This window comes from Kitasatospora sp. NPDC101157 (genome assembly GCF_044768255.1).
Lineage (GTDB): Bacteria > Actinomycetota > Actinomycetes > Streptomycetales > Streptomycetaceae > Kitasatospora.
The window spans coordinates 499176-555597 of sequence record NZ_JBIWPL010000004.1 but is presented as its reverse complement, the minus strand read 5'-3'; the positions used below and the strand labels follow the sequence as shown (position 1 = coordinate 555597).

The 56422-nt window shown below is 70.7% G+C and carries 52 protein-coding genes and 2 tRNA genes (2 of these 54 only partly in view); 38 read left to right on the top strand and 16 right to left on the bottom strand.

Annotated elements, in window-relative coordinates:
- Positions 1–1516, top strand: partial view of a polynucleotide kinase-phosphatase gene (locus ACIRVF_RS12410; protein ID WP_402816244.1) — the 3' portion only. 1241 nt of this gene lie to the left of the window's left edge; 1516 of the gene's 2757 nt are visible here — the last part of the coding sequence; the start codon falls outside the window, past its left edge; the stop codon is at positions 1514–1516.
- 146 nt (positions 1517–1662) lie between these two features.
- Entirely contained in the window at positions 1663–2664 is a 1002-nt protein-coding gene (argF, locus tag ACIRVF_RS12405) for an ornithine carbamoyltransferase (protein WP_402816243.1), read from the top strand.
- Positions 2665–2682: 18 nt separating this feature from the next.
- Here argF and ACIRVF_RS12400 read toward each other — a convergent pair whose 3' ends face one another.
- Complete coding sequence (locus ACIRVF_RS12400; protein ID WP_402816242.1) at positions 2683–3216, bottom strand: superoxide dismutase family protein; 534 nt, start codon at positions 3214–3216, stop codon at positions 2683–2685.
- A 69-nt stretch (positions 3217–3285) separates the two neighbouring features.
- Positions 3286–3693, bottom strand: coding sequence for a type II toxin-antitoxin system VapC family toxin (locus tag ACIRVF_RS12395; protein WP_402816241.1), 408 nt, complete (start codon positions 3691–3693; stop codon positions 3286–3288).
- A gap of 313 nt (positions 3694–4006) precedes the next feature.
- On the opposite strand from ACIRVF_RS12395, the gene acnA reads away from it, so the two are divergent.
- A complete protein-coding gene (acnA, locus tag ACIRVF_RS12390) occupies positions 4007–6652 on the top strand; it encodes an aconitate hydratase AcnA (protein WP_402816240.1) in 2646 nt (881 codons plus the stop codon).
- A 185-nt stretch (positions 6653–6837) separates the two neighbouring features.
- Here acnA and pepN read toward each other — a convergent pair whose 3' ends face one another.
- On the bottom strand, positions 6838–9402 hold the full coding sequence (pepN, locus tag ACIRVF_RS12385) for an aminopeptidase N (protein ID WP_402816239.1): 2565 nt from the start codon (positions 9400–9402) through the stop codon (positions 6838–6840).
- A gap of 226 nt (positions 9403–9628) precedes the next feature.
- On the opposite strand from pepN, the gene ACIRVF_RS12380 reads away from it, so the two are divergent.
- Positions 9629–10261, top strand: a complete 633-nt coding sequence (locus ACIRVF_RS12380; RefSeq protein WP_402816238.1) for a DsbA family protein — start codon at positions 9629–9631, stop codon at positions 10259–10261.
- An 84-nt stretch (positions 10262–10345) separates the two neighbouring features.
- On the opposite strand, the gene ACIRVF_RS12375 is transcribed toward ACIRVF_RS12380, so the two are convergent.
- Positions 10346–11758 (bottom strand): amino acid permease, encoded by a 1413-nt coding sequence (locus ACIRVF_RS12375; protein WP_402816237.1) that lies wholly within the window; start codon positions 11756–11758, stop codon positions 10346–10348.
- Positions 11759–12025: 267 nt separating this feature from the next.
- On the opposite strand from ACIRVF_RS12375, the gene ACIRVF_RS12370 reads away from it, so the two are divergent.
- From ACIRVF_RS12370 to ACIRVF_RS12355, 4 genes are all read left to right on the top strand, one after another.
- Positions 12026–12625: a biotin transporter BioY gene (locus ACIRVF_RS12370; protein WP_402816236.1), complete on the top strand. Its 600-nt coding sequence runs from the start codon at positions 12026–12028 to the stop codon at positions 12623–12625.
- Between the two features lie 53 nt (positions 12626–12678).
- Positions 12679–13164 (top strand): ribose-5-phosphate isomerase, encoded by a 486-nt coding sequence (locus ACIRVF_RS12365; RefSeq protein WP_030283744.1) that lies wholly within the window; start codon positions 12679–12681, stop codon positions 13162–13164.
- Between the two features lie 297 nt (positions 13165–13461).
- Positions 13462–14691: a PP2C family protein-serine/threonine phosphatase gene (locus ACIRVF_RS12360; RefSeq protein WP_402816235.1), complete on the top strand. Its 1230-nt coding sequence runs from the start codon at positions 13462–13464 to the stop codon at positions 14689–14691.
- A 476-nt stretch (positions 14692–15167) separates the two neighbouring features.
- Positions 15168–15365 carry a hypothetical protein gene (locus ACIRVF_RS12355; protein ID WP_030283748.1) on the top strand — a complete coding sequence of 66 codons (198 nt, stop codon included), beginning with the start codon at positions 15168–15170 and terminating at the stop codon, positions 15363–15365.
- Positions 15366–15431: 66 nt separating this feature from the next.
- On the opposite strand, the gene ACIRVF_RS12350 is transcribed toward ACIRVF_RS12355, so the two are convergent.
- Positions 15432–16229: a DUF6348 family protein gene (locus tag ACIRVF_RS12350; protein WP_402816234.1), complete on the bottom strand. Its 798-nt coding sequence runs from the start codon at positions 16227–16229 to the stop codon at positions 15432–15434.
- Between the two features lie 190 nt (positions 16230–16419).
- Here ACIRVF_RS12350 and ACIRVF_RS12345 point away from each other — a divergent pair, with 190 nt between their 5' ends.
- A complete protein-coding gene (locus ACIRVF_RS12345; RefSeq protein ID WP_402816233.1) occupies positions 16420–16995 on the top strand; it encodes a hypothetical protein in 576 nt (191 codons plus the stop codon).
- A 50-nt stretch (positions 16996–17045) separates the two neighbouring features.
- Here ACIRVF_RS12345 and ACIRVF_RS12340 read toward each other — a convergent pair.
- Positions 17046–17116, bottom strand: a tRNA-Gly gene (locus tag ACIRVF_RS12340).
- 158 nt (positions 17117–17274) lie between these two features.
- On the opposite strand from ACIRVF_RS12340, the gene ACIRVF_RS12335 reads away from it, so the two are divergent.
- The 5 genes from ACIRVF_RS12335 to clpX all read left to right on the top strand — a co-directional run bounded on the left by ACIRVF_RS12335 (position 17275) and on the right by clpX (position 22176).
- Positions 17275–17348: transfer RNA gene (locus ACIRVF_RS12335), tRNA-Pro, on the top strand.
- A 294-nt stretch (positions 17349–17642) separates the two neighbouring features.
- Entirely contained in the window at positions 17643–19034 is a 1392-nt protein-coding gene (tig, locus tag ACIRVF_RS12330) for a trigger factor (protein WP_402816232.1), read from the top strand.
- Between the two features lie 268 nt (positions 19035–19302).
- A complete protein-coding gene (locus ACIRVF_RS12325; protein ID WP_046386806.1) occupies positions 19303–19920 on the top strand; it encodes an ATP-dependent Clp protease proteolytic subunit in 618 nt (205 codons plus the stop codon).
- Positions 19921–19976: 56 nt separating this feature from the next.
- Positions 19977–20639, top strand: coding sequence for an ATP-dependent Clp protease proteolytic subunit (locus ACIRVF_RS12320; RefSeq protein ID WP_030283759.1), 663 nt, complete (start codon positions 19977–19979; stop codon positions 20637–20639).
- 247 nt (positions 20640–20886) lie between these two features.
- Complete coding sequence (clpX, locus tag ACIRVF_RS12315; RefSeq protein WP_030283761.1) at positions 20887–22176, top strand: ATP-dependent Clp protease ATP-binding subunit ClpX; 1290 nt, start codon at positions 20887–20889, stop codon at positions 22174–22176.
- Positions 22177–22245: 69 nt separating this feature from the next.
- Here clpX and ACIRVF_RS12310 read toward each other — a convergent pair whose 3' ends face one another.
- Positions 22246–23046 (bottom strand): hypothetical protein, encoded by an 801-nt coding sequence (locus tag ACIRVF_RS12310; RefSeq protein WP_402816231.1) that lies wholly within the window; start codon positions 23044–23046, stop codon positions 22246–22248.
- Between the two features lie 91 nt (positions 23047–23137).
- Positions 23138–24013: a hypothetical protein gene (locus ACIRVF_RS12305; protein WP_402816230.1), complete on the bottom strand. Its 876-nt coding sequence runs from the start codon at positions 24011–24013 to the stop codon at positions 23138–23140.
- Between the two features lie 130 nt (positions 24014–24143).
- Between ACIRVF_RS12305 and ACIRVF_RS12300 the strand changes: the two genes are divergently transcribed.
- Complete coding sequence (locus tag ACIRVF_RS12300; RefSeq protein ID WP_402816229.1) at positions 24144–26780, top strand: valine--tRNA ligase; 2637 nt, start codon at positions 24144–24146, stop codon at positions 26778–26780.
- Positions 26781–27096: 316 nt separating this feature from the next.
- Positions 27097–27621, top strand: a complete 525-nt coding sequence (locus ACIRVF_RS12295; protein ID WP_402816228.1) for a hypothetical protein — start codon at positions 27097–27099, stop codon at positions 27619–27621.
- A gap of 25 nt (positions 27622–27646) precedes the next feature.
- On the opposite strand, the gene wecB is transcribed toward ACIRVF_RS12295, so the two are convergent.
- Entirely contained in the window at positions 27647–28792 is a 1146-nt protein-coding gene (gene wecB / locus ACIRVF_RS12290) for a non-hydrolyzing UDP-N-acetylglucosamine 2-epimerase (protein ID WP_402816227.1), read from the bottom strand.
- Positions 28793–28837: 45 nt separating this feature from the next.
- A complete protein-coding gene (locus tag ACIRVF_RS12285; protein ID WP_402816226.1) occupies positions 28838–30271 on the bottom strand; it encodes a glycosyltransferase in 1434 nt (477 codons plus the stop codon).
- Positions 30272–30508: 237 nt separating this feature from the next.
- Between ACIRVF_RS12285 and ACIRVF_RS12280 the strand changes: the two genes are divergently transcribed.
- From ACIRVF_RS12280 to rodA, 8 genes are all read left to right on the top strand, one after another.
- Positions 30509–31900: a bifunctional folylpolyglutamate synthase/dihydrofolate synthase gene (locus tag ACIRVF_RS12280; RefSeq protein WP_402816225.1), complete on the top strand. Its 1392-nt coding sequence runs from the start codon at positions 30509–30511 to the stop codon at positions 31898–31900.
- Between the two features lies 1 nt (position 31901).
- The gene (locus ACIRVF_RS12275; protein ID WP_402816224.1) at positions 31902–32252 is read left to right on the top strand and encodes a DUF4233 domain-containing protein; all 351 of its coding nucleotides are present in this window, start codon (positions 31902–31904) and stop codon (positions 32250–32252) included.
- 105 nt (positions 32253–32357) lie between these two features.
- Positions 32358–32771: a nucleoside-diphosphate kinase gene (gene ndk / locus ACIRVF_RS12270; protein ID WP_402816223.1), complete on the top strand. Its 414-nt coding sequence runs from the start codon at positions 32358–32360 to the stop codon at positions 32769–32771.
- A gap of 320 nt (positions 32772–33091) precedes the next feature.
- Positions 33092–34117, top strand: a complete 1026-nt coding sequence (locus ACIRVF_RS12265; protein WP_030283777.1) for a rod shape-determining protein — start codon at positions 33092–33094, stop codon at positions 34115–34117.
- A 97-nt stretch (positions 34118–34214) separates the two neighbouring features.
- Complete coding sequence (gene mreC, locus ACIRVF_RS12260; protein WP_402816222.1) at positions 34215–35168, top strand: rod shape-determining protein MreC; 954 nt, start codon at positions 34215–34217, stop codon at positions 35166–35168.
- Positions 35169–35171: 3 nt separating this feature from the next.
- The gene (mreD, locus tag ACIRVF_RS12255) at positions 35172–35813 is read left to right on the top strand and encodes a rod shape-determining protein MreD (RefSeq protein ID WP_402816221.1); all 642 of its coding nucleotides are present in this window, start codon (positions 35172–35174) and stop codon (positions 35811–35813) included.
- 57 nt (positions 35814–35870) lie between these two features.
- Entirely contained in the window at positions 35871–38246 is a 2376-nt protein-coding gene (gene mrdA, locus ACIRVF_RS12250; RefSeq protein WP_402816220.1) for a penicillin-binding protein 2, read from the top strand.
- Positions 38243–39442 carry a rod shape-determining protein RodA gene (rodA, locus tag ACIRVF_RS12245; protein ID WP_402816219.1) on the top strand — a complete coding sequence of 400 codons (1200 nt, stop codon included), beginning with the start codon at positions 38243–38245 and terminating at the stop codon, positions 39440–39442. Before mrdA ends, rodA begins: the two co-directional genes overlap by 4 nt.
- Positions 39443–39520: 78 nt before the next feature.
- On the opposite strand, the gene ACIRVF_RS12240 is transcribed toward rodA, so the two are convergent.
- On the bottom strand, positions 39521–40828 hold the full coding sequence (locus ACIRVF_RS12240) for a M14 family zinc carboxypeptidase (protein WP_402816218.1): 1308 nt from the start codon (positions 40826–40828) through the stop codon (positions 39521–39523).
- A gap of 451 nt (positions 40829–41279) precedes the next feature.
- Here ACIRVF_RS12240 and ACIRVF_RS12235 point away from each other — a divergent pair, with 451 nt between their 5' ends.
- The gene (locus ACIRVF_RS12235) at positions 41280–43223 is read left to right on the top strand and encodes a TIGR03960 family B12-binding radical SAM protein (protein WP_402816217.1); all 1944 of its coding nucleotides are present in this window, start codon (positions 41280–41282) and stop codon (positions 43221–43223) included.
- 318 nt (positions 43224–43541) lie between these two features.
- Here the strand turns inward: ACIRVF_RS12235 and ACIRVF_RS12230 are convergent, their stop codons facing one another.
- Positions 43542–43775 carry a creatininase family protein gene (locus ACIRVF_RS12230; RefSeq protein ID WP_402816216.1) on the bottom strand — a complete coding sequence of 78 codons (234 nt, stop codon included), beginning with the start codon at positions 43773–43775 and terminating at the stop codon, positions 43542–43544.
- A gap of 63 nt (positions 43776–43838) precedes the next feature.
- Here ACIRVF_RS12230 and ACIRVF_RS12225 point away from each other — a divergent pair, with 63 nt between their 5' ends.
- The 3 genes from ACIRVF_RS12225 to ACIRVF_RS12215 are packed head-to-tail and all read left to right on the top strand — an operon-like array spanning position 43839 to position 46498.
- Positions 43839–44156 (top strand): type VII secretion target, encoded by a 318-nt coding sequence (locus ACIRVF_RS12225; protein WP_402816215.1) that lies wholly within the window; start codon positions 43839–43841, stop codon positions 44154–44156.
- Positions 44157–45917, top strand: coding sequence for an alpha/beta hydrolase (locus ACIRVF_RS12220; protein WP_402816214.1), 1761 nt, complete (start codon positions 44157–44159; stop codon positions 45915–45917).
- Complete coding sequence (locus ACIRVF_RS12215) at positions 45914–46498, top strand: hypothetical protein (protein WP_402816213.1); 585 nt, start codon at positions 45914–45916, stop codon at positions 46496–46498. Before ACIRVF_RS12220 ends, ACIRVF_RS12215 begins: the two co-directional genes overlap by 4 nt.
- 396 nt (positions 46499–46894) lie before the next feature.
- Here ACIRVF_RS12215 and ACIRVF_RS12210 read toward each other — a convergent pair whose 3' ends face one another.
- Both ACIRVF_RS12210 and ACIRVF_RS12205 read right to left on the bottom strand, forming a co-directional pair.
- Positions 46895–47608 carry a creatininase family protein gene (locus ACIRVF_RS12210; RefSeq protein ID WP_402816212.1) on the bottom strand — a complete coding sequence of 238 codons (714 nt, stop codon included), beginning with the start codon at positions 47606–47608 and terminating at the stop codon, positions 46895–46897.
- 25 nt (positions 47609–47633) lie between these two features.
- Positions 47634–48905, bottom strand: coding sequence for a tetratricopeptide repeat protein (locus ACIRVF_RS12205; protein ID WP_402816211.1), 1272 nt, complete (start codon positions 48903–48905; stop codon positions 47634–47636).
- Positions 48906–49076: 171 nt separating this feature from the next.
- Here ACIRVF_RS12205 and ACIRVF_RS12200 point away from each other — a divergent pair, with 171 nt between their 5' ends.
- From ACIRVF_RS12200 to ACIRVF_RS12180, 5 genes are all read left to right on the top strand, one after another.
- Positions 49077–49541, top strand: coding sequence for an ATP-binding protein (locus tag ACIRVF_RS12200; RefSeq protein ID WP_402816210.1), 465 nt, complete (start codon positions 49077–49079; stop codon positions 49539–49541).
- Positions 49542–49686: 145 nt separating this feature from the next.
- The gene (locus ACIRVF_RS12195; protein ID WP_402816209.1) at positions 49687–50157 is read left to right on the top strand and encodes a hypothetical protein; all 471 of its coding nucleotides are present in this window, start codon (positions 49687–49689) and stop codon (positions 50155–50157) included.
- The gene (locus ACIRVF_RS12190) at positions 50154–50468 is read left to right on the top strand and encodes a hypothetical protein (protein ID WP_402816208.1); all 315 of its coding nucleotides are present in this window, start codon (positions 50154–50156) and stop codon (positions 50466–50468) included. The genes ACIRVF_RS12195 and ACIRVF_RS12190 overlap by 4 nt, the downstream gene beginning before the upstream one ends.
- 116 nt (positions 50469–50584) lie before the next feature.
- Positions 50585–50752 (top strand): hypothetical protein, encoded by a 168-nt coding sequence (locus ACIRVF_RS12185; RefSeq protein ID WP_402816207.1) that lies wholly within the window; start codon positions 50585–50587, stop codon positions 50750–50752.
- 161 nt (positions 50753–50913) lie between these two features.
- A complete protein-coding gene (locus tag ACIRVF_RS12180; protein WP_402816206.1) occupies positions 50914–51207 on the top strand; it encodes a hypothetical protein in 294 nt (97 codons plus the stop codon).
- A gap of 150 nt (positions 51208–51357) precedes the next feature.
- Here ACIRVF_RS12180 and ACIRVF_RS12175 read toward each other — a convergent pair whose 3' ends face one another.
- On the bottom strand, positions 51358–52509 hold the full coding sequence (locus ACIRVF_RS12175) for a hypothetical protein (protein ID WP_402816205.1): 1152 nt from the start codon (positions 52507–52509) through the stop codon (positions 51358–51360).
- Between the two features lie 569 nt (positions 52510–53078).
- On the opposite strand from ACIRVF_RS12175, the gene ACIRVF_RS12170 reads away from it, so the two are divergent.
- Together ACIRVF_RS12170 and ACIRVF_RS12165 are read left to right on the top strand one after the other, a co-directional pair.
- Complete coding sequence (locus tag ACIRVF_RS12170; protein ID WP_402816204.1) at positions 53079–53492, top strand: hypothetical protein; 414 nt, start codon at positions 53079–53081, stop codon at positions 53490–53492.
- A complete protein-coding gene (locus ACIRVF_RS12165) occupies positions 53479–54123 on the top strand; it encodes a hypothetical protein (protein WP_402816203.1) in 645 nt (214 codons plus the stop codon). The genes ACIRVF_RS12170 and ACIRVF_RS12165 overlap by 14 nt, the downstream gene beginning before the upstream one ends.
- Before the next feature lie 59 nt (positions 54124–54182).
- Here ACIRVF_RS12165 and ACIRVF_RS12160 read toward each other — a convergent pair whose 3' ends face one another.
- The gene (locus ACIRVF_RS12160) at positions 54183–54956 is read right to left on the bottom strand and encodes a GntR family transcriptional regulator (protein ID WP_402816202.1); all 774 of its coding nucleotides are present in this window, start codon (positions 54954–54956) and stop codon (positions 54183–54185) included.
- A 254-nt stretch (positions 54957–55210) separates the two neighbouring features.
- On the opposite strand from ACIRVF_RS12160, the gene ACIRVF_RS12155 reads away from it, so the two are divergent.
- The 3 genes in view from ACIRVF_RS12155 to ACIRVF_RS12145 are tightly spaced (each overlapping or abutting the next) and all read left to right on the top strand, a layout consistent with a single transcriptional unit that may run on beyond the window.
- The gene (locus tag ACIRVF_RS12155) at positions 55211–55564 is read left to right on the top strand and encodes a hypothetical protein (protein ID WP_402816201.1); all 354 of its coding nucleotides are present in this window, start codon (positions 55211–55213) and stop codon (positions 55562–55564) included.
- Positions 55564–55770, top strand: coding sequence for a hypothetical protein (locus ACIRVF_RS12150; RefSeq protein ID WP_402816200.1), 207 nt, complete (start codon positions 55564–55566; stop codon positions 55768–55770). Before ACIRVF_RS12155 ends, ACIRVF_RS12150 begins: the two co-directional genes overlap by 1 nt.
- Positions 55770–56422, top strand: the 5' portion of a protein-coding gene (locus tag ACIRVF_RS12145) for an FtsK/SpoIIIE domain-containing protein (protein ID WP_402816263.1). Its footprint extends 652 nt past the window's final position; only the first 653 of its 1305 coding nucleotides appear in the window; its start codon is at positions 55770–55772; its stop codon lies beyond the right edge, outside the window. The genes ACIRVF_RS12150 and ACIRVF_RS12145 overlap by 1 nt, the downstream gene beginning before the upstream one ends.

Here is a 56422-nt window from a genome sequence, read left to right as displayed (position 1 = left end):
CTACCCGTGGGCGGAGGAGTACCGGGGCCGGGCGCTGGTGGTGTACGGCCACACCCCGGTGCCGAGCGCGAGCTTCCTCAACAACACCATCTGCCTGGACACCGGCTGCGTCTTCGGCGGCAGCCTGACCGCGCTGCGCTACCCGGAGCGCGAGCTGGTGGCCGTCGAGGCCGAGCGGGAGTGGTACGCCCCGGTGCGCCCGCTGCTCACCGACGCGCCGGGCGCCCGCGAGGGCCGTCCGCTGGACCTCGCCGACGTGGCCGGGCGCCGGATCGTGGAGACGACCCTGCACGGACGGGTGGCCGTCCGGGAGGAGAACGCGACGGCCGCGCTGGAGGTGATGAGCCGCTTCGCGCTGGACCCGCGGCTGCTCGCCTACCTGCCGCCGACGATGGCGCCGAGCCCGACCTCCCGCAGGGAGGGCTACCTGGAGCACCCGGAGGAGGCCTTCTCCGCCTACCGCGAGGACGGTGTCCGGCAGCTGGTCTGCGAGGAGAAGCACATGGGCTCGCGCGCGGTGCTGTTGGTTACCCGGGACGGCGCCGCGCTGGAGCGGCGCTTCGGGGTGGCCGGGCCGGGCGCGATCTGGACCCGGACCGGCCGGGCGTTCCTCGACGACGAGGAGCTGACCGCCGCCGTGCTGGGCCGGGTCCGGTCGGCCGCCGAGCGCGCCGGGCTGTTCGAGGAGTTGGGCAGCGACTGGCTGCTGCTGGACGCCGAGCTGATGCCCTGGTCGCTGAAGGCGGTGGAGCTGCTGCGCCGCCAGTACGCCGCGGTCGGGGCGGCGGCCGGCGCCGCGCTGCCCGAGGTGCTGTCGGCCCTGGAGCAGGCGGCGGCGCGCGGGCTGGAGCTGGGAGAGCTGACCTCTCGCCAGCGCCGCCGCGCCGCCGACGCCCGGGCCTTCACCGAGGCGTACCGGCGCTACTGCTGGCCGACCGAGGGCCTGTCGGGCATCCGGCTCGCGCCGTTCCAGCTGCTGGCGGCCGAGGGGGTGAACCTGGCGGCGCGGCCGCACGACGAGCACCTGGCCCGGATCGACCGCCTGGTGGACGCCGACGAGGCGGTCGCGGCGGAGGGCGGTGACGCGGCGGACCCCGTGCTGCACCGCACCGGCCGGGTGCTGGTGGACACCGCCGACGAGGCCTCGGTGGCCGCCGCCACCGCCTGGTGGGAGGAGCTGACGGCGGCGGGCGGCGAGGGCATGGTGGTCAAGCCGCTGGCCTCGGTGGTGCGGACGGCGCGCGGCGAGGGCCGCCCGGGCGGTCTGGTGCAGCCGGGGGTGAAGGTGCGCGGCCGGGAGTACCTGCGGATCATCTACGGCCCGGACTACACCGAGCACCTGGACCGGCTGAGGATGCGCTCGCTGGGCCACAAGCGCTCGCTGGCGCTGCGCGAGTACGCGCTGGGCCTGGAGGCGCTGGACCGGCTGGCGGCCGGGGAGCCGCTGTGGCGGGTGCACGAGCCGGTGTTCGCGGTGCTCGCGCTGGAGTCCGAGCCGGTGGACCCGCGCCTCTGACGGGGCCGGAGGCCCGCCGTCGAGCGCGGGTGAAGCGGGGGAGTCCCGCCCGGGATTCCCCCGCCTCACCCCCTTTCTGTATAGAAATTCCAATAGTCGTATACACTTGCCGCCTTCCCGTAGTCCCGTCACCCCAGGAGCCCGGCATGGCCTTCAACCTCCGGAACAGGCACTTCGTCAAGGAGCTCGACTTCACGCCCCAGGAGTTCCGCTTCCTGGTGGACCTCGCCGCCGGGCTCAAGGCGGCCAAGTATGCGGGCACCGAGCAGCCCCGGCTGCGCGGGAAGAACATCGCGCTGATCTTCGAGAAGACCTCCACCCGCACCCGCTGCGCCTTCGAGGTCGCCGCGCACGACCAGGGCGCCACCACCACCTACCTGGACCCGGCCAGCTCGCAGATCGGCCACAAGGAGTCGGTCAAGGACACCGCCCGGGTGCTCGGCCGGATGTTCGACGGCATCGAGTACCGCGGCCACGGCCAGGAGATCGTCGAGGAGCTGGCCCGGCACGCCGGTGTCCCGGTCTGGAACGGCCTGACCGACGAGTGGCACCCCACCCAGATGCTGGCCGACGTGCTCACCGTCACCGAGCACACCACCAAGCTGCTCGCCGAGGTCACCCTCGCCTACCTCGGCGACGCCCGCTACAACATGGGCAACTCGCTGCTCGTCACCGGCGCCCTGCTCGGCATGGACGTCCGGATCGTCGCCCCGCGGGCCCTGTGGCCGGCCGAGGAGGTGCGGAAGTCGGCGCAGGCGCTGGCCGAGCGGACCGGCGCGATGATCACCCTGACCGAGGACGTGGCCGAGGGCGTGGCCGGCGCGGACTTCCTCTACACCGACGTCTGGGTCTCGATGGGCGAGCCCAAGGAGGTCTGGGCCGAGCGGATCGAGCTGCTCAAGCCGTACCAGGTGTCCATGGACACCGTCCGGGCCACCGGCAACCCGAACGTGAAGTTCCTGCACTGCCTGCCCGCCTTCCACGACCTCGGCACCGTGGTCGGGCGGCAGATGTACGAGGAGACCGGCATGACCGAGCTGGAGTGCACCGACGAGCTGTTCGAGTCGGCGCACTCCATCGTCTTCGACCAGGCCGAGAACCGCCTGCACACCATCAAGGCGGTCCTGGTCGCCACCCTGGGCTCCTGAGGGGCCCGTTCGGGCGGGTCAGCGCGCCAGCCTGACGCAGGCCACCCGGTCGCCCGCCGCGTGCGGCCCGGCCGGGGTGCCCGCGTGCAGCACCAGCGAGCGCCCCTCGCCGGGCCGCGGCTGCCAGCCCACCGCCGCCCGCGCGGTGCCCGCGCCCCGCCCGTCGGTGCGCAGCACCAGCCGCAGTTCGTTGCGGTCGTTGGCGTAGGCCGGGTCGGTGGACGGCTGCACCGGGTCGACGACGTCCTGGTAGTGCGGTCCGGAGGCGGCCGGGTCGGCCCCGCAGTCGCCGGTGTGCAGGTGCACCGGGAACTCGTGGCCGGGGGCGAGCCCGGCGACCGTCAGGGTGAGCACCGTCCGCCCGGGCACCGAGCGGTCGGTGACGATCCGGGCGTGCGAGCCGTAGGGCACCAGGTCCTCGGCGTAGCTGATGGCGGTCGGCCGGACGAAGGCGGTCGCCGGGTCGAAGGCCGTGTCCGTCACGGAGACCGGCGAGGCGGCGGGGGCGAGCAGGGCCAGCGGCAGCAGGGCGGCGGCGAACGGAGCGGGCATCGGGTCGGGCCTTCCACGGGCGGGGCGACGGTCACCCTGCTAACGGCGCCGGGCCCCCGGGGGACACTCTCAGCTCACCTCGCGCGCGATGCCCCGGATCTCGCAGCGCGGTCCGCTGGCCCGCATCAGCCGCAGGTCGGCGGTGACCAGCGGTGCGCCGTACCGCTCGGCGACCGCGACGTACGCGGCGTCGTCCGGGGTGAGGTTGTCCTTGAGTTCCCAGATCCGGCCGAGCAGCGGTGCCACCTCTACCTTGCGGACGGCCACCGCGGCCAGTTCACCGGTGAGTTCGGCGACCCGCTCGGCGGTCAGCTCCCTGGCGAGGTAGAGCCCGCGCAGCGACTGCATCACCTCGACGAGGATGTGCTCGGGCGCCAGCCACTCGCCGTCGGCGGCCAGTTCGGCCCGGGCGCGGTCCCCGCGCGGGCCCCGGTCGGCGAGCGCCAGCACCAGCGCGGACGCGTCCACCACGATCATCCTCGGCCCCCTCCGCCGGTCGGCACAGCGGCCACCGTACCGGGCGCGGGCCGGGGGTCCGCGCCCGGCGGCCCCGATCGCCCCGGTGACCTGCGTCGAAACGCACCGGGGTATGCCTACGGTGGTGATGGTGGCGGCATGCACTATGGTTTATCTCGACATCGAGATAACTGCCCCTTACGATATATCTCGACATCAAGATACTTGCCGAGAGGCGCTCACCGGCGATGCGGGCAAGGCAAGCCTAAGTAAGGCTGACCTTACCACCGCGTGGCGGCCGGATATCGCACGAAGCACCCAGAAGGAGTCAGTCGTGTCCGCGAACAGCTTCGACGCCCGCAGCTCGCTGCAGGTGGGCGACGAGTCGTACGAGATCTTCAAGCTCTCCGCCGTCGAGGGTTCCGAGCGGCTGCCCTACAGCCTCAAGGTGCTGCTGGAGAACCTGCTCCGCACGGAGGACGGCGCCAACATCACCGCCGACCACATCCGCGCCCTCGGCAACTGGGACGAGAACGCCCAGCCGAGCCAGGAGATCCAGTTCACGCCCGCCCGCGTGATCATGCAGGACTTCACCGGCGTGCCCTGCGTCGTCGACCTCGCCACCATGCGCGAGGCCGTCAAGGAGCTGGGCGGCGACCCGGCCAAGATCAACCCGCTGGCCCCGGCCGAGCTGGTCATCGACCACTCCGTCATCGCCGACAAGTTCGGCACCAAGGACGCGTTCACCCAGAACGTCGAGATCGAGTACGGCCGCAACAAGGAGCGCTACCAGTTCCTGCGCTGGGGCCAGACCGCCTTCGACGAGTTCAAGGTCGTCCCGCCGGGCACCGGCATCGTCCACCAGGTGAACATCGAGCACCTGGCCCGCACCGTCATGGTCCGCGGCGGTCAGGCCTACCCCGACACCTGCGTCGGCACCGACTCGCACACCACCATGGTCAACGGCCTGGGCGTGCTGGGCTGGGGCGTCGGTGGCATCGAGGCCGAGGCCGCCATGCTCGGCCAGCCGGTCTCCATGCTGATCCCGCGCGTCGTCGGCTTCAAGCTGACCGGCGAGCTGCCGGCCGGCACCACCGCCACCGACCTGGTGCTCACCATCACCGAGATGCTGCGCAAGCACGGTGTGGTCGGCAAGTTCGTCGAGTTCTACGGCGACGGCATCGGCGCCATCCCGCTGGCCAACCGCGCCACCATCGGCAACATGTCGCCGGAGTTCGGCTCGACCTGCGCGATCTTCCCGATCGACGCCGAGACCATCAACTACCTGCGCCTGACCGGCCGTGACGAGCAGCAGCTCGCCCTGGTCGAGGCGTACGCCAAGGAGCAGGGCCTCTGGCACGACCCGTCGGTCGAGCCGGTCTACTCCGAGTACCTGGAGCTGGACGTCTCCACCGTCGTCCCGTCGATCTCCGGCCCGAAGCGCCCGCAGGACCGCGTGATCCTGGCCGAGGCCGCGAGCAAGTTCGCCGAGGCGCTGCCGGCCTACTCCGCCGAGGCCTCGAAGCCGACCACCGTCACCGCCCCCGACGGCTCGACCTACGAGATCGACAACGGCGCGGTCGTGATCGCCTCGATCACCTCCTGCACCAACACCTCCAACCCCTCCGTCATGCTGGGCGCCGCCCTGCTGGCGAAGAAGGCCGTGGAGAAGGGCCTGCACGTCAAGCCCTGGGTCAAGACCACCCTGGCGCCCGGCTCCAAGGTCGTCATGGACTACTACGAGAAGGCCGGCCTGCTCCCGTACATGGAGAAGCTGGGCTTCAACCTGGTCGGCTACGGCTGCGTCACCTGCATCGGCAACTCGGGCCCGCTGCCCGAGGAGGTCTCGGCCGCCGTCAACGAGTCCGACCTCGCGGTCGTCTCGGTGCTCTCCGGCAACCGCAACTTCGAGGGCCGGATCAACCCGGACGTCAAGATGAACTACCTGGCCTCCCCGCCGCTGGTGGTCGCCTACGCCCTCGCCGGCAACATGAACATCGACATCACCAAGGACGCCCTGGGCCAGGACGCCGACGGCAACGACGTCTTCCTCGCCGACATCTGGCCGTCCGAGCAGGAGGTCGCCGACACCGTCGCCGGCTCCATCGACGAGGCGATGTTCGACAAGGGCTACCAGGACGTCTTCGCCGGTGACCACCGCTGGCAGTCGCTCCCGGTCCCGACCGGCAACACCTTCGAGTGGGACGCCGAGTCCACCTACGTCCGCAAGCCCCCGTACTTCGAGGGCATGGCCAAGACCCCGAGCCCGGTGACCGACATCGCCGGCGCCCGTGTCCTGGCCAAGCTGGGCGACTCGGTCACCACCGACCACATCTCCCCGGCCGGCAACATCAAGCCGGGCACCCCGGCGGCGCAGTACCTGACCGCCAACGGCGTCGAGAAGCGTGACTTCAACTCCTACGGCTCGCGCCGTGGCAACCACGAGGTCATGATCCGCGGCACCTTCGCCAACATCCGCCTGCGCAACCAGATCGCGCCGGGCACCGAGGGCGGCTACACCCGCGACTTCACCCAGGCCGACGCCCCGGTGTCGTTCATCTACGACGCCTCGCAGAACTACCAGGCCGCCGGCATCCCGCTGGTCGTCCTGGCGGGCAAGGAGTACGGCTCCGGTTCGTCCCGCGACTGGGCCGCCAAGGGCACCGCGCTGCTGGGCGTCAAGGCCGTCATCGCCGAGTCCTACGAGCGCATCCACCGCTCGAACCTGATCGGCATGGGCGTCCTGCCGCTGCAGTTCCCCGAGGGCGAGAACGCCGAGTCCCTCGGCCTGACCGGCGAGGAGACCTTCTCCATCACCGGCGTGACCGAGCTCAACGAGGGCCGCACCCCGAAGACCGTCAAGGTCAAGGCCGGTGACAAGGAGTTCGACGCGGTCGTCCGCATCGACACCCCCGGTGAGGCGGACTACTACCGCAACGGCGGCATCCTGCAGTACGTGCTGCGCTCGCTGATCGGCTGAGCCTCGCGCCGGCGCCGGAAGGGCCGGACCGCACTTCGCGGTCCGGCCCTTCCGCGTGCGGCGCCGGATGCCGACCCCCCTTCCGGCCCGCGCCGCGACGGGGGCCGGGGACAGAGACAGGGGGCCCGCCGACACGCGGTCGGCGGGCCCCCTGATCAGCCCGGGCGGGCCCGGGCGTCAGCCCGTCAGGCCCGGTCGCAGGCCTGCGCCCGCAGGGCGCGGGCCAGGTCGTCCCGGCGCTCCAGCACCAGCCGGCGCAGCGCCGGCGCGGCCTGCGGGTGGCCGTCCAGCCAGACGTCCGCCTCGGCCAGGGTCTGCTCGTCGGTCTGGGCGATGGGGAAGAAGCCGCCGACGATCCGCATCGCGATCTCGATCGTCCGCTCGGCCCAGACCCGCTCCAGCAGCTTGAAGTAGGGCGCCGCGTAGAGGGCGGTCAGGTCGCGCTGGGCCGGGATCGCGAAGCCCGCGCTGTTGGCCTCGACCAGGGCGCTCGGCAGCTCGTCGGAGTCGATCACGGCGGACCAGGCAGCGGCCTTGGCCTCCGGGGTGGGCCGGGCGGCCAGGCACTGGGTGTACTCGCGCTTGCCGCCCGCGGTGTTGTCGGAGGCGAGCTCGCCGGCCAGCTCCTCGTCGGTGGCCTGCCCGGCGGCGGCCAGCGCCAGCCACAGCGACCAGCGCAGCTCCTGGTCGACCTCCAGGCCGTCGATCCGGGCGCTGCCGGCCAGCAGGCCGCGGACCAGGCCGAGGTGTTCGGCGCCGCCCGCGGTCCGGGCCAGGAAGCGGGCCCAGGCGAGCTGGTGGTCGCTGCCGGGGACGGCGGCGCGCAGCTCGTGCAGGGCGCCGTCGGCGAGCTTCCGGGCGCCCTCGGCGCGCCACTCGGGGGCGGCGTACAGGTCGACGGCGGTCTTGGACTGGGCGTGCAGCGACTGCAGCACGCCGATGTTGCCCTCCTGGCCGGCGAAGCGCAGCACCAGGGCGACGTAGTCGCGGGCGGGCATCAGACCGTCCCGGGTGAGGTTCCAGACGGCGGACCAGGCGAGCGCCCGGGCCAGCTCGTCGCGGATGTCGCCGAGGCCGGTGCGCAGGGTCTCCAGCGATTCGGCGTCGAAGCGGATCTTGCAGTAGGTCAGGTCCTCGTCGTTGAGCAGGACCAGGTCGGGGCGTCGGCGGCCGACGGCCTCGGCGACGACGGTGCGGGCGCCGGTGACGTCCAGTTCGATCCGCTCGGTGCACAGCAGGGCGCCGTCGGCGTCCCGGTCGTAGAGGCCGACCGCGATCCGGTGCGGGCGCAGCACGTCGCCGTCCTGGAGGACGGCCAGCTCGGTGATCCGGCCCTCGGCGTCGGTGGTGACCTGCGGGGTGAGCGCGTTGACCCCGGCGGTCTGCAGCCACGAGGCGGCCCAGCTCTTCAGGTCGCGCCCGCTGGTCTCCTCCAGCACGCCCAGCAGGTCGGCCAGTTCGGTGTTGCCGAAGGCGTGCCGCTTGAAGTAGCGGCGGGCGCCCTCGAAGAAGGCCTCCGCGCCGACGTACGCGACCAGCTGCTTGAGGACGGAGGCGCCCTTGGCGTAGGTGATGCCGTCGAAGTTGAGCTTGGCGTCCTCCAGGTCGCGGATGTCGGCGGTGATCGGGTGGGTGGTGGGGAACTGGTCCTGCCGGTAGGCCCAGGCCTTGCGCTGGTTGGCGAAGGTGACCCAGGCGGAGGAGTACCGGGTGCGGGCGCCGATCAGGGCGTAGGAGCCCATGAAGTCGGCGAAGGACTCCTTCAGCCACAGGTCGTCCCACCAGCGCGGGGTGACCAGGTCGCCGAACCACATGTGGGCCATCTCGTGCAGCACGACGTTGGCGCGGGACTCGTAGGCGGCGTCGGTGACCTTCGAGCGGAAGACGAACTCCTCCTTGAAGGTCACGCAGCCGGGGTTCTCCATCGCGCCGATGTTGTACTCGGGGACGAAGGCCTGGTCGTACTTCCCGAAGGGGTACGGGTAGTCGAAGGTCTCGTGGAAGAAGTCGAGTCCGAGCTTGGTGACGCCGAGGATCTCCTCCGCGTCGAAGTGCGGGGCCAGCGACTGGCGGCAGAGTGCGGCGAGCGGGATCTCCAGGGCGGTGCCGTCGGGGAGTTCGCGGCTGTAGTGGTCGTTCACCACGTGGTACGGGCCGGCCACCACGGCGGTGAGGTAGGTGGAGATCGGCGTGGTCGGCGCGAACTCCCAGGTGCGGGCGTCGCCTTCGGTGCGGACGCTCTCGTGCACGGCGTTGGAGCGCACGTCCCAGGCGGCCGGGGCGGTCACCGTGAAGGTGAACGGCGCCTTCAGGTCGGGCTGTTCGAAGTTCGCGAACACCCGGCGGGCGTCGGCCGGCTCGTAGTGGGTGTACAGGTAGGTCTCGCCGTCCGCCGGGTCGACGAAGCGGTGCAGGCCCTCGCCGGTGCGGCTGTAGGCGCAGTCGGCCTCGACGGTGAGGACGTTCTCGGCGGCCAGGCCGTCGATGTGCACCCGGGCGCCGTCGTAGGCGGTGGCCGGGTCGAGTTCGCGGCCGTTGAGGGTGACCGAGCGGACGGCGGGGGCGAGCAGGTCGAGGAAGGTGCCGGTGCCGGGCTGGGAGCAGCGGAAGGTGACCGTGGTGGTGGAGCGGAAGGTGGCGGCGGCCGGGTCGGGGGCGGAGGTCACGTCCAGCCGGACCAGGTAGCCGTCGACGGCCAGGACGCCGGCTCGCTGTTGTGCTTCCTCGCGGCTCAGGTTCTTGCCCGGCACGGCGGTACTCCTTTGTCCGGCTCGCACGGTGGTGCGCGTGTGGGTGGTGCGGGTCCGCGCGCGGTGTGCATCGCGCACGCAGGGGCATCCTTTCACGGGCTCCCCGGCCGGTACCATTGCACAGATCGCCGCGCCCGGGCCGGAATCAGCGGCGGCGCGCGGGTGTTGGGGTTCGGATGGGGCCGTGCCCCGCCGCCTCGGAACACCTCACGAAGGACGAGACCCAGTGACGACTGCCGCTGAGCGCAAGACCGCCGACTTCTGGTTCGACCCGGCCTGCCCCTGGGCCTGGATGACGTCCCGCTGGCTGATCGAGGTCCAGCAGCTGCGCCCGGTCGACGTGAACTGGCACGTGATGAGCCTGTCGGTGCTGAACGAGCACCGTGACCTGCCGCAGAACTACCGCGAGCTGCTGGACAACGCCTGGGGCGCGGTGCGGGTGTGCATCGCGGCCGCCCAGCAGCACGGCGAGGAGGTGCTGGGCCGGCTGTACACGGAGCTGGGCGTGCGCTTCCACAACCAGGGCCTGCCGCAGAACCGGGAGACGGTCGAGGCCGCCCTGGCGGCCGCGGGCCTGCCCGTCGAGCTGGCGGCCGCGGCGGACACCGACGCGTACGACGAGGCCCTGCGCGCCTCCCACAAGGAGGGCATCACCCTGGTCGGCGAGGACGTCGGCACCCCGGTGATCGCGGTCGAGGGCGCGGACGGCGAGCGGGTCGCCTTCTTCGGCCCTGTGGTCACCCCGGCGCCCAAGGGCGAGGCGGCGGCCCGGCTGTGGGACGGCACCCTGCTGGTGGCCTCCACCCCGGGCTTCTACGAGATCAAGCGGACCCGTACGGCGGGCCCGTCCTTCGAGTAGGCCCGCGGGCAGGCCCGGAGGGACGCGGAAGGGGCCCGGCACCGAGTGAGTGGTGCCGGGCCCCTTCCGCGTTTCCCGCCGGGTTCAGCCCGCGGCCGCGTCCCGGCGCTGCTTGACCAGGCCGGCCGTGATGAGCAGGGCGACCAGCACGCCGGCCGCGTACAGCTGCTGGCGGTTGCCCTCGGTGGTGGTCATCAGGGCGAGGATGCCGGCAACCGCGGCCATGGCTGCCCAGGTCAGGTACGGGTAGCCCCACATCTTCACGGTGATCAGCTCGGGCGCCTCGCGCTCCAGCCGGCGCCGCATCCGCAGCTGGACGATGCAGATGAACAGCCAGACCACCAGGATCGCGACGCCGGTGGTGTTCATCAGCCAGGTGAACACGGTGGCGGGCCAGAACTTGGCGGCCAGCACGGCGCCGAAGCCGAACAGGCAGGAGGCCAGCACGGCCCGGCGCGGCACCCCGCCGCTGACCTTGGCCAGCGCCTTGGGGCCCTGGCCGCGGCCGACCAGCGAGTACGCCATCCGGGAGGCGCCGTAGATGTTGGCGTTCATCGCGGACAGCAGCGCGACCAGGACCACCACCTCCATGATCGTCCCGGCTCCGGGGACCCCGAGGTGGCGCAGCACCGTGACGTACGGGCCGTCGGCGACGACCGCCGGGTCCTTCCAGGAGACCAGGGTGACCACCAGGGCCATCGAGCCGATGTAGAAGATCGCGATCCGCCACACCGCCGTGCGCACCGCGTTGGCGACGTTGCGCTTGGGGTCGTCGGACTCGGCCGCGGCGATGGTCACGGTCTCCAGGCCGCCGTACGCGAAGACCGAGGCCAGCAGGCCGACGATCAGTCCGCTGACGCCGTTGGGCAGGAAGCCGCCGTGGCCGGTGAGGTTGGTGGCGCCGGGGGCGCCGGGGCCGATCACGCCGGCGATGCCGAGCCCGCCGAGGACCAGGAAGGTGACGATCGCGGCGATCTTCACGGCGGCGAACCAGAACTCGAACTCGCCGAAGTTCTTCACCGCGGTCAGGTTGCTGGCGCAGAAGAAGACCATGAACAGGCCGACCCAGACCCAGGAGGAGACCCCGGGTATCCAGCCGTTGACGATCTTCCCGGCGGCGGTGGCCTCGGCGGCGACGCCGCAGCAGAGCATCACCCAGTACATCCAGCCCGCCGTGATCCCGGCCCAGGGGCCGATCTCCTTCTCGGCGTGGACCGAGAAGGAACCGGAGGCCGGTCGGGCGGCGGACATCTCGCCGAGCATCCGCATGATCAGCATGACCAGGAGGCCGGAGAGGGTGAAGGCGAGGATGATCGCCGGGCCGGCGGCGGCGATGCCCGCGCCGGAGCCCACGAACAGGCCCGCGCCGATGACGCCGCCGAGGGCGATCATCGAGAGGTGGCGCTGCTTGAGCCCGTGGCTGAGCTGTTGGCCACCGGGCGCCTGCGTGGCGCTGCCGGTGGTCCCGGGCGCCGGGGGCGCGGGGGTGGGGGCCATAGGGCTGGATCCAGACTGTGCGGAATGCGGCATGAGTTGTCCAATATCCGGGGGCCCCACCGTTCATGCCAACGACGGAGGCCCCGGGCCCACCATGCGGACCGCCCGGTGACGGTACGCGGCGGTAGACTGACGGGGCGTCGTTACGGGCCGGTTCCGACAACGCCCGGGGGCGGGGCTTTGTCCGAAACCGTGGCGGCGGCGCAGTGGATCACCGCGTAGGTTCACAGGTGTTCACTCACCTGGATCCTTACCGAGGAGCCCCCGATGGCCACTGCCACCACCCCGATAGCGCGCCGCGCCGTCCTCGCCGACCTGCTGCCCACCGCCTCCACCCGCCTCGGAGCCCAGGTCCGCGACCTGGCCCTGGTGGTCGGCGGCGCCGCGCTGACCGGCGTGGCCGCCCAGCTGTCGGTGAACGTCCCCGGCTCGCCGGTGCCGGTCACCGGCCAGACCTTCGCCGCCCTGCTGGTCGGCACGGCGCTCGGCGCCCGGCGCGGCGCCGCCTCGCTGGCGCTCTACCTGCTGGCCGGCATGGCGGGCCTGCCCTGGTTCGCCGAGGGCACCTCCGGCTGGGCCATGCCCTCCTTCGGCTACGTGCTCGGCTTCGTCCTCGCCGCCGCCCTGACCGGGGCGCTGGCCCGCCGCGGCGCCGACCGCACCCCGGTGAACACCGCCGTCACCATGGTTCTCGGCAGCCTCGCCATCTACGCGGTCGGCGTCCCGTACCTCGCCCTCACCCTGCACGTGTCGCCGGCCCGCGCCGCCGAGCTGGGCCTCTACCCGTACCTGGTCGGCGACGCGCTCAAGGCCGCCTTCGCGGCCGGCGCCCTGCCGCTCGCCTGGAAGCTGCTCGGCCGGCGCTGACACCGGCGCCCCCGTTGTCGGAGCCGGGCGCGCCCGCATGCCACACTCATGGCATGCGCGTGTACCTGGGCTCCGACCATGCCGGATACGAACTGAAGAACCACCTGGTGGAATGGCTGAAGGGGGCCGGCCACGAGCCGGTCGACTGCGGGCCGCACATCTACGACGCCGAGGACGACTACCCGCCGTTCTGCCTGCGCGCCGCCGAGCGCACCGCCGCCGACGAGGACGCCCTGGGCATCGTGATCGGCGGCTCGGGCAACGGCGAGGCGATCGCTGCCAACAAGGTCAAGGGCGTCCGTGCGGCGCTGGCCTGGAGCGTGCAGACCGCCGAGCTCGGCCGTCAGCACAACAACGCCAACGTGATCTCCATCGGCGGGCGGATGCACACGGTCGAGGAGGCCACCAAGTTCGTCGAGGTCTTCCTCAACACTCCCTACAGCGGCGAGGCCCGGCACACCCGCCGGATCGAGATGCTGAGCGAGTACGAGACCACCGGCGAGCTCCCGCCCATCCCGGCCCACCACCCCCAGGGCTGACCCCGCCACCCATCACCCACCGACGGCCGGCCGCACCTCCGTGCGGCCGGCCGCCGTCGTCCGCGGCCCCGCGCCGCCTGTGGGATCGGCCACAGGCCCCGGCGCACCCGCGTCCGCGCGCGCGGGGCGCACGCTCCGCCCGCAGGCTCCGTACGCCCCAACCGCCGCACGCCTCCTGACGCCGTGCCCGCCACCGGCCCGATCGGCCGAAACCCGCCGAGCGGCCCGTGCACCCGCGCCGCCGCCCGCCCCCGGCCCGTCGACGCCGGGCCGCACCCGTGGATAGGGTCGGACCCCATGGCTGGCAGACCGCCGGGCGCACCGCCCCAGACGACTGCGACGAGGCCCGGCCCCGCCCCGGCGGCGTCCGAGCCCGTGACGGCCCGGCTGCGCAAGAGGCTCCGCCGGGCCCGCCGAAGGCTGCGCACGGCCGGGGTCGACTACTTCCGCGGCGGCGCCGCCGACTGGCCGGTGCTCTGCGCGCTGGCCCTGCTCGTCCCGCTGATGATCCTGCTCAACATCTGGATCCCCGACTGGGCTCCGCCCACCGCCCTGGTCCTGCCGATCCTGGCCGGCGCGCTGCTGCTGCGCCCCGGCAGCCTGGTGGTGCTCTACGCGCTGGCCGCCCTCGGGCTGTCCGCCGAGTCCGTGATCCACACCGGCCAGCGGGTCGCCAGCGAGAACCCCGAGGCCTACGTCTACGGCGTGACCCCCGGCGCGGCCCTGGTGGTCGGTGCCGCCGGGGTGGGCGGCCTGCTGCTGGCCCAGTTCCGAGCCCGGGTCGGCGTCCCCTGGTGGGGCGGCTCCACCATGCTGTTCGACCTGCGCGAGCGGCTGCGGGTGCAGAGCCGGGTGCCCCGGCTGCCGGCCGGCTGGCACGCGGACATGGCACTGCGCCCGGCCGGCGGCCAGTCCTTCTCCGGCGACTTCGTGGTGGCCGCCCGCACCGGCCCCGGCCAGCGGCTGCTGGAGGTGGTCCTCGCGGACGTCTCCGGCAAGGGCATGGACGCGGGCTCGCGGGCGCTGCTGCTGTCCGGCGCCTTCGGCGGCCTGGTCGGCTCGCTGCCCGCGCACGACTTCCTGCCCGCCGCCAACGGCTACCTGCTGCGCCAGTCCTGGGAGGAGGGCTTCGCCACCGCCGTCCACCTGGTGCTCGACCTGGACACCGGCGAGTACGAACTGCTCTCGGCCGGGCACCTGCCGGGCATGCAGCGCCTGGCCGGCGCCGGGCGCTGGGAGGTCAAGGAGGCCGAGGGCCCGCTGCTCGGCATCTACGACGGTGCCAAGTTCGAGGGCGTGCGCGGGCGGCTGAACCGGGGCGACGTGCTGATGCTGTGCACCGACGGCATGGTCGAGGCGCCCGGCCGGGACCTCGCCGAGGGCATGGACCGGCTGATGGGGGAGGCCGACCGGCTGGTCCCCGGCGCCGCCCCGGGCAGCGGCGTGGGCGCGGCGGCCGCGCTGATCGAGACGGTGGCCCGGGACATCAACGACGACCGCGCCGTCCTCCTGCTCTGGCGCGACTGAGGTGCCGGCGCCCGCGGCACATGCCGCGGGCAGCCGCTGTCAAGCCTGGCAGCTGATCTTCGGCCATATCGGACGCCCCGTCGGCTGACCGGACCAGCGGCTTCCGGTCCCCGCTCCCGGGCGCGTCCCGGCCGCTCAGCCCCGCCCCGCCGACGATTCGTCAGGGCGGCTCCGCTATCGTCCCGGTCGGCGGAAACTCGTCCCGCACCGCAGGATGTCGGCGCCGGCCCGGAGGCCAGACCTTTACGCAATCGGCACGGTCGACCACACTGAGTCCGGGCGGGAATGTTCAGGATTCGGGGGATGGGGGGCGACACGTGCGACACACCACACGGCTGGCCGACGCGGGCCCCCTCGCCGGCGCTGTGCCGGACGGTCCGCGATTCCGCCTCGGGACCGTCGGACAGGCCGGGGTCCGGCTTCGCAGGTGCCGCCGGGCGGCGGCGCCACGCTATGAAACGAGGAAGTGAGTCCGGGTGGCACTCTCCGTCTCCGCGCTGGTCCTGTTCGCGATCCTGTGCATCATCTTCATCCGGAACAAGCAGATGAAGATCCCGCACGCGATCGTCGCCGCCCTGTTCGGCTTCATGCTGCACGAGACAACGATGGCGACCTCGATCAACTCGCTGCTGGCCAACCTGGCGCACAGCATCTCCAGCATCACCGGGGGCTGACCGGGCCGGGCCGACGGCCGGCCCCGCGCGCCCCTCGACCCGGGGCGGGCGGGCGAGCGACCGCCGCTACCGGCCGGCCCGCCTGGCCGCCTCCCGCCAGCGAGCGAACAGACCCCGGGGGCGCGCCGCCGCCGGGGCAGGAGCACGTACCGGCAAGGGTGCCGCGGCACCCGCCGGCGCGGCCGCGACCGACGCTGCCCGCTCCTCGGTCAACAGCACGAACAGCCGCGCCCAGCACAGCCGTTCGCCGCGCGGCCAGTCCAGCGCGCGCAGCGCCGCGGAGGCCGCCTCCGACACCTCGCCGCCCACCCGGACCTCGGCGACGTCGTCGCCCGCCTTCCCGCCCAGGAAGAGCTTCACCCCGACCGGCCCCGGCCCGGCCAGTTCCCGGCGCAGCGCGGGCGCCAGCGCGGGCAGCACCCGGTGCTCGGCGAGCCAGGCCGCCAGGTGCTCGTTGCCGAAGCCGAACACCGCCGCCGGCCCCTGCACGGCCCGCCAGCCCGGGAGTTCGGGCACGTGCGGGCGGTCGGCGTGCACCCCGCGCCCCTCCGCCAGCTCGACCAGCACCGAGGCGGTGGTGGTGGCCCACATCTTCACCGCGTTCGCGAGCTTCTCCTCCTCGGTCTTGCCGAGGCCGGCCGCGCAGTCCCACACCACCGGTGCGTCCGCCCGGCCCAGCTGCAGCACGAAGCCGAGGTCCACGTGCCCCGCGCCGCCGTCGTCCCCGGGGTGCTCGCGCACCGCGACCGCCGTGGTGCCCGGTCCGCGCACCACCTCGCCGTCCCGACGGAAGACCTGGCCCAGCCGCGCCATCTCCAGGACCACACAGCGCTGTATGACGGCCAGTCGCTCCTGCGGACGCACCGGGACTCCTCCACCTCGGGAGCGCGGCGCGTGAGGTCGCGCTCGAACTGCGCTCGAACGCCGCCGAGGCTATCGGCCCGACCGCCGTGCGGGAAACCGCGCGCGCAGTCCGAATCTCCGGTCGCGGAAATGTCCTGAATGCCCCACTTTGGGGAGCGGAAACCGAAGGCCGTCCGCCTGGAGAGCCCGCATGCCCCGCCCCGCCCCGGCACCCCGCCCCGCCCTGACCCTGCGCCCCGCCCCGACACCCGCTCCCGCCTTGCCGTTCGCCCCGGACGGGTCCGGCCTGGTCGCCGAGATCGAGGCCTACCTGGCCTCGCTGCCCGCCCCCGCCCGCACCCCCGGACCGTACGTCTGCCCGTACGGAAGCACCCCGATCCCCTGGCACGCCGGCCACCCGGCGCCCCGGGCCACCCTGCTCGACCGGGCGCTGCGCCGCCCCGCCCGGCCCGTCCCGGTCACCGCCGCCGACCACCTGCGGCTCGCCTCCCGCTACATCGGAGCCCACGGGTGGCTGCAGGGCGCGATGTGGGACGGCGCCGGCCGGGTCTGCCTGCTCGGCGCCCAGGCCGCCGTCCTGGCGTACGGCTACGGCACCCCGGCGACCGTGCGCACCGCGCGGGTCCAGCTGATGGAGGTGCTGCACGCCACCGGCCGCCCGGCGCGCTCCCCGGACGAGTACAACGACCGCCCCACCACCCGGGAGGGCGACGTGCACCAGCTGCTCGACCGGGCCGCCGCCCGGGCCGCCCGGCTCGGGCTCTGAGAACGACGGCGGCCCCGGTGCGCTGGGCGCACCGGGGCCGGCCTGTTCGGAGCGGGCGACGAGAATCGAACTCGCGTGACTAGTTTGGAAGACTAGGGCTCTACCATTGAGCTACGCCCGCGCGCGACCCCCAGCCGTGTCCGGCCGGAAGTTCGGGAGACAGCGTACCTGCTCCGGCCCCTCCCGTGCACACCGCATTTCCCGCGGCCCCTCCTGCGCGTGCCCCGAATAAGTCGGCGAGCCGTACAGGCCCGGCGTGTACGCTTCCTCTCGGCACCACGGGGTGTGGCGCAGTTTGGTAGCGCGTCCGCTTTGGGAGCGGAAGGCCGTCGGTTCGAATCCGGTCACCCCGACAGTGCGGCAGGGTCTCGCCCACCGGGGCGGGGCCCTGTTCTGTTGGGGCGGTACGGTGGCGTCTGGCGTCCGCCTTTCGTGGTACCGGTAGGATGGGGCGCTGGCGGTAGTCCCTGTGGCGTCCACCCAGGTCAACCGCACGAGGGCGAGGAGTCAAGCTCACCGTCCACCCACACGGGAGATGCAGCTCCAACCGCCCATCGCCCGTCTCGCCCGACCCATCCGTACCGGCCCCGGCCGAGGCGGGGGACGGGCGGAGGCAACCTGACCGCAAGCCCATAGGAGACCTAACCGTGAAGAGCGCCGTCGAGACTCTGAACCCGACCCGGGTTCGACTCACCGTCGAGGTGCCCTTCGAGGAGCTCAAGCCCAGCCTCGACGCGGCGTACAAGAAGATCAACCAGCAGGTCACGGTTCCGGGCTTCCGCAAGGGCAAGATCCCGGCTCGCGTCATCGACCAGCGCTTCGGCCGTGGTGCCGTGCTGGAGGAGGCCGTCAACGACGCCCTGCCGCGCTTCTACACGCAGGCCGTCGACGAGGGCAAGATCGAGGTCCTCGGCCAGCCCGACATCACCAACATCGAGGGTGTCGAGAAGATCGCCGACGGCGGTGACCTGAAGTTCACCGCCGAGGTGGACATCCGTCCCGAGATCACCCTGCCGGAGTTCTCCTCCATCGAGGTGACCGTCGACCCGATCGCCGTCTCCGACGAGGACATCGAGAAGTCGCTGGAGCAGCTGCGCGAGCGCTTCTCCTCGGTCAAGGACGTCGAGCGCGCCGCGGCCGCCGGTGACATCGTGGTCGTCGACCTCGTCGCCAAGGTCGACGGTGAGGTGCCGGAGGACGGCACCGCCACCGGCGTCAGCTACGAGATCGGCTCGGGCCGCCTCATCGACGGCATCGACGAGGCCGTGACCGGCCTGTCCGCCGGCGAGGAGAAGACCTTCGAGACCGAGCTCAAGGGTGGCACCCAGGCCGGCAAGACCTCCGAGGTCACCGTCACCGTCAAGGCCGTCCAGGAGAAGGAGCTGCCGGAGCTGGACGACGAGTTCGCCCAGCTGGCCAGCGAGTTCGACACCCTGGAGGACCTGCGCGCCGACTCCCGCAAGCGCCTGGAGCGCATGAAGGAGTACGACCAGGCCACCCAGGCCCAGGAGAAGGTCCTCGACGCCCTGCTCGCGCTGGTTGAGATCGAGTACCCCGAGAAGCTCCTGAAGGACGAGATCGAGACCCGCAAGCACAACGTCGAGCACCACCAGCTGGAGCCGATGGGCCTCAACCTCGACACCTACCTGGAGACCCAGGGCAAGACCCGCGAGGAGTGGGACGCGGAGATCGAGGAGCAGGCGAAGAAGGGCATCAAGACCCAGTTCGTCCTGGACCAGATCGTCGCCAACGAGGAGCTGGGTGTTAACCAGGAGGAGCTCACCGAGCACCTCATCCGCCGCGCCGCCGGCTCGGGCCTCACCCCGGACCAGTTCGCCCAGCAGGTCGTCCAGGGCGGCCAGGTTCCGCTGCTGGTCGGCGAGGTCGCCCGCGGCAAGGCGCTGGCCACCGTGGTCGAGGCCGCCAAGGTCGTCGACACCGAGGGCAACGAGATCAACTTCGACGACGACGAGGACGAGACGGCCGAGACCGTCGACGCCCCGGCCGAGGAGAAGGCCGAGGAGGGCACCGAGGCCTGAGTGCCCCGGTAGCCCCCTGAGGCGACACAGCGGGCCCGGACGCCGTACGGTGTCCGGGCCCGCCGTCGTCCCACCGCGCGCGGCGCGACCCTGCGCTCACAGCGAACAGTTCTGCGTGAGGGATTCTGCGGCCGGGCCTGCGCGTTAGGGTCCTTGGACAGCAACAATCACGACGTGATACCCGGAAGCTGTGCGACACCGTGAGAGCCGTGGAGCGGCCCTCCAAATCGACTGAGCAGGTGGCTAAGTGACGTTCCCGCAGATGCAGATGCCTGGCCCGATGGCGCCGCACGCCGCCGCTGGTGACGTGCTCGGCGGCCTTGGCGACCAGGTCTACAACCGGCTGCTCAACGAGCGGATCATCTTCCTCGGCCAGCAGGTCGACGACGACATCGCCAACAAGATCACCGCCCAGCTGCTGCTGCTGGCCGCGGACCCCGAGAAGGACATCTTCCTCTACATCAACTCCCCGGGTGGCTCGATCTCGGCGGGCATGGCGATCTACGACACCATGCAGTACATCAAGAACGACGTCGTCACCATCGCGATGGGCATGGCCGCCTCGATGGGCCAGTTCCTGCTGACCGCCGGCGCCAAGGGCAAGCGCTTCTCGCTGCCGAACGCCAACATCCTCATGCACCAGCCCTCCGCGGGCCTCGGCGGCTCCGCCACCGACATCCGCATCCAGGCGGAGCAGCTGCTCCGCACCAAGAAGCGGATGTCCGAGCTGATCGCCTTCCACAGCGGCCAGTCCTTCGAGCAGATCACCCGGGACTCCGACCGCGACCGCTGGTTCACCCCGGAGGAGGCCCTGGAGTACGGCCTCATCGACGCGATCATGCACAGCGCCGCGGACGTCCCCGGCGGCGGCGGCACGGGCGCCTGAGCCTCGGCCCGGCCCACGAGACCACAGCCACAACGCCCCGGAGGACAAGAACCCCCATGAACATCCCCAGCCTGTCGGCCGCCAAGGCCCGCGTCGAGGACATGCGCGCCGAGGGCCGCTACATCGTCCCGCGCTTCGTCGAGCGCACCACGCAGGGCATCCGCGAGTACGACCCGTACGCCAAGCTGTTCGAGGAGCGCATCATCTTCCTCGGCTCGCAGGTGGACGACGTCTCGGCGAACGACATCATGGCGCAGCTGCTGTGCCTGGAGTCGATGGACCCGGACCGCGAGATCCAGATGTACATCAACTCGCCCGGCGGCTCGTTCACGGCCCTGACGGCCATCTACGACACCATGCAGTACGTCAAGCCGGACATCACCACGGTCTGCATGGGCCAGGCGGCCTCCGCCGCGGCCGTGCTGCTCGCCGCCGGCACCCCCGGCAAGCGGATGGCGCTGCCGAACGCGCGCATCCTGATCCACCAGCCGTACACCGAGACCGGCCGCGGCCAGGTGTCCGACCTGGAGATCCAGGCCAAGGAGATCTTCCGGATGCGCGAGCAGCTGGAGGAGATGCTCTCCAAGCACTCCAACAAGTCGGTGGAGCAGGTGCGCGACGACATCGAGCGCGACAAGATCCTGACCGCCGAGGAGGCCGTCGAGTACGGCCTGGTCGACCAGATCATCTCCACCCGCAAGACCTCGCTGACCTCCTGAGGCCGGCACCGACGGGGCGGGGCGCGCACCCGGTTGCGCGCCCCGCCCCGGCCCGTCGGCGGGTTCTGTCACGGCATCTGTTCGGTATCAATTCGCCCAGGGCGTAGGGCAGACCCGGCGAAGAGGACGGAATAACGGGCCCGGCAGAGTACCGTCGGATAGCGAGACCGAGCGCCGTCGGCGCGGACGGTCCACAGCACCAGGCCCCGGAACCCCCGCGGGGCCCCTGGCGAAGGGGAAGCACCTCGTGGCACGCATCGGAGACGGTGGCGACCTGCTCAAGTGCTCGTTCTGCGGCAAGTCGCAGAAGCAGGTGAAGAAGCTGATCGCCGGCCCAGGCGTGTACATCTGCGACGAGTGCATCGACCTGTGCAACGAGATCATCGAGGAGGAACTCGCCGAGACCTCCGAGGTCCGCTTCGAGGAGCTCCCGAAGCCGCGTGAGATCTACGAGTTCCTGGACCAGTACGTGGTCGGCCAGGACCTCGCCAAGAAGGCGCTGTCGGTGGCCGTCTACAACCACTACAAGCGCGTCCAGGCGGGCGAGGCGGGGCGCAGCGGCGGCAACGGCCGCGAGGACGCCATCGAGCTGGCCAAGTCGAACATCCTGCTGCTGGGCCCCACCGGTTCCGGCAAGACGCTGCTGGCGCAGACCCTGGCCCGGATGCTGAACGTGCCGTTCGCGATCGCGGACGCCACCGCGCTGACCGAGGCCGGCTACGTCGGCGAGGACGTCGAGAACATCCTGCTCAAGCTGATCCAGGCGGCCGACTACGACGTCAAGAAGGCCGAGACCGGGATCATCTACATCGACGAGATCGACAAGGTCGCGCGCAAGAGCGAGAACCCGTCGATCACCCGCGACGTCTCCGGCGAGGGCGTGCAGCAGGCGCTGCTGAAGATCCTGGAGGGCACCACCGCCTCGGTGCCGCCGCAGGGCGGGCGCAAGCACCCGCACCAGGAGTTCATCCAGATCGACACCACCAACGTGCTGTTCATCGTCGGCGGCGCGTTCGCCGGCCTGGAGCGGATCATCGAGGGCCGCGCGGGTGCCAAGGGCATCGGCTTCGGCGCCAACATCCGTTCCAAGCGGGAGTCGGACGCCAGCGACCACTTCCGCCAGGTGATGCCCGAGGACCTGGTGAAGTTCGGCATGATCCCCGAGTTCATCGGCCGTCTGCCGGTGATCACCAGCGTGCACAACCTCGACCGCGAGGCGCTGCTGCAGATCCTCACCGAGCCGAAGAACGCGCTGGTCAAGCAGTACCGCAAGCTCTTCGAACTGGACGGCGTGGAGCTGGAGTTCTCCCGGGACGCGCTGGAGGCGATCGCCGACCAGGCGATCCTGCGCGGCACCGGCGCGCGCGGTCTGCGGGCCATCATGGAGGAGGTGCTGATGTCCGTGATGTACGAGGTCCCCTCGCGCCAGGACGTCGCGCGCGTGGTGGTCACCGGGGACGTCGTCTCCAAGCACGCTATCCCGACCCTGGTCCCGCGCGACATGATCAAGCGCGAGCGGCGCGACAAGAGCGCCTGACGCCCGCTGGACATACGGGAGGGGCCCCGCACCGGTGCGGGGCCCCTCCCGTACGTCGTGGGCGGCTGCCTACTTCGGCACCTCGGCCACCGCGCGCAGGTCGCGGGCGTCGGCGGCGAGCTTGTCCACGTCGGGCTGGGTGCCGTCGTCGGAGCCCTTCAGCACCATGACGACGCTGCTCTTGTCGGCCCAGGCGCAGAGGGCGAGCTTGCTCTCGCCGTCCTCGGAGGTGGCGCAGTCCATCTGGCCGCCCTTGGGACCCGGGTCGACCGAGTGGCGGCCGGTGACCGTGGCGCCGGCGCCGCTGAAGCCGCTGAACATCTGGTCCAGCTCCTGCTTGGGCAGCAGCACCTTGCCGTAGACGCCCACCGCGATCAGCTGGGGGTTGGAGTCGGAGTCCTGGTAGACCCCGGCGACGCCGGTGGGCTTCCAGTTGCCGTCGCCCTGGCCGATCTTCGAGGTGAGTTCGTCCTGGATCTTCCCGGTCACCGCCGGGTCGTCGTTGGCCTTGAGGTCCTTGAAGGTCGCCGGGAAGGCGATCTTCTGGGTGCCGGCGTTGCTGGTGGTGTCCCAGACGAAGTAGCCCAGGGCGCCGCCGACGATCACCAGCACGGCGGCGATGGTGCCGAGCACGATCCACAGGGTCCTGCGGGACTTGCGCGGCGGCACCGGCGCGTACCCGCCGTAGCCGGGGTAGGCCCCGGGCGCCGCCTCCGCGTAGCCCGGGTAGCCGCCGGCCTCGGGCGCGCCGGGCGCGGGGTAGCCGGGCGGCGGGGCCTGCGGCGGGACGGCGCCGTAGCCGGGTGCGGCCGGCGGCGTCGCCGGGTAGCCGGGCTGCGGCGGGGGCCCGTACGGGTTCTGGTCGGACATGCGAGGCCCTTTCTGGGACGTCACGCGTGGATGCCGCCGGAAGTTCCGGCGGTGTGGTGGTGCTGCGGCATGCCCCGGGTGCGGGCCCGGGCTACTTGGCGACCTTCATGGCGTCGCGGATGCTGCGGGTCTTCTCCGCGGCCTGGTCCGGGGTGAGGCCCTGGCCGCCGCCGGTGCTGTCCAGGCTGAAGTGGCTGAAGGTGACCCGGCCGTAGGTGGACTTGTCCGCCCACACGCAGACCGTCGGCCCGGGCTTGCCGATGATGCTGGTCACGCCACAGCTGAGCTTGCCGGCGGAGGCGTGGCCGTCCTGGGCGGGGTAGTCGGTCATCGGGGTGGACCAGGTCAGACCGCCGCTGTCCTGCTTGGAGTCGGCGATGATCTGGCCCGGGTCGTTGAGGCTCCCGTAGATGCCGATGACCGACAGGGAGTCCATGTTCTTGACGTCGGCGCCCTTGCTGTAGCTGGCGACCACCGCGTGCAGGTCCGTGCCGACCTTCGCGATGTCGGGCTTGCTCATGTCGGCGGCCTGCTCCTTCGCCGACTTCTGGACGTAGCCGTCCAGCAGCGTCTGCGGGGCGCTGAGCTTGTACTGGCCGCCGGAGTCGCTGCCGGCGAGGAACTTCCACGCGGCGAAACCGCCGCCGCCGAGCACCAGGGCGCCGATGACCAGGCCGATCACCACACCGCCCTTGCCCTTGCGCGGCGGCGCCGGGTAGCCCGGCTGGCCGTACGGGGCCTGCGGCGGCACGCCGTACTGGGGCTGCGGCTGGCCGTACGGCTGCTGCGGCGGGTAGCCGTACTGGGGCTGCGGCTGCCCGTACGGCTGCTGCGGCGGCGCGCCGTACGGCTGGCCCCCGTAGGGCTGTCCCTGCTGCGGATACTGCTGCTGTCCCTGGCCGTACATCAGTCCTCGTGCTCCCCCGCCGCGCCCGCGGCCGATCTGGTGGTTGCTGGTTCCGTGCACGTCCGGTCACCCGGACGAGTGCCCGGGCACGCTACCGCACGGCGCCCGTCCCGGCGGTGTTCGGGCAGGGGGAGTCCGCGGACCGAAAGCGGTTCGTAACCAGCGCCCCCGGTTACGTAAACTGTGCGTCGTGACCGACACGACGAACCAGCGCCCCGTGAGCACCACCGGGGACGATGCGGCAACCCTCCCGACGACCTACACCCCCGCGGACGTAGAGGGCGAGCTGTACGAGCGCTGGGTAGAGCGTGGCTACTTCACCGCGGACGCGAAGAGCGACAAGCCCGCCTACACGATCGTGATCCCCCCGCCGAACGTCACCGGCGTCCTGCACCTGGGCCACGCGTTCCAGCACACGCTGATGGACGCGCTGACCCGCCGCAAGCGCATGCAGGGCTTCGAGACGCTCTGGCTGCCCGGCATGGACCACGCCGGCATCGCCACCCAGAACAAGGTCGAGCAGCAGCTCGCCGAGGCCGGGCTGTCCCGGCACGACCTGGGCCGCGAGGCCTTCGTCGAGAAGGTCTGGGAGTGGAAGAAGAGCTACGGCGGCCGCATCCTCGGCCAGATGCGCCGCCTCGGTGACGGCGTGGACTGGTCGCGCGAGCGCTTCACCATGGACGAGGGTCTGTCCCACGCCGTCCAGACCATCTTCAAGCGCCTGTTCGACGACGGCCTGATCTACCGCGCCGAGCGCATCATCAACTGGTGCCCGCGCTGCCTCACCGCGCTGTCCGACATCGAGGTGGAGCACGAGGAGGTGCCCGGCGAGCTGGTCTCGATCCGCTACGGCGAGGGCGAGGACTCGATCGTCGTCGCCACCACCCGGGCCGAGACGATGCTGGGCGACACCGCCGTGGCCGTCCACCCGGAGGACGAGCGGTACAAGCACCTGGTCGGCCGGACCATCAAGCTTCCGCTGACCGACCGGGAGATCCCGGTCGTCGCGGACGAGCACGTCGACCCGGAGTTCGGCACCGGCGCCGTCAAGGTGACGCCCGCGCACGACCCGAACGACTTCGCCATCGGCCAGCGCCACAACCTGCCGAACCTGACCGTGATGGACGACCACGGCGCGATCACCGTGCACGGCCCCTTCCTCGGCATGGACCGGCTGGAGGCCCGCTCGGCCGTCGTCGGCGCGCTGCGCGAGCAGGGCCGGATCGTCGCCGAGAAGCGCCCGTACATGCACGCGGTCGGCCACTGCTCGCGCTGCCACACCGTGGTCGAGCCGCGCCTGTCGCTGCAGTGGTGGGTCAAGGTCGAGCCGCTGGCCAAGGCCGCCGGCGACGCCGTCCGCGACGGCAAGGTGGAGATCCACCCGAAGGAGCTGGAGCGCCGCTACTTCGACTGGGTCGACAACATGTACGACTGGTGCATCTCGCGCCAGCTCTGGTGGGGCCACCGGATCCCGGTCTGGTACGGCCCCGAGGGCGAGGTCGTCTGCGTCGGACCGGACGAGCAGCCGCCGGCCGGCGAGGGCTGGCACCAGGACCCGGACGTCCTGGACACCTGGTTCTCCTCCGGCCTGTGGCCGTTCTCCACGCTCGGCTGGCCGGAGAAGACCGCCGACCTGGAGAAGTTCTATCCGACCGACGTCCTGCTCACGGGCCACGACATCATCTTCTTCTGGGTCGCCCGGATGATGATGTTCGGTCTGTACGCGATGGATGGCGAGGCACCGTTCAAGACCGTCGCGCTGACCGGTCTGGTGCGCGACGAGTTCGGCAAGAAGATGTCGAAGTCCTCCGGCACCGCCGTGGACCCGCTGGACTGGATGGACGCCTACGGCGCCGACGCCGTCCGCTTCACCCTGGCCCGCGGCGCCAACCCGGGCGCCGACGTGCCGATCGGCGAGGACTGGGTCAAGGGCTCGCGCAACTTCTGCAACAAGATCTGGAACGCGACCCGCTTCGCGCTGATGAACGGCGCCACCGTCGAGGGCCCGCTGCCCGCGCCGGAGGAGCTGACCGCGGTCGACCGCTGGATCCTGTCGCGGCTGAACGCCACCGTCGCCGAGGTGGACGCGCTGTACGACGACTACGAGTTCGCCAAGGTCTCGGACGCGCTGTACCACTTCGCCTGGGACGAGGTCTTCGACTGGTACGTCGAGCTCTCCAAGACCACCCTGGCCAAGGGCGGCCCGCAGGCCGACGCCTCGCGCCGGGTGCTGGGCGAGGTCCTGGACGTCACCCTGCGGCTGCTGCACCCGGTCGTCCCGTTCGTCACCGAGGCGCTGTGGACGACGCTCACCGGCGCCGAGTCGCTGGTCGTCTCCGAGTGGCCCGAGGACAGCGGCTACCGTGACGCCGCCGCCGAGGCCGAGATCGCCACGCTGCAGCAGGTGGTCACCGAGGTCCGCCGGTTCCGTTCGGACCAGGGCCTGCAGCCCGCGCAGCGCGTCCCGGCCCAGCTGGAGCTGGCCGGCACCGTGCTGGACGTCCACGAGGACGCGATCCGCTCGCTGCTGCGGCTGACCGTGTCCGAGGAGGGCTTCGCGGCCACCGCCTCGCTGCCGGTCGCCGGTGCCACCGTCTCGCTGGACCTCTCCGGCACCATCGACGTCGCGGCGGAGCGCAAGCGCCTCGCCAAGGACCTCGCGGCCGCCGAGAAGGAGAAGGCCCAGACCACCGCCAAGCTCGGCAACGAGGCCTTCCTGGCCAAGGCGCCGGACGAGGTGGTCGCCAAGATCCGGACCCGCCAGGAGGCCGCCGAGGCCGACATCGCCCGGATCACCGCCCAGCTCGCGGCCCTGCCGCAGGGCTGAGCCGCCCGCAGCCCGAGAAGGGCCGCACCCCGCGACGCGCGGGGTGCGGCCCTTCGGGTTTTCCGGCGGGCGCGCCGGGGCCGCCCTCTTCCTGCGACTAATAGGGAAGCTGCTACGCCTAATAGAGCAGCAACATTGCTCCCTTCCGGCGAATATTCATCCTGGACCGGGTGAGGTCCTTTTCCGAGCGAATTGATTCCGGTCTTGCCCGCGCGCGTTCGCGGAAGTTTCCAGGTCGGATGTGTACGGTGTGCACGGAGTTTCCGAAGGCGATTCCGCTGAGCTTCCTGCTGAGCGACGGACGGGAGGGCATGGCGTGGTGGTGACCGAGGAGTTGGCCCAGGAACTGCCTGCCGAGGCGGTCGAGGAGGCCAAGGCCAGGGCGGCGACGCTGCTGCTCGCCTTCCGGCACGGGAACCAGCTCGCTTTCGACCACGAGCTGGACCTGCTGCTGGCGGAGAACGTCGAGCGGGAGGTGACCACCCTGCTCACCTGGATCGCCGCCGAGGCCGTCCGCAAGGCGTACGCCCCCGAGGTCGGCGACCGGGTGCTGCGGGCGATGGCCCGCCGGGCCCCGCAGGACAGCGCGGCGGTCCAGGTGGACGAGGAGACCGCGAACGCGGCCCAGCTGATCGAGGCGGTGGCGGGCGGCCGGGTGAACGAGGTCCGCGGCCTGGTCACCGCGACGGCGGACACCACCTACCTGCTCGGCGGCCTGCTGCAGGGCGTCGCGATGATGCTGCCGCTGCTGCCCGAGGGCGAACTGGCCGAGATCACCGCCGAGTTGCGCCGCCGGCACGGCGGCGCCGCGCACGTCCCGGAGGCCCGCGCCGGGGTCTGATCCCTGCACCCGGCCCCCGGACGGCCTATGCGGCCAGCGGCACCACGGGCTCCTCGCCGTGCTCGGCCAGCGCGGCGGTCAGCGCGGCGATCCGGGCCGAGGCCAGGCCGTCGCCGTACGGGCTCGGGGCGGCGGCCAGCCGGGCCAGCCGCTGCGGAGTGTCGGACAGCCAGGCGCGGGCCAGCTCGCCCAGCTCCGCGCCGGGCCGCACCAGGGCGGCGAAGCCGGCCGCCACGGCCTCCGGTCGCTCGGTGGAGCGGCGCACCACCAGCAGTGGACGGCCGAGCACGGTGCACTCCTCCTGCACGCCGCCGGAGTCGGAGACCAGCAGCGCGGCGTGGCGCGCCAGGCCCAGGAAGTCGCCGTAGCCGACCGGTCCGGTGACGGCCAGGCGCTCCAGCAGGCCGTCCAGCCCGAAGCGCTCGACGGCGGCCCGGGTGCGCGGGTGCATCGGGAACAGCACCGGGGTGCCGGCCCGGGCGATCCGGTCCAGTTCGGCGAGCACGGCGCCGAGCGCCTCGGCGGTGTCGGTGTTCTCCGGGCGGTGCACGGTGGCCAGCACGTACCCGTCGGGGCGCAGCCCGCGCGCGGCGAGCAGCGCGGCGCGGGCGGCCCGGTCCGGCAGCTGACGGCGGACCACCTCGACCACGGTGTTGCCGGTGAGTTCGATCCGCCCCCGGTCCAGGGACTCGGCGCGCAGGTTGGCGACGTTCTCCCCGGTGGCGGCGCAGAGCAGGTCGGAGACGTGGTCGACCATCACCCGGTTGTGCTCCTCGGGCATGGCCCGGTCGTAGCTGCGCAGCCCGGCCTCGACGTGCACCAGCGGGATCTGCCGGGCGTTGGCGGCCAGCGCCCCGGCGAGGGTGGCGTTGGTGTCGCCCTGGACGACCACGGCGGCGGGGCGGTCCTCGGCGAAGGCGGCGTCCAGCTGACCGAGGGACTGCGCGATCTGCCCGGCCCGGGGACGGCCGCCGACGCCGGTGAGCAGTTCCGGCCGGGGCAGGTCGAGGTCGCGCAGGAAGCGGCCGGACATCGCCTCGTCCCAGTGCTGGCCGGTGTGCACCAGCCGGGTGGCGTCGCCGAGTTCGTGGATCAGCGGGGCGAGCTTGACCAGTTCGGGGCGGGTGCCGAGAACGACGGCGACGCTGTTGGGGGGCAGGCAGGTGCTCATGGGGGCTCCGGGTGGGACGTGGGGGAGGGGCGCGGTGGGGGCGGCTCAGGATTCGAGCGCGGTGGGGGCGCCGACGGCGACCTTCTCGGCGTTGCGCCGGGTCTTGGCCCAGCCGTTGCGGCCGAGCAGCATCCGGACGGCGGCCCGGGCGGCGACCACGAAGAGGTGGTAGGCGTAGAGCCAGACCAGGACGCCCCAGAGCAGCCCGGTGAGCCGGCGCCGGTCCGGGTGGACGGTCCGGCGGTAGGCGAGGCCCCAGAACACCATCGGCAGGGTGGCGAGCACGAAGGCGAGCAGCATCCACGGGCCGTAGCGGAGCTGGAACTCGGCGGTCTCGGCGGGGAAGAGCACCAGTCCGGCGGCGGTGATGGCGAGCGAGAGCGGGAAGAGCAGCACCAGCAGCACGCAGACCACGGGCTGGAGGAAGGTGTAGAGCACCTCGGCCTTGCCGGACGCGGTGTAGTGCGGGGAGCGCAGCACCCGGCCGGTGTAGCGCAGGCACTGCATGTTGCCCTGGGCCCAGCGGGTGCGCTGGGTGAGGAAGCGGCGCAGCGAGATCAGGCCCTCCTGGGAGACCTGGGCCTCGGTCACGTGGGTGAGCCGCCAGCCGGCCAGGCGCAGGTCGAGGCCGGACTCGTAGTCCTCCAGCAGGGCGCGCTCGGGCCAGGGGCGGCCGGCCCGGCCCTCCTCGGCGGTGAGCGAGTCGAGGGCGGTGAGCCGTACGAACTGGCCGTTGCCGCCGAGGCCGACGCTGCCGGTGCGGCGGCGCAGCAGTTGCATGCCGGCGTTGTTGGCCTGGAACTCGACGTCCTGCATCCGGACCAGGGCGCGGGCGAGGGCGTTGGCGGTGCGGCCGCGGCCGGGCAGCGGGCGTTCGTCGTCGGCGTTGCGCATCCGCACGCCGATCTGGACGGCGCCGGTGTCGGGGCGGCCGAGGGCCTTGGGGTTGCAGACCTGGCCGAGGGTGCCGGGGTCGAGCTGTCCGTCGGCGTCGACGACGCCGATCACCACGCGGGAGCGGTCGGTGGACTCGGGCAGCCGGGCGGAGATCTCGCGGTAGGCGGCGTTGAGCGCGGCGCCCTTGCCGATCCGGGCGTGCGGGCGGCGGCGCTGGACGAGGTGGATCCGGGGGTCGCGGGAGGCGGCGGCGAGGACGAGTTCGCGGGTGGCGTCCTCGCTGTCGTCGTCGATCACCCACAGGTGGGCCTCGGGTGCGGTGGCCCGCAGGCCGTCCAGGGTCTGGGTGACCACGGCCTCCTCGTCGCGGCAGGGGATGACCAGGTGCCACTGGAAGGCGGAGGGGTCGCCGGGCTCGGCGGGCCGGTTGCGCCGGAAGGCGTGGCGGGAGCCGGCCCAGTACACGAGGAAGCGTCCGAAGACGAAGGCCATGTAGCCGACGAGCGCCAGGGAGATCAGTCCGGCGAACCAGACGACGGCGTCCTGGCGGAGCACGAACCAGTCGTGCAGGGCGTCGGGCATGGCGCAGTGCTCCTCATCATCAGCGAGGCCTCATGATCAAAGGCGGTCAGCTCCTGGAAGTTGCGAATCGATGCCTCATTGCCGTCAAAACTCGCAGAATCAATAGTAAGGGGAGCAAACTGGGGCCTTGGGGGAAAGCCGGGGCAAAGTGGCCGTTCTCACCCCGGCGTGCGTCGTGTTCGCGCCATGACACTCACCCTGTGGGGGCGGGCCGCCGCCGCTCCGTAGACTGTGGTCGTGAGCGACAAGGCCGACCCGAATCCGTACACCCTCCGCCCCGCCGACGGCGACACCGGCGACGCCCTGCGCGAGGTCGAACTCGAACTCTCCAAGCGCTGGCCGGAGAACAAGCTGGAGCCCTCGCTCGACCGGATCGAGGCGCTGATGGACATCCTGGGCCAGCCCCAGCGGGCCTTCCCGTCCATCCACATCACCGGCACCAACGGCAAGACCTCCACCGCCCGGATGATCGAGCAGCTGCTCAACACCTTCGAGTTGCGCACCGGCCGCTACACCAGCCCGCACGTGGAGACCGTCACCGAGCGGATCAGCCTGGACGGCGCGCCGATCAGCCCCGAGCGCTTCGTCGAGGTCTACCGCGACATCGAGCCCTACGTGCAGATGGTCGACGCCGCCCAGCCGGTGCCGATGTCCTTCTTCGAGGTGCTCACCGGCATGGCCTACGCGGCCTTCGCCGACGCCCCGGTGGACGTCGCGGTGGTCGAGGTCGGCATGGGCGGCAGCTGGGACGCCACCAACGTCATCGACGCCGCCGTCGCCGTGATCACCCCGATCGGGCTGGACCACACCGACAAGCTCGGCGGGACCACCGGCGAGATCGCGGTCGAGAAGTCCGGGATCATCAAGTCCGGCGCCGTCGCCGTGGTCGCCCAGCAGCAGCTGGACGCCGCCCAGAACATCCTGCGCCGGGCCGTCGAGGTGGACGCCACCGTCGCCCGCGAGGGCATGGAGTTCGGCGTGATGCGCCGTGAGCTCGCCATCGGCGGCCAGCTGGTGACGCTGCGCGGGCTCGGCGGCGAGGAGTACGAGGACGTCTTCATCCCGCTGCACGGCGAGCACCAGGCGCACAACGCGGCGCTGGCGCTGGCCGCGGTCGAGGCCTTCTTCGGCGTCGGCGGCGCCCGCGGCGGCCAGCTGGACGTCGACAAGGTCCGCCAGGCCTTCTCCGGCGTCTCCTCGCCGGGCCGCCTGGAGGTCGTCCGCCGCAGCCCCACGATCATCCTGGACGCCGCGCACAACCCGCACGGCGCCCGGGCCACCGTCGCCGCGATCTCCGAGTCCTTCGGCTTCACCCGCCTGGTCGGCGTGATCGGCACCTCCGGGGACAAGGACGTGGCCGGCGTGCTGGAGGCCTTCGAGCCGATCCTGGCCGAGGTCGTCATCACCCAGAACTCCACCCACCGCGCGATGGACGTGGACGCGCTCGCGGCCCTGGCCGTGGAGGTCTTCGGCGAGGACCGGGTCCAGGTCGAGCCCCGGCTCGACGACGCCATCGCCGCCGCCGTCACCCTGGCCGAGGAGGAGGGCGACCTCGGCGGCGCCGGGGTGCTGGTCACCGGTTCGGTCATCACGGTGGGCGAGGCCCGCCTGCTGCTCGGGAGGAAGTGACATGAGGACGCTCTGCTCCTCGACGCTGATCGGCGAGGCGCTGCTGATCATGTTCGCGGCGCTGGTCGCGATGCAGCTCTCCAGCGTCTCGACGGCCACGGTGTGGATCGTCAGCGGCATCGCGATGGCGCTGTGCGTCGCGCTCTGCGGCATGATCAACCGCCCCGGCGCGGTGCAGATCGGCTGGGCGCTGCAGATCGGACTGGTCGCCAGCGGCTTCGTGCTGCCGACCATGTTCGGGCTCGGCGTGGTCTTCGCCGGCCTGTGGTGGTGCTCGGTGCACTACGGCCGCAAGGTCGACGAGTTCAAGGCCGCCCGGGCGGCCGCCGAGGCCCGGGCCCAGGCCGCCTGACGGCCCGGCCGGCCGGCCGCCGGGACCGCGGAACCGACCGGTCGTTCACGCAAGGTAACCTCTGCCCCATACCGCACGCCGTACCGAATACCCAGGAGACGCACCGTGTCCCAGCGCACTCTCGTCCTGCTCAAGCCCGACGCCGTCCGCCGCGGCCTGGCGGGCGAGATCATCAGCCGCATCGAGCGCAAGGCCGGCTGGCGGCTGACCGCCGTCGAGCTGCGCACCTTCGACCGGGAGACCCTGGAGCACCACTACGCCGAGCACGTCGGCCGCCCCTTCTACGAGCCGCTGCTGGAGTTCATGACCTCCGGCCCGTCGATCGCGATGATCGTCGAGGGCGAGGAGGTCGTGAAGGGCATCCGCATGCTGGCCGGCGCCACCAACCCGCTGGAGGCCGGCTCCGGCACCATCCGCGGTGACTACGCGACCATCACCCGCGAGAACCTGATCCACGCCTCCGACTCCCCGGAGTCCGCCGAGCGCGAGATCAAGATCTTCTTCCCCGCACACGCCTGAGCCCGGCGGGCGACGCGCCCGGTAGGACGTTCGTACCGCCCCGGTCGGGTCCATTGGCCCGGCCGGGGCATTCTTATCGTGAAATAGGGAACTGGGGAGGCCGACACGGCGTCCCAATCCTGGGAGAAGCGATCACGCTCCGGACAATGGACCGTATGCCCCGCGTCGACGTCCGTACTGCGCGGCGTGACTACGATGGACGCGACTCAAGGGCCCGGTAAGGCAGCTCAGCTGGTCTCCGCCCAAGCGTGGGCGCACGCATCCGTCCACCCCCATGAACTCCGAGCCCGGGAAGGCACCCACACCCCATGGCGAGCAACCTGTCGTTCATCGGCCGCGACTTGGCGATCGACCTCGGAACAGCCAACACGCTGGTGTACGTCAGGGGCAAGGGGATCGTCCTCAACGAGCCGTCCGTCGTCGCGGTCAACACCAACACCGGCGGCATCCTGGCGGTCGGCGCCGAGGCCAAGAAGATGATCGGCCGCACCCCCGGCAACATCGTCGCCATCCGCCCGCTCAAGGACGGCGTGATCGCCGACTTCGAGATCACCGAGCGGATGCTGCGCTACTTCATCCTCAAGATCCACCGGCGCCGCTACCTCGCCCGCCCGCGCGTCGTGGTCTGCGTGCCCTCCGGCATCACCGGCGTCGAGCGCCGCGCCGTCATCGAGGCCTCCTCGCAGGCCGGCGCCCGCCAGGTGCACATCATCGAGGAGCCGATGGCCGCCGCGATCGGCGCCGGACTGCCCGTCCACGAGGCCACCGGCAACATGGTCGTCGACATCGGCGGCGGCACCACCGAGGTCGCCGTCATCTCCCTCGGCGGCATCGTCACCGCCCAGTCCATCCGGGTGGCCGGCGACGAGCTGGACAACGCCATCGTCCAGCACATCAAGAAGGAGTACTCCCTCCTCCTCGGCGAGCGCAGCGCCGAGCAGATCAAGATGAGCATCGGCAGCGCCTACGGCCTTGAGGGCGAGAAGGACGAGCACGCCGAGATCCGCGGCCGCGACCTGGTCAGCGGCCTGCCCAAGACCGTGGTCATCTCCGCCGCCGAGGTCCGCGCCGCCATCGACGAGCCGGTCAACTCGATCATCGACGCGGTCAAGACCACCCTCGACCAGTGCCCGCCCGAGCTGGCCGGCGACGTCATGGACCGTGGCATCGTGCTCACCGGCGGCGGCGCCCTGCTGCGCGGCCTGGACGAGCGGCTGCGCCGCGAGACCGGCATGCCGATCCACATCGCCGAGAACCCGCTCGACTCCGTCGCACTCGGCTCCGGCAAGTGCGTCGAGGAGTTCGAGGCGCTCCAGCAGGTACTGGACGCCTCGCCGCGCCGTTAGCACCACAGCGAAGAATCCGACACTCAACTGAACGGGCGGCCGCCCGGGCCCCACAGCCCCGGGCGGCCGCCAGGTACGAAGGGGCAGTACCAGCACCGTGAGGGACACACGAGAGAGCCGGCTACTGCTCATCCTGCTGGTGGCCGTCGCCTTCGCGCTGATCACCGTGGACATCAAGGGCGGTGAGGACTCCCCGCTCGGCCCGGCCCGGCACGCGGCCGCCGGCGTCCTCGGCCCCGTCGAGCGCGGCGCCGCCACCGTGGTGGACCCGGTCGCGAACACCGTCCGCGCCTTCCGCGACGCCGCCACCGACAGCGGCCGCGCCGACCAGCTCGCCCGCGAGAACACCGAACTGCGGCAGAAGCTCGCCTCCTCCGACATGGCCACCGGGCGCACCAAACAGCTGGACGACCTGCTGCGCACCGCCGGCGCCGGCGGATACACCGTCAAGGCCGCCCAGGTCATCGCCATCGGCCCGGCCCAGGGCTTCTCCTGGACCATCACCATCGACGCCGGCAGCGACGACGGCCTCACCCGCGACATGACGGTCATCAACGGCCAGGGTTTGGTCGGCCGGGTCACCACCGTCGCCCCGACCACCGCCACCGTGCTGCTCGCCTCCGACCCCGGCTTCTCGGCCGGCACCCGCCTGGAGGGCAACGGCGAGATCGGCTTCGCCTCCGGCGGCGGCGACAGCCCGATGAAGGTCTCCCTGCTCAACGGCAAGGCACAGGTGAAGAACGGCGACCGGCTGGTCACCTTCGGCTCGCAGAGCGGCCGCCCCTTCGTGCCCGGCGTCCCGGTCGGCAAGGTCATCGAGGTCCAGGCCAACGCCGGCCAGCTGACCAAGACCGTCCTGGTCGAGCCCTTCGTCCAGTTCACCCGGCTCGACCTCGTCGGCGTGGTGGTCGTGCCGCCGCGCACCGACCCGCGCGACGCCGTGCTGCCGCCCGCCCCCACCCCGGGGCAGGGCCAGGCCCCCTCCGCGCCCGCCCAGCCGCAGGCCACCGCGCCCGCCGCCCCGCCCGCCAAGCCCAATGGGGGGAACTGAGCCATGCGCCTCGCCCGCATCCCCGTCTCCGCCGCGCTCGTCCTGTTCGGCCTGATCCTCCAGGTCAGCGTCTTCGGCCGGCTCCAGCTCCCGGGAGCCACCCCGGACATACTGCTGCTCATCGTGGTCGGCCTGGCCATGGTCTACGGCCCGACCGGCGGCTGCCTGGTCGGCTTCGCGGGCGGCCTGCTGGCCGACCTCGCACCGCCCTCCGACCACGCGATCGGGCGCTACGCCCTGGTGCTCTGCCTGATGGGCTACGTCGCCGGGCTGCTGCGCCCCGAGCACGGCCGCCAGCGCTCCGTCTCCAGCGCGCTGATGGTCGTCGGCGCCGCCGCGATCGCCTCCACCCTGCTCTACGCGATGGTCGGCGCCCTGGTCGGCGACACCGCGGCCCGGCACGTCGGCCTCGGCGGCCTGGTGATCAGCGCCCTGCTGTACGACCTGCTGCTGGCGCCTTTCGTGGTGCCGCTGGTGATGCTGCTCGGCCGCCGCTTCGGCCGCGACCCGGTGGCCGCCGCCAGCGACGACGACCAGGGCGGCCCCGGGCTGGGCACCCTGGCCCGCTACCGCACCACGCGCGAGGTCTCGGCCGGCCCGTCCTACAAGAAGCGGCGCATCCCCGGCTTCGCCCGCCGCCCGTAACGGCCCGTCCAGGCCCCCGACCTCCTGATCCTCCCGCATCCCTGGAGCGCACGAGACGTGAGCAACATCCCCGAGACCGGCCGCACCCGGCGGGTGACGATCCGTCTGGTGGTGCTGCAGATCCTGGTGCTGTCACTGCTCGCCACCCTCGGTGGACGGCTGTGGTACCTGCAGATCCGCAACGCCAAGGAGTACACCGCCAAGGCGACCGGCAACCACATCCGCGAGGTGGTCGAACCGGCCGTCCGAGGCGAGATCCTGGACGCCTCCGGGCGGATCCTGGCCGGCAACGAGACCCGGCTGGTGGTCTCCGTCAGCCGCACCTCGCTGCTCCAGCAGAAGGACGGCGGCAAGGCGGTGCTGGGCCGGCTGGCCGAGGTGCTCGGGATGCCCGCCAAGGACGTCCAGGAGAAGGTCCGGCTCTGCGACGCCAAGACGCCGCAGCCGTGCTGGAACGGTTCGCCGTACCAGCCGATCCCGGTCACCAAGGAGGCGACCACCCAGCAGGCGATGCAGATAATGGAGCGCCGCGAGGACTTCCCCGGGGTCACCGCGCAGCCCACCGCCGTGCGCCACTACACCGGCGCCGAGGGCGCCAACATGGCCCAGGTGCTCGGCTACCTCTCGCCGGTCACCGACGAGGAGGTCAGCAAGACCGCCGACAAGAGCGGCCTGGACCGCTACCTGCCGGCCGACCAGATCGGCCGGGCCGGCCTGGAGTCGGTGTACGACCGCGACCTGCGCGGCACGGCCGGCATCACCAAGCTGGAGGTGGACAACCTCGGCCGGGTGATCGGCACCGCCGGCGCCGTCGCCCCGCAGACCGGCAACAACCTGGTCACCAGCATCGACGCCCGGGTGCAGAAGGTCGTCGAGGACAACCTGGCGCAGGCCATGGCCGACGCCCGGAAGACCTTCGACAAGGTCACCAACCGCAACTACGAGGCCGACTCCGGCGCCGCCGTCGTGATGGACGTGCACACCGGCCGGATCATCGCGATGGCCAGCGCCCCGACCTACGACCCCAACCTGTGGGTGGGCGGCATCAGCGGCAAGGACTACCAGTCGCTGACCAGCAAGGACTCCAACTTCCCGCTGCTCAACCGGGCCATACAGGGTCAGTCCGCCCCCGGCTCGACCTTCAAGGTCGTCTCCACCACCGCCGCCGTGCAGGCCGGCTACTCGCTGGACGGCACCTACCCGTGCCCGAAGGCCATGACCATCGGCGGCCGTGAGTTCAAGAACTTCGAGAGCGAGAGCTTCGGTTCCATCTCCCTGGAGAAGGCGCTGGAGGTCTCCTGCGACACCGTCTTCTACGGCCTGGCGTACGACCAGTGGATGAAGGACGGCGGCATCAAGCCGAAGAAGGACCCGGCCGACTGGTTCTTCAAGACCGCCCACGAGTTCGGCCTCGGCGCCAAGACCGGCATCGACCTGCCGTCCGAGGTCCCCGGCCGGGTGCCGGACCGGCAGTGGAAGCAGTCCTTCTACGACAACAACAAGGACGCCTGGTGCGCGCAGGCGCAGAAGGGCGGCAACAGCTTCTCCGACCAGATCGCCAAGGAGAACTGCATCGACGGCTACCAGATGCGCGCCGGTGACGCCGTCAACTACGCGATCGGCCAGGGCGACACCCTCGTCACCCCGGTCCAGATGGCCCGGATCTACTCGGCGCTGGCCAACGGCGGGACCTTCTACCGGCCGACCATCGCCAAGGCGGTGATAAGCCCGAGCGGGGACCTCGTCCGCGAGATCGCCCCGCACGCGGACGCCAAGTTCCCCGGCGACCAGAAGCTGCTCAGCTACATCGACCAGGCCACCGCGGGCGTCATCACCAGCGGTACCGCCGCCTGGAAGTTCAACGGCTGGCCGCAGGACAAGATCGCACTGCACGCCAAGACCGGCACCGCCGAGGTCGAGGGCAAGCAGACCACCTCCTGGCTGGACACGTACAGCAAGGACTACGCGGTCATCATGACGATCAGCCAGGGCGGCACCGGCTCCGGCGGCTCCGGCGACGCCATCCGCCGGATCTACCAGGCGCTGTACGGCGTGGACGACAAGGGCAACATCGACAACGGCAAGGCGCTGCTGCCGACGCCGCAGGGCGACCTGCCGAAGTTCAACCCGGACGGCACCGCGATCATCAAGCCGGCCGCGTACACCGTCGACCCGGCGCAGGGCTCCGTCGCTCCGGCTTCCGCTTCGGCGTCGGCTCCGCTGACGGCGTCGGTTCCGGTATCGGCTCCGGTCGCGGCGTCGGCCCCGGTTGCGGCCGTCGCCCCGGCGGACGCCGGGCAGGCCGCGGCGACGGGCTACGACCCCTCGGCGACCTTCCTCGATCCCGCGCCGCCGGCCGGCGGCTCCGCCTCGTACACCGCCGCCGACGCGGCGCTCGAACCGACCAACCGCCAGGGAAGGGGACGGGCATGAGCTCCTACGGCTCGTACCGGCAGCTGCGGCTGACCCCCCAGCGCAGCGGGGTCTCCAAGGCCCTGGCCAAGGACTCCCCGCTCTGGCGGCTGGACTGGATACTGCTGCTGGCCGGACTGGCCCTGTCGGCCGGCAGCTCGCTGCTGGTGTGGTCGGCCACCCGCGGGCGTGACAACCTCACCCACGGGGACCCGCAGTACTTCCTCTACCGGCACCTGACGAACTTCGTCATCGGCCTGGTGCTGTGCGCCGTGGTGATAGGGATAGGAGCCCGGCGGGTCCGCACCCTGGTCCCCTTCGTCTACGTCGGCGTGATCGTGCTGCTGCTGGCGACGCTCAGCCCGATCGGCTCGACCGTCAACGGTGCCCACTCGTGGATCCAGCTCGGCGGCGGCTTCTCCGTCCAGCCGGCCGAGTTCGCGAAGATCGCCATCCTGCTGGCGATGGCCGTCGTGCTGTCGGACCAGGTCGACGCGGGGGAGCGGGAGTTCCCCTCGCACCGGGCGGTGTTCCGGGGCCTGATCTGGGCCTGCGTGCCGATGGGCCTGGTCCTGCTGATGCCGGACGCCGGGTCGGTCATGGTGATGTCCGCGATCGTGCTGGGCATCCTGCTCGGCTCCGGCGCCGCCAACCGCTGGGTGCTCGGCATCCTCGCGCTCGGCGTCGGCGGCAGCATCGCGATCTGGAAGCTCGGGCTGCTGAGCCAGTACCAGATCGACCGCTTCGCCGCCTTCGCCAACCCCCAGCTCGACCCCAACGGCGTCGGCTACAACACCGCGCAGGCCCGGATCGCGATCGGCTCGGGCGGGCTGATGGGCAAGGGGCTGTTCCACGGCACCCAGACCGTCGGGCAGTTCGTGCCGGAGCAGCAGACCGACTTCGTGTTCACCGTCGCCGGCGAGGAGCTCGGCTTCGTCGGGGCGCTCGCCATAATCGCCCTGGTCGGCGTGATCCTCTGGCGCGCCTGTCGGATCGCCCGCCAGGCGACCGACCTGTACGGGACGATCGTGGCGGCCGGGATCATCGCCTGGTTCTCCTTCCAGGCCTTCGAGAACATAGGGATGTGCCTGGGCATCATGCCGGTCGCCGGCATCCCGCTGCCCTTCGTCTCCTACGGCGGCTCGTCGATGTTCGCGGTCTGGATCGGCATCGGGCTGCTCCAGGCGGTGCACAGCCAACGGCCGATAGCGGCCTGAGCGTTCGACGGCAGGGCCGGTCCGGGGTACTCCCGGGCCGGCCCTTTCTCGTTGCTTCCCAGGTGAGTTGACGATGCGTCAGATCGGCTGCAGCAGGCAGTCGGCGGCGGTGAGGATCGCCCGGGTCTGGTGGGCCAGCTGCTCCTGCACCGGGACCCAGCGGGCGCCGAAGCGGCTGCGCAGCCGGTCCAGGCTGTCCGCCACCACGGCGCGGGCGCGCTCCCGGGCGGCCTCGGCGGCCGGGCCGCGGGCGTCGGCGAGCAGCCGCAGCAGGATCGAGGCGACCCGCAGCGGCAGCCGGGCCGTCACCAGCCCGGCGGTGGTCGCCCGGGCGGAGCTCAGCGGCCCCTGGCACCACAGCTCCAGCCACTCGGCGGCCACCCGCGGGGCCACCGCCAGGTTGAACTCGGCGGTGCGCGCCAGCGGGCCGTACGCCTCCCGGGCCTGCGCCGGGACGCGGGCGAGCAGGGCGGCGAGCTCCTCGGCGCGGGCGGTGAGCTCGTGGGCGGCGTCGCCGACGACCTGCGGTCCGGCCGGATGCGTACGGGCGTCGCCGACCGCGTCCACCGCCCACATCGGGACCTCCAGGACGGCCGTCACCGCGCCGTACCGGGCCGCGTAGGCCCAGGTGGACAGCTCGGGCTCGTCCGGCAGCGCCCGGGAGGTCCCCGGGCCGCCGGGCGTCGGCATCAGATAGGTGCCGGGGGCCGGGCTGCTCCAGCCGACGGCGTCGTAGGAGTCCACGTCGAGCGGGATGCCGGCCCGGTCGGCGGAGCGGGCGAAGCGCTCGGCCAGGCCGCGGACCGGCCCGGTCAGCTGGACGAAGGCGCCGCCGAAGTCCACCCCGTGCAGCGAGCACTGGAGGAAGGGGCGCAGCTCGTCGATCAGCCCGGTCAGCGCCACGCTCTCCGGCATCGGCGGCCGGCCGGAGCCGGGGGCGGGCAGCAGCTCGGGCTGCTCCTCGAAGGCCGGGCGGAAGAAGTGCTCGTAGTGGCGGCGCATGGTGAGCGGTCCGTCCAGCCAGCCGGCGTTGAGCGCGGCGCCGTCCGGGTCCAGGCACAGCAGCAGGTGCCAGGACAGGCCGGGCCGGGCGGGCCGCTCCAGCAGCACCTCGGCGAGCCGGACCGCGGCGGCGGTGCCGATCGGCTCGTTCGGGTGCGGGCCGCCGACCACCAGCACGGCGCGCGGCCCCCGGTCCACCGAGAGCAGCAGCAGGGGGCGTCCGGCCCGGGAGCGGCCCACCTCGCGCAGCCGGCAGCGGTCCGGGTGGCGCAGGGCGAGCCGCCGGGCCGCGCACTCGGCCTGGGCCGGGGTGGGGTAGCGGGCCGGCCGGGCGTCGGGGGTCCGCGGGGACAGGGGCCGGACCCGCCGACCGGTGTCGGTCATGGTTCTCCTTGCGACCGGTCGTACGGCCGCCGGGGCGCGGGCGTGCTGCGCCGCCGGCCGCGGCCTGCGGGCCGGGGACGGGCTGTGCGGGGCCGGGGGAGGAGGCCCTGCGGGGGACGGGGGAGGGCGTGCTGGGGCGAACGGGCCGCCGGGGGAGTCGGCGTTGGCCGAGCGTACGACCCAACTCCTGTCACGGGAAGGGGTGCAGGGCCTCGGGCAGGGCCCCGTCAGTACCGCACGGGCCGTCCGGGCGTGTCAACGGCGGACGGTGCCCGGCGGCGGGCGCGCACCGCGCGTGCCGGGGCGGTCACCGGCGGGGGCGGGTCGCGCCGGAGCGTGCCGGGGCCGGCTCCGGCGCAGACGGGTCGATCCCCGGATTGGGCTACCCTTGAGGGTCACCCCTCCCGTGCCGGCTCGCGGCACCGAATCACGTCGTAAGGGTTCCTAGTACATGACTGTCGAATCGGTCTTCCCACGCCTGGAGGCACTCCTCCCGCACGTCCAGAAGCCGATCCAGTACGTCGGCGGCGAGCTCAACTCGACCGTCAAGGACTGGGACGCCTGCGACGTCCGCTGGGCGCTGATGTATCCCGACGCCTACGAGGTCGGGCTGCCCAACCAGGGCGTCATGATCCTCTACGAGGTGCTGAACGAGCGCGAGGGCGTGCTGGCCGAGCGCACCTACAGCGTCTGGCCGGACCTCGAAGCGCTGATGCGCGAGCACCGCGTCCCGCAGTTCACGGTGGACGCCCACCGGCCGGTGAAGGCCTTCGACGTGTTCGGGCTGTCCTTCTCCACCGAGCTCGGCTACACCAACATGCTGACCGCGCTCGACCTGGCCGGCATCCCGCTGGAGGCCAAGGACCGCACCGAGGACGACCCGATCGTCCTCGCCGGCGGCCACGCGGCCTTCAACCCGGAGCCGATCGCGGACTTCCTGGACTGCGCGGTGATCGGCGACGGCGAGCAGGCCGTGCTCGACATCACGGAGATCATCCGCGCCTGGAAGGCCGAGGGCCGCCCGGGCGGCCGCGACGAGCTGCTGCTGCGCCTGGCCCGTACCGGCGGGGTGTACGTGCCCAAGTTCTACGACGTGGAGTACCTGGCCGACGGCCGGATCGGTCGCGTCGTGCCGAACGCCCCGGGCGTGCCGTGGCGGGTGTCCAAGCACACCGTGATGGATCTCGACGAGTGGCCGTACCCGAAGCAGCCGCTCGTCCCGCTCGCGGAGACGGTGCACGAGCGGATGTCCGTGGAGATCTTCCGCGGCTGCACCCGCGGCTGCCGCTTCTGCCAGGCCGGCATGATCACGCGCCCCGTGCGGGAGCGAAGCATCACCGGCATCGGCGAGATGGTCGAGCGCGGGCTCAAGGCGACCGGCTTCGAGGAGGTCGGCCTGCTGTCGCTCTCCAGCGCCGACCACACCGAGATCGGCGACATCGCCAAGGGCCTGGCGGACCGCTACACCGAGGACAAGATCGGCCTCTCGCTGCCGTCCACCCGCGTCGACGCCTTCAACATCGACCTCGCCAACGAGCTGTCCCGCAACGGGCGCCGCTCCGGGCTCACCTTCGCCCCCGAGGGCGGCAGCGAGCGCATGCGCAAGGTGATCAACAAGATGGTGTCGGAGGAGGACCTGATCCGCACCGTCGCCACCGCCTACGGCAACGGCTGGCGCCAGGTGAAGCTGTACTTCATGTGCGGCCTGCCCACCGAGACCGACGAGGACGTGCTCCAGATCGGCGAGATGGCGAAGAACGTCATCCAGAAGGGCCGCGAGGTCACCGGCCAGAACGACATCCGCTGCACCGTCTCCATCGGCGGGTTCGTGCCCAAGCCGCACACCCCGTTCCAGTGGGCCCCGCAGCTGTCCGCCGAGGCCACCGACGCCCGCCTGGCCAAGCTGCGCGACTCGATCCGCGGCGACCGCAAGTACGGCAAGAACATCGGCTACCGCTACCACGACGGCAAGCCCGGCATCGTCGAGGGCCTGCTCTCCCGCGGCGACCGGCGCGTCGGCGCGGTCATCCGCGCGGTCTACGAGGACGGCGGCCGCTTCGACGGCTGGCGCGAGTACTTCTCGTACGACCGCTGGATGGCCTCCGCCGAGAAGGGCCTGGCCGGCACCGGTGTCGACGTCGACTGGTACACCACCCGCGAGCGCACCTACGAGGAGGTGCTGCCCTGGGACCACCTGGACAGCGGCCTCGACAAGGACTGGCTGTGGGAGGACTGGCAGGACGCCCTGGAGGAGGTCGAGGTCGACGACTGCCGCTGGACGCCGTGCTTCGACTGCGGCGTGTGCCCGCAGATGGACACGGCCATACAAATCGGCCCGACGGGCAAGAAGTTGCTGCCCCTGACTGTAGTCAACGGCGCTGAGCAGCAGAAGTAGGCGGCGGCGACGTGGGTGACGCGGTGAGCGAGCTGTGTGACTTACTTCACGGCCTCTCGGAGGGTGAGCGGGAGCTCGTCCTGGGTGCGCTCGACATGATGCGTGCCCCGGGCGGGCCTGCCGCCTCCGTCCGGGAGGCCCGGCAGGGCGGCCAGAGGACCCCTCTGCCCGCCGCCCGGAGTGCCCCGGGCATCGAGTCCTCGATCGAGTGGGTCTGACCGCTTGAGCAACGCATGGGAGCCCTCCCCGATTCTGTCGGGGAGGGCTCTTGTGATTGGGGGTGCTGCCCGCTTTCGGGCGATGGCCGACGGATGTCAGCTACGCCCTGTGTGAGCGGGGCAGCGTGATGGGCGGCAGGAGGAACAGGTCGTAGTCGGTGGCGATCCGCTGGGCGATCAGGCTGGCGACGACGGTGTCGGTGGTCAGGGGCAGGTGATCGCCGTGCTGTTCGAAGCTGCCGATCGGCAGTACGGCGATCTTGGCGCCGTGCCGGCGTTCGTTGCGGAGGTGGCGGCCATGAGCAGTTGAGTATTCGTACTCAGGCGCGACCACTCGACTCCTGGTTCGATCGACTCCGAACGGAGTAGTCGATCCCACACGTACCGGATGTGACGAGTGAGCGGTAAGAGCGACGACGCGCTGAAGGTGGACACCAACGGCCTGAGGAAGGTCGGAAAGCAGTGCCACGACATCGCAGAGCAGATGCCGGCCGAGTTGGCCCGGGTGCACAAGCCCTCGGATGAGGCCGCGGCGGGTCTGAGCGGCTGGCTCTCCGGCGCCGCGATCACGGCGTGCACGGAGGCGTGGGAGAAGGGGCAGCGCCAACTCGCCAAGGACATTGGTGACAACGGGAAAAACATGGTCACCGCGGCGGATAGCTATGACGGCGTGGATGAGGCCGTGCACAAGAGCCTGGTCTACGGGGGCAAGTAGATGGACCTGTACCAGCTGGAAAACGCGCAGCCCTCGCATCTGGCCGCTCTCGCCACCGCCTACGACTCCCTTGGGAAGGCCAACCACGCCCACTTCGAGGCGGTGAAGGAGACCTCCCGCTGGGTCGGGACCAACTGGTCGGGGACCGCCGGGAAGGCCGCGAGCACCAAGCTGAAGCAGACGAACAACTCGCTGGACGGCTCGTACGTGGCGATGCAGGCGACGAGCGCGCTGTTGCGCCATGCCGCCGAGGCGTTCGAGCTCGCACAGTCCAAGCTGATCGAGGCGTTGGAAGAAGCCCGGAAGGCGGAGTTCACGGTCGGCGCCGACGGGTCGGTCACGTATCCCAAGCCGAGCACGGCGGAGCAGCACGATACCGATTACGACGCCCCGAAGCGGGCCAGCGCCCTGGCTGAGCGGATCAGCAAGGCGATAGCCGAAGCGGACGCGGTCGATCAGAAGGTCGCGCTACGCCTCAATGCAATCGCCCAGTTGGCGACCTTCGACGGGCTCAATCCCGAGGCGGCGCAGCTCCAGCTCGATGCCGTCAACTCTCTCGACGAGGGACTGAGGAATCTCGGATGGCCAGGCAAGGACGCCACTGCCGCCGAGGTCAATGCCTGGTGGAAGGGGCTGACCCCGGACGAGCAGCAGAAGATGCTGACCCTGCATCCGGACCTCCTTGGCGGTCGCAACGGCATCCCCTCGGAGGTGCGGGACAAGGCCAACCGCGCGCAGCTGGACGGGATGATCAAGTACCTGGAGCAGAAGCCGCACCCGTCGGGTTACGACGACAGCAAGCTGGAGGGCCTGAAGGCGCTCCGGGACAAGCTCGCCGCCAACGACGCCCATCTCAACGACACCGACCCCAAGACCAAGCAGCCTCCAATGTTCCTCCTCGGAGTCGGCATGGAGTCCCACGGCCGGGCGATCGTCTCCTACGGCAATCCGGACACCGCGGACAACGTGTCGGCGTACGTGCCAGGTCTGAACACCAAGCTCGACGGGCACTTCGTCAACAACGACGTCCAACGTGCGCGCAACATCTACGACGCGGCCACCCAGAACGACCCCACGAAGAAGAACGCGTCCATCGTCTGGCTCGACTACGACGCGCCCCAGATCAACGTCGACGGCAACGACCCCACCAACGACCTCAAGGTCACGGGCACCGACAACGCGAAAGAGGGCGGCAGGGCGTACAACGCCTTCATGCAAAGCCTGCGCGCCACGCACGATGGCGCCGTACCCGCCCACGTCACGACGGTGGCGCACAGCTACGGGTCCCTGACCGCCGGCGAGGCGTCCAAGCTGCCGGGCGGCCTGTACTCCGACGACGTGGTGATCATCGGCAGCCCGGGGATGGACCTCCACAAGGCCTCCGACCTCGGTGTCCAGGACGGACACGTCTACGCGGCTGCGGCCAAGAACGACAAGGTGGCGCAGATCCCCGACCTGACCCCCGACCCCAACACGCTGTGGTTCGGCACGGATCCGGCCAGCGCCGAGTTCGGGGCGAAGCGGTTCGGCGCTCCGGACGGGCCGGACAAGGGGTGGACGGGAGCTGTGGGGGGTGACATCCCGGCGCACTCCCTCTACTTCGACGCCCGCGAGGAGGAGGCGTACAACCCGGACGGTACCAAGACCTCGGTGATCGTCCGCCACCCCGACGGGACGATCGAACCGAACGAGTCCCTGCAGGCCATCGCCCAGGTCGTGAGCGGTCACGGCGACCGTGTCGTGACGGTACCGCCCCGATGAGCGGGGAAGGCGGTGTTCGCGGCGGTTGCTTGCGGGTGCTGGGTGTCACCGTGCTGCTGTTGGCAGGGTTCGCCTGCTGGATCGCCTACGGCTGGTGGGACGTACGTCAACCCGCGGACATGCCGATGCGCGAGGGGGTGGCGAAGCTCGACCGAATGCTGGAAGCGACCACCGCCGGCGTCGAACCGCATGTCCGGATGGCCTATGGCTCGATCGAGGGCAAACAGTACGACACCGGGCTCAACGACGAAGTCGACAAGCATCACATCAACGAGACCGGCCAGATCGTGACCCGGATCTCCCCCTCCAAGGCCGTCGAGTTGTCGGACAAGGTCGAGGCCCGATGGAAGCACCTCGGCTACCGGACAACTCGTTCCACCGACACAGCGTCCACCGTCAAGGCCACGACTGGGGACGGCAGCGAGATCCAGCTGGACATCTCGTCGGACGGGCGCGCAACCCTGCGCGTCAGCCTTGGCCCGTATGTGCATCTCTCCCCGTTCAGCCGCCCAAGTGGAGCCCCGGACGGATCGACTACCGAAGCGGTGACACTGACCGAGGACCCATACTGGTCACATTGATCTGGCAGGACGATGCTGCCGCTGACGGTCGTTGGTGGAGCTGGCCAACAGAAGGGGGCGGCAGCGTGGGTGACACGGTGAGCCAGCCGTGTGACTGGTGATCAGGTGGCTCGGTGAGGGGGCTGCACCGGGACGATCACGGACGGTGGCATGATCCAGGTTGCCCGTCACGAGTCCAGCGCGGATGGCGAAAGCTGGGTGCGTCGATGGATGTCACGCTTCGTAAGGTCTGCTGAGCAGACAACAGGCGAGGATCGGCGGCCGGTCTCATACCGAGCCGAGGCAAAACCCGCGCAGCACAGTGCCCTCCCCGATTTGCCGAGGAGGGCGCTGTGCGCGTTGGGGCGGTACTGCCCTGCTCGAACTCGCCCACCTTCGAGTGGCAACCATTAGCTGTCAGCTACCACCTATGAGTGACAGGTGTGCGGCGGCCGACTTGGACAGGCTCTCCAGGAGGGCCTTGCCCTGCTCGGCGGTTCCAAGTGACGGGCGGCCGATGATGCCGTTCTGGGTGTAGCCAGCCATGCCCAGGGTGAGGAGATGTGGGCGCTCCGGGGCGTCGTGGTCGTCCTGCTCGATGCCTTCGCGGATGAGGTGGGGAGCGCCGTGGAGGAGGAGCGACACCTCCAGTTCGCCGCCGTGCATGTCCTCGGCGCCGCTGCTCTCCAGGGCGGCGGCCTCGCGGGCCCGGTGCCAGTCTTCCCGGACTGGGAAGAGTGCGACGCGCGGGCCGGAGGTGTTGGCCTCCTGGACGACGTTGGAGAGGACGTAGTTACCGCCGTGGCCGTTCACGATGAGCAGGCCGGGGACGCCGGAAGCCTGGAGGGACTTCCAGATGTCGTTGATCACGGCGTAGAGCGTGGCGGCGCTGATGCTGACGGTGCCTGGCATGTGGGCGTGCTCGTGCGAGCAGGACAGCGTTATGGGCGGCAGGAGGAACAGGTCGTAGTCGGTGGCGATCTTCTGGGCGATCAGACTGGCGACGACGGTGTCGGTGGTGAGCGGCAGGTGATCGCCGTGCTGCTCGAAGCTGCCGACCGGCAGTACGGCGACCTTGGCGCCGCGCCGGCGTTCGTCTGCGGAAGTGGCGGCCGTGATCAGTGCGTCCATGGGCCCAGCCTCTCTTATCGGGTCGTCAGCGGTCGAGAGGGCTCCCGCTGCTCATCAGGGTCAAACGGCCGGTGAACACGGCCACTTCGGGCACAGATCGCCACTGCTGGAGGGCATTGCCCGCTGCGGACAGTTCGGACATGGCTCGGGCGGACTCGGTGTCGATGGCGATCGACAGCGCCCGGTCGGCTGCGGCCGCCGCCTGCTCCGGTTCGCCGGACACCGCGTAGGCGCGCGCCAGCCGTGAGAGGTACACGCCCTGGTCGTTGCGGTAGATCGGCGGCAGGATTTGAAGCTCGGCCTCGAACATGTCGACGGCCGTTCGCGGATCGCCGAGTTCGATCAGGCAGTTCGCCCGCTGCATCTCGATGTAGGTCGGTGTGCAGTACGCCAGATCAAGCGCGTCGTCTGCGTGCGAGTCATCCGGTTCGGCGGCGAGTTCGTGGGCCTCATCGAACTTGGCTTGTGCGAAGCGAGGGTTACCCATGAGCGCGTGGCCCTGGGCCTCCTGCTGGGCGGCTAGCGCGCGGATGCGCAGTGTGGCGCCGGCCGACCGTTGAGCGGCGCGGGCAAGGCTGACCGCCTTCTGCGCGTTGCGTTGAGCAGTGGCCTGGTTGCTCTTGCGGAAGAGCACGTAGGCGGCCATGACGTCATCCGCGGCCTCCTGCGCCCACTCCATGGCGCGGTCCGACCAGTACAGCGCCTGGCCGAAGTCTCCGAGATCCTGGTTCAACCAGCCCAGGAACTCCGCCGTGCGGGCGCCGATGGTGAGGAGCTCGTCTCGTGCGCGGCCTCCCGCGTTCTGCTGGAGGCGGTCGAGCAACTGGACATGCCGTGTCACCGCGTCGAGCGCGTGGCGAGAACCGAGCAGGTTGGCAGCCTTGTAGTGACCGGGCATGACGCCGCGCAGATGGCTGACGAAGAACTCGGGGTCGAGCGGCGCGCTGAGGCTCTGCCCGCCGGCGGACGGCTCGGGTGCTCGGTGCCGGAGCTGTGGGGCTGCTGCTTCCTGCTCCCATTCCCGGGAGGCCAACCCGAGCATGTGCCCGGGGATGTGCAGCCCGTCTGCGATGCGCTCGATGAGATCGATCTTCTCGATCTTGGGCTTTCCCACCATGACCTCGCCGACTCGGCTCGGTGTCATGTCGCAGGCGCGAGCGATGAGCGAGGGGTAGATCCCGGCCAGCTTGAGCAGCCTGAACACGGTGGCGAAGTCTCGTCTTCGGCAGGCGGCGATCATCTCCGGGTTGGACAGCAGGCTCGGCGGGAGCCGGTCCGGAACGCGCGCCTCGGTCACCACTGCCCCCGCTGTTGAGCAGCCACTTCAAGAAAGTTGATTACCTGTGAGTTTACCCACAGTGGGTAATCGCCTTGGGTACGAAGTGCGCAATCCCTCTCGGCAACCTGGTGTCAAGGGCTGGAACGTCCAGGTTCGGCCTCCCCTTTGGGCACCGGGAGGCTGGTGCACTTGATCAGCCTGGAAGAACCCCGGGGCGTTGCTGAGTCGCTTGAGTCGGACGGTGCGATAGCCGCGTTCGAGGCGATGCTCACCCGCCACCGCAAGTCCGCCGGAGTGGCCCGGGTTCACCTTCGTGACTTCCTTGCAGGCCTGCCCGGCGGGGAAGCCCTCGTGGGTGACGCTCAGGTCGTGCTTGACGAGTTGGTCACCAACGCCGTGACGCACGCCCGGGTGCCGAAGGGGCGGCGAATCGGTGTCCGCTTCGAAATGGTGCTCGGTCACCTCCGCCTGGAGGTGCACGACGCGAGCAGCGAGAAGCCCGCGATCCGGCGGTCTACGGGTTTGGATGCCGAGTCGGGGCGGGGGTTGTGCCTGGTGGAGGCCCTGTCCGTGGAGTGGGGCTTCATGCCTCGTCCGGAAGGTATCGGGAAGATCGTTTGGGCGCTGGTGGGCCCGGGAGGTGGTGCGACGTGAGGAAGCGGGCGTTCGGGTCGGCGGAGACCCGGTGCTTCTACTGCGGGGCGGGGCTGTTGAAGGCGGAGACTTGGTACATCGTCGTCAACGGTCGGACGGTCGGTGTCCACAGCCGGCACCCGCGCCGCACGGGGGAGGTGTCGGCGTGAAGGCTGTTTCCGTGACTGCGAGCGTCGGCGCTTGTCCGCGCCCGGCTGATCGGTTTCCGCACATCGCCCTCAGCCTGGGCCAGCGGCGGATCGATGACGCGTACTGGGAGGTGCAGCGGATTCGTGCCGGGACGCCCTTGGCGGAGATGGATCATGCCGAGTTGCTGTCCATGGCCGAAGGTGCTTTGCGGCACGTGGAGTCGCTGGAGGCACTGCTGGCGGCGGTGGAGTGCGCGATCCCCGTCGACCAGCCGGAGACGCTGGCTCAGGTGATCGCACCGATCCGCGCCTACCTGAAGTGGACGCTGGACGCGGACACGCCGTTCGCCGCTTCGTCGGCGTTCGTCGGCGAGGTGGCCCGGTTCGGCCGGCCCTCGGTGCGGGTGCGGGTGGAACTGGAAGTCGTGGCACGAAAGCCGAGCGGTCCGGCGGTCAAGCACCGAGCGCAGAGGAAGGGAAGGTCATGACCGACACCTTGCACACGGCCATGTCGAACGCGCCGTACCCGTTCCCGGTGATCGTGGAAGTGCGAGGCGTGACGGCGCCCGCGCGGTTCAGCAGGTTGCCGGACGCGATGGCCGCGCTCCTGAAGACGTTGAACGCGCTGCCGCTCAGCCCGGACCAGCAGGGTTACTTCACGGAGAGGTTCGGGCCGTCGGAGGTGCAGTCGATCGGGCACCGGCTCGCGACGCACGGGGAGGTGCGGGCGCTGGCCTTCCTCGACCTGACCCCGACCGTGGTCCGCCTGTACTCCGCCGGCCCCGGGGAGCAGCGGTGATTCGGCAGCCGCGGACCTGGTGGTACCGGGCCTGGACTTGGTGGCTGCTGGACGGCCAGTTCTCCTGGCCGGTGCGGGCTGTCTCGCCGGGGCGCCGAGCCGCACACCGTGACGTGATGGCGTGGTGCGACGAACCCGGTTTCGCCGACGGCCAGCGATCGCAGCTGATGCGGCGCATCTGGCGTGAGGAAACCGGAGTTGATGACCCGCTGATCGGCCTGAGCGAGGCGGAGCTGTTCCGGCGGATCTTCGGCTGCGAGGAGGCGACGCAGGACCGCACCTGACCTGATCAGGGACAACTGAAGACGTGCCGGACCACCCCGTGACCTTGGCGGGAGAGGGGTGGTCCGGTGGGTCGGAACCCGGTGCCGATGGTATCGGGCTCCTCGGTATGTCTGTGCACGGATGGCCGGTTCGGTTGTTGATCAGGGGAGTTGAGCGACTGTTGGACGGGGACGACGACTTCGGTGCGGAGTTGGCGGCGAGCCTCGACCCTGACTCGTGGGTGTGGTTGCCGGGCGTGGACTACGCGGCCGGGTGGAGGGCCGCGCGGCGGACAGCAGACGAGTTGAACGGGCTGCTGGGTTTGTGCGGGGTAGAGCGCTCGGCGCTGCGGGCGATTGCTGACACCGACGCCCAGGGTGGGCCGGTGGTCCGGCTGGTGGGCATCGCCGAAGGGTGGATGAGCCTCGACGAGTTGCTGTGCCTGGCTGCACACGCACGCGGTAAGTCGGCCTGACTGGGGGCCGGTGTGAGCGCAAGCTTGCACTGGCCCTGAGTTCGTTGGCTTCTTCGTCCCGAAGCAACCTGGGCACTCATCCAACCTCGGGTGTTCCCTTAGCGAGGGTGAATTAACATTCAGGCATGCCGAAGGCTCTAGGCACAAATCCTAGTCTACGTCTTCTGGGTCATCGCAATATTCGCCAAAATCAATATGCGCGATCTCATCCTCGGGCCATGCATTTTCGATCTGCATTCCGAGTCCGCCAGATCCACGGCGAATCGCCCCGAAGGGCCGCCCTTTAAGGTGCTGGTGACGATCGCTGGGGAGTGGCTCAATATCCATGTATGTTTCATCCGCATCACCCGCCATTCCGTAGCCATCGACAATGACTTCGCCAATATTTACGACCCTCTTGGAGATCTCCCGCATATCTGGAATCAATCGATCCAGATATGCGGGAAGGAAGCTTTCATGGATGATGTCGTAATGCCTCACGATGCTGGTTAGTCGCGCCTTCTTCGAGGTCTCGGTGATAGGCTCCAGGCGACTGCTCCGTACCCAGGGCAGGGAGAGGAGGCGACTCTTCCCGTCATGCAGGAAACTCCCGATCATCGGCGCCTTTACGACTGCGACGCAGACGATGAAGCGCAGCAGGGTCGCGTCGTCCGAGATCTTCGGCGCACTCAAGAGGCGGACATGATCTGCAGCCTTGAGTAGCGGAAGCGTGATGGCCCGGTATGCATCCTCGCCAGTCAGCTCCAGCTTCGATCCGCCGCGCCGAACCGCTTTTGCGGCACTGATGGCGTAGAAAGTCGGAGAGTCAAGAAAATCAAGATCATAAGCCCCCAGGACATCGTGAATGCTCATCTCGTATGAGAATTCTGGCGGATACTCATCGCCCTTGCTGAAGACTCGAATGCTTTCATTCTGGATTCCAGAAATCTCAGGGAAGACGCTGCCCGCCCCCGGCGAGTCTCCGCGCAGAAAAAAGACGTACGGCAGCTCGCTCTGCTTGCATTCCATCAAGAGCGTCAGATAGGGAAGCACTTTAGGTCGATTGGCTTCGGTTTCGAATTTATACATTGGGAGGTCCGCGAAGATATCAATGGACCTAGCCTGCTGAGTCTCGGGGTCGACGAATGCCCACTCTTCCTGAATTGCTGCTTGCTGGTCATGTTCGGCCAGCTTCGTCCTCAGGGCGTCGGCCACCGAAGCCTGCAGGGGATAGCCGGACTTCTGAATTGCCTCTTGGATATCAGCGCCAGTGACGCCGGCAAAGAGTTCGGCAAACGGTTTCTTATTGCGAGGCGCATCCATGCAATCTCTCCCGCCGTAATATCAGGGTTGATCTATGGTGGCACACCATGCAGGCGGGCAGGGGGGTTTCGCGACTTGCAGAGCTAGTCTCCGAAGGGCGGTGGAGCGGTTTTGGCCGGTGTCCTGTCCGGGGTGGGGTCGAGCATGATCGGGGGGCCGTAAGCTGTTGCGACTCGGTCAGGGCTTTGGGCCTGACCGCAGTTTGGCCGAGTGGCCCCCCGGTCTTGCTCGACGCGGGTCCCTGCCCGGGGAGGTGGGTAAAACCGTGGAGCCGCCCGGCGGCAGCCGTAGCGCGGCAGCCGGCGGCCCGGTCACCGCCTTCGCGGGTGGTGGGATCTGGTTGGGCGGGCCAGGCGCCCGGCCCGGAACGGCCGCAAGGCCGCACGCCCGGCCGGGGCGGCTGGGGCCGCCCGGCGGCGCGGATGCGCCGCCGCTTGAGTAAGTGAAGAAGAGTTGCGACGGGCGTTCGCGCCGGCGGTCCGTTCAGGCGAACTGGCCCCAACTGTCGGCGTTGGGAGGTAGGTTCTTGCTCCTAGATGCGGCCACAGGGCGGGGAGATCTTCTCGATCATGTACGACGCTGAGATCGCGGCAGTGGCAACTGGTGCGGCCGGGACGCTTGTTGCGGCCATCACAACGTGGGGTGCCGGAAAGATGCAGGCCACAGTTGCGCACTTCTTCCGACGTGGTACGCCTCAGGAACAGCGAGCAGCGATGGAGGCCGTCAACGCGACTGCGACTGAGCTGTCTTCCGGTGGGGATGAAGCGCGGACGGCCGCGGCTGCGGCATGGACGGAGATTCTGACGCAGTACCTGTCGGACCACCGTGACCTGCTGGGTGAAGTTGGTGTCCTTGGGCGACCTGGGTCTCCGGTATCGAGTGTGTGGAACCAGCGCAACACGGGATCGGGCACCTTCATCGGCGGGAGCGTGTACGGCGGCCTGACGATCCAACAAGGTGGCGGTCCCGATGGCGGACGGTGAGCCAAAGGAGCAGCACAACCATGGCTCTGGCACGTTCGTTGGCGGGAACGTCCATGGTGGCCTCTTGCAGATCTTCCTACCGCCCTACGGCAAGAAGGGTTCCGATGCTGCGTCGTCAGGCGAGGGGGCTCCGCAGCCGCAGCCGCAGCCGCAATCGGATGAGAACGACTATGACGGTGTGGGCGGCACGATGCTGGCCTGCCTGATCTTCGCTCCAGGCTTGGGCTATGGCAGCCTCCACGAGGTGATGGGGTGGCCGCTGGCCCCAGGTGGGACAGTTCCCGGCGTTGGCGAGCGTATCGGTATGGGCTTCGTTTTTACCTACGTACTGATAGCCCTCATTTCGGCGTTCTTTGCCCGCCTTGCTCAGTTCTTCGAGCTCTGGTCGGAGCGGTGTGCCATCACGGCTTCTCAGACCAGAGGCCGTCTGGTGGCTACTCCTCCAGCTCTGATGGCTCAGTTCACGGCGGCAGTGTCTGCGTGGGCTGCGGCTGTTGCAGGGGTGCTGGCGTCGCTCTACGGCTGGAGCGCCTTCGGCGGGGATGTCTCTCGGCGCGCTCACGCTGCCCGCGTGAACTCAGCTGCCAACGCTACGACGGCGCGTGCTGCTGCCAGGCGGGCAGCCAACTGACCGAGATGGACAGCACCTCGTAGGCAGGTAGCTCGCAGCAGTTTCACAGGCTTGGGTCGTCACACTGCTGCGGTGCGCTTAGGCTTCCGGGCCTCGATGTTGTAGGTCAGTCCGGTGGTCTCGGCGCCGAGGCGGGTCTCTTCGAGGATGAGCGGGAGTCCTGTGGCCTGGTCGTGGGTGATGCGGTGGGCGACCAGGAGGACGGCGGCTTCGGAGAGTTGAAGGGCTTCGCGCTCGTCGGGCTGGGGGACGCGGGCGCTGACCCGCTCGCGCCAGGTGAGGTCATGCCCGGCGGCGGCGAGCACCGCGTAGGCCTCGGCCGGTGTGGCGGCTGGCTGTTGGGCGAGCTGGGTGGCCTCGATGCGCTCCATCGGGAGTAGGAGGCGGTGGAGGGCGCGGCCGTCGCCGGCGGGGTCGGTGAGGAGGCGGTCGCAGCCGATCATCAGCTCGTCCTGGTCCGTCTCCAGCAGTGGCGCGGTGATGGCGTCCGTGCGGGTGCGGTAAACGGTGGGCTCTTCGCCCTGCTGGAACCACGCGTCGATGGGGGTCTCGTAGGCGTCGGCCCGATGGGTGACGGTGCGGTCCAGGCTGGCGGTGGGGCCGTGGACGGCGGTGCGGACGAACGTGCCGCGGCCCTGCTTCACGTCCAACTGGCCCTCGCTGCGAAGGGCGGCGACAGCGAGCCTGACGGTTGGTCGGGAGACTCCGTACTTGTTGGCGAGATCGGTCTCAGTGGGCAGCTGCGTGCCGGGGGGCCACTCGCCGGTGGCGATCGACTGTCGCATCGCCGCCGCCACCTGCTTGTGCAGTGCCTCGTTCCGGATGATCGCCATGGTGTTGACCCCTTGGTGCGGGCGCCGGGGGAGAGGCCCGCCTCGCGTGTTCCGTGTCGTTTTTGAGAGTTCGTCTGTCGTCGTTTGCCCAGCTCGGGCCACGTGTCTAGGTCTGTCGTCAGTCGGTAGCCGTTAAACGTAAGCATGAATCGCTTGCGTCGGGGCGTCAAGGAAGGGCATCATCTCACCATCAAAGGTAAGTATGTTTGACGACTGACGTCATGCGGCCTTTGGTGCCAGAGGAGTGTGCGCTCATGCAGTCCATTCCCGTTGACGGAACCCGGCTGGGCACGATGACCTGCATCGTTGCCCCCGAGGCGCGGATCGCGAACCGCGAGACCGGCGAGGTGCGCAAGGACCGGGAGGGCCAGACCGTCTACACGGTCGGCGTTGCGGTCCGGCAGGACGGCCGGCGGGCCTCGATCATCGAGATCAGCGTGTCCGGCGAACCGGTCGGCGTCGTGGAGGGCGTGCGGGTGCACGTCACCGGCCTGACCGCCTTCTCGTGGGCCATGGGGGACCGGCACGGCCTGTCCTTCCGCGCCGACGCCATCACCCCCGTCCCCGCCCAGGCCTCGGCGGCCTCGCGCAAGGGTGGCGACGCCTGATGAGCAGCGCGACGCGCGTGCGGCTGCGTGGCCTGCTGCGTGAACTCGGCGACCTGGCCGAAGAGGTTGACCCGTTCGGGCGGGACGAAGACGGTGCCCCGCTGTTCGAGCACATTGCCATCGTCGCCACCAAGGCGGCCGGGCAGGCCCGTGACCTGGAGACGGAGGCCCACAACACCGCGATGGAGAACGGGGGTCGGCCGTGATGCTGGCTCAACTGCTCTGGCTGGCGTTGCTGGCGACGGTGCTCATCCTGCTCAGTACCGCCCCCGGGCTGCGGCGCAACTACCCCTACGTGTGGTGGTGCCTGCTCGGCTACCCGGTGGCCGCGGTGCGGGTCCGGGTGACGTGGCGGCGGCTGACCACGAATCTCGGCCTCGCGGTGGCCAAGCGCCCCGGGCGGGCACTGCTCGGCGACATGGTGGTCCGTGGTGATCCGCTGCGGCCCGTGCCGCCCCGCCTTGGTGTGCCGAAGCTGCGGCGCGGCGGCCTGGACGTGGCGGTGCGGCTGCACCCCGGGCAGGTGCCGGACCACTTCCTGTCCGCCGTCGAAGCGCTCACCCACGCCTGGCGGGTCCACGCGGTCCGCCTGTCCTCCGACGAACGCGGGTTCGTCACCCTGTCCGCGCTCGCCTGGGACCCGCTTCGGGCCCCCGTCGTTCCCTACCAACTGAAGCAGCGCGTGCTGCGGGCGGTGGTCGGACTGCTGGAGGACGGCCGGGTCTGGGTGATCGACTTCCGGCGCGCGCCGCACTGGCTGATCGTCGGCGCCACCCGATCCGGCAAGTCCACCCTGATCGCCTCGCTGGTAAAGGAACTCGCCCCGCAACGCGTCGCCCTGTTCGGCATCGACCTCAA

Excerpts from the sequence above, each read along its gene's own strand:
- argF (WP_402816243.1), top strand. The coding sequence starts at position 1,663 with ATGGCCTTCAACCTCCGGAACAGGCACTTCGTCAAGGAGCTCGACTTC.
- ACIRVF_RS12400 (WP_402816242.1), bottom strand. The coding sequence starts at position 3,216 with ATGCCCGCTCCGTTCGCCGCCGCCCTGCTGCCGCTGGCCCTGCTCGCC.
- ACIRVF_RS12395 (WP_402816241.1), bottom strand. The coding sequence starts at position 3,693 with ATGATCGTGGTGGACGCGTCCGCGCTGGTGCTGGCGCTCGCCGACCGG.
- ACIRVF_RS12375 (WP_402816237.1), bottom strand. The coding sequence starts at position 11,758 with ATGGCCCCCACCCCCGCGCCCCCGGCGCCCGGGACCACCGGCAGCGCC.
- ACIRVF_RS12370 (WP_402816236.1), top strand. The coding sequence starts at position 12,026 with ATGGCCACTGCCACCACCCCGATAGCGCGCCGCGCCGTCCTCGCCGAC.
- ACIRVF_RS12365 (WP_030283744.1), top strand. The coding sequence starts at position 12,679 with ATGCGCGTGTACCTGGGCTCCGACCATGCCGGATACGAACTGAAGAAC.
- ACIRVF_RS12360 (WP_402816235.1), top strand. The coding sequence starts at position 13,462 with ATGGCTGGCAGACCGCCGGGCGCACCGCCCCAGACGACTGCGACGAGG.
- ACIRVF_RS12345 (WP_402816233.1), top strand. The coding sequence starts at position 16,420 with ATGCCCCGCCCCGCCCCGGCACCCCGCCCCGCCCTGACCCTGCGCCCC.
- ACIRVF_RS12325 (WP_046386806.1), top strand. The coding sequence starts at position 19,303 with ATGCCTGGCCCGATGGCGCCGCACGCCGCCGCTGGTGACGTGCTCGGC.
- ACIRVF_RS12320 (WP_030283759.1), top strand. The coding sequence starts at position 19,977 with ATGAACATCCCCAGCCTGTCGGCCGCCAAGGCCCGCGTCGAGGACATG.
- ACIRVF_RS12310 (WP_402816231.1), bottom strand. The coding sequence starts at position 23,046 with ATGTCCGACCAGAACCCGTACGGGCCCCCGCCGCAGCCCGGCTACCCG.
- wecB (WP_402816227.1), bottom strand. The coding sequence starts at position 28,792 with ATGAGCACCTGCCTGCCCCCCAACAGCGTCGCCGTCGTTCTCGGCACC.
- ACIRVF_RS12285 (WP_402816226.1), bottom strand. The coding sequence starts at position 30,271 with ATGCCCGACGCCCTGCACGACTGGTTCGTGCTCCGCCAGGACGCCGTC.
- ACIRVF_RS12275 (WP_402816224.1), top strand. The coding sequence starts at position 31,902 with ATGAGGACGCTCTGCTCCTCGACGCTGATCGGCGAGGCGCTGCTGATC.
- mreD (WP_402816221.1), top strand. The coding sequence starts at position 35,172 with ATGCGCCTCGCCCGCATCCCCGTCTCCGCCGCGCTCGTCCTGTTCGGC.
- rodA (WP_402816219.1), top strand. The coding sequence starts at position 38,243 with ATGAGCTCCTACGGCTCGTACCGGCAGCTGCGGCTGACCCCCCAGCGC.
- ACIRVF_RS12240 (WP_402816218.1), bottom strand. The coding sequence starts at position 40,828 with ATGACCGACACCGGTCGGCGGGTCCGGCCCCTGTCCCCGCGGACCCCC.
- ACIRVF_RS12235 (WP_402816217.1), top strand. The coding sequence starts at position 41,280 with ATGACTGTCGAATCGGTCTTCCCACGCCTGGAGGCACTCCTCCCGCAC.
- ACIRVF_RS12220 (WP_402816214.1), top strand. The coding sequence starts at position 44,157 with ATGGACCTGTACCAGCTGGAAAACGCGCAGCCCTCGCATCTGGCCGCT.
- ACIRVF_RS12215 (WP_402816213.1), top strand. The coding sequence starts at position 45,914 with ATGAGCGGGGAAGGCGGTGTTCGCGGCGGTTGCTTGCGGGTGCTGGGT.
- ACIRVF_RS12210 (WP_402816212.1), bottom strand. The coding sequence starts at position 47,608 with ATGGACGCACTGATCACGGCCGCCACTTCCGCAGACGAACGCCGGCGC.
- ACIRVF_RS12190 (WP_402816208.1), top strand. The coding sequence starts at position 50,154 with ATGACCGACACCTTGCACACGGCCATGTCGAACGCGCCGTACCCGTTC.
- ACIRVF_RS12185 (WP_402816207.1), top strand. The coding sequence starts at position 50,585 with ATGGCGTGGTGCGACGAACCCGGTTTCGCCGACGGCCAGCGATCGCAG.
- ACIRVF_RS12175 (WP_402816205.1), bottom strand. The coding sequence starts at position 52,509 with ATGGATGCGCCTCGCAATAAGAAACCGTTTGCCGAACTCTTTGCCGGC.
- ACIRVF_RS12170 (WP_402816204.1), top strand. The coding sequence starts at position 53,079 with ATGTACGACGCTGAGATCGCGGCAGTGGCAACTGGTGCGGCCGGGACG.
- ACIRVF_RS12165 (WP_402816203.1), top strand. The coding sequence starts at position 53,479 with ATGGCGGACGGTGAGCCAAAGGAGCAGCACAACCATGGCTCTGGCACG.
- ACIRVF_RS12160 (WP_402816202.1), bottom strand. The coding sequence starts at position 54,956 with ATGGCGATCATCCGGAACGAGGCACTGCACAAGCAGGTGGCGGCGGCG.
- ACIRVF_RS12155 (WP_402816201.1), top strand. The coding sequence starts at position 55,211 with ATGCAGTCCATTCCCGTTGACGGAACCCGGCTGGGCACGATGACCTGC.
- ACIRVF_RS12150 (WP_402816200.1), top strand. The coding sequence starts at position 55,564 with ATGAGCAGCGCGACGCGCGTGCGGCTGCGTGGCCTGCTGCGTGAACTC.